The 55,315-nt window shown below is 72.1% G+C and carries 55 protein-coding genes (1 of these 55 cut by a window edge); 29 read left to right on the plus strand and 26 right to left on the minus strand.

The genetic code is table 11. From position 1 onward, the window contains the following. Positions 1-897: hypothetical protein (locus F8566_RS50680; RefSeq protein ID WP_192810265.1), on the plus strand; the 897-nt coding region annotated here is incomplete at its 5' end. 39 nt (positions 898-936) lie between these two features. Further along, positions 937-2,019, plus strand: coding sequence for a helix-turn-helix transcriptional regulator (locus tag F8566_RS47650; protein ID WP_151570777.1), 1,083 nt, complete (start codon positions 937-939; stop codon positions 2,017-2,019). 62 nt (positions 2,020-2,081) lie between these two features. Here the strand turns inward: F8566_RS47650 and F8566_RS47655 are convergent, their stop codons facing one another. From F8566_RS47655 to F8566_RS47665, 3 genes are all read right to left on the minus strand, one after another. After that, positions 2,082-2,537: an ATP-binding protein gene (locus F8566_RS47655; RefSeq protein ID WP_151570779.1), complete on the minus strand. Its 456-nt coding sequence runs from the start codon at positions 2,535-2,537 to the stop codon at positions 2,082-2,084. A gap of 475 nt (positions 2,538-3,012) precedes the next feature. Beyond that, complete coding sequence (locus F8566_RS47660) at positions 3,013-3,216, minus strand: DUF3040 domain-containing protein (RefSeq protein ID WP_151570781.1); 204 nt, start codon at positions 3,214-3,216, stop codon at positions 3,013-3,015. 55 nt (positions 3,217-3,271) lie between these two features. Then, complete coding sequence (locus F8566_RS47665) at positions 3,272-4,879, minus strand: glycoside hydrolase family 10 protein (RefSeq protein WP_151570783.1); 1,608 nt, start codon at positions 4,877-4,879, stop codon at positions 3,272-3,274. A gap of 178 nt (positions 4,880-5,057) precedes the next feature. Between F8566_RS47665 and F8566_RS52760 the strand changes: the two genes are divergently transcribed. The 6 genes from F8566_RS52760 (at position 5,058) to F8566_RS47690 (ending at position 9,521) form a co-directional block, all read left to right on the plus strand. After that, positions 5,058-5,306: a radical SAM family protein gene (locus F8566_RS52760; RefSeq protein WP_318836481.1), complete on the plus strand. Its 249-nt coding sequence runs from the start codon at positions 5,058-5,060 to the stop codon at positions 5,304-5,306. A 43-nt stretch (positions 5,307-5,349) separates the two neighbouring features. Then, the gene (locus tag F8566_RS47670) at positions 5,350-6,072 is read left to right on the plus strand and encodes a radical SAM family protein (RefSeq protein ID WP_318836482.1); all 723 of its coding nucleotides are present in this window, start codon (positions 5,350-5,352) and stop codon (positions 6,070-6,072) included. A gap of 132 nt (positions 6,073-6,204) precedes the next feature. After that, positions 6,205-6,975, plus strand: coding sequence for a glycosyltransferase family 2 protein (locus F8566_RS47675; protein ID WP_151570785.1), 771 nt, complete (start codon positions 6,205-6,207; stop codon positions 6,973-6,975). Positions 6,976-7,174: 199 nt separating this feature from the next. Next, positions 7,175-7,489 carry a YciI family protein gene (locus F8566_RS47680; protein ID WP_225994204.1) on the plus strand — a complete coding sequence of 105 codons (315 nt, stop codon included), beginning with the start codon at positions 7,175-7,177 and terminating at the stop codon, positions 7,487-7,489. Then, positions 7,486-8,769: an RNA polymerase sigma factor gene (locus F8566_RS47685; RefSeq protein ID WP_225994194.1), complete on the plus strand. Its 1,284-nt coding sequence runs from the start codon at positions 7,486-7,488 to the stop codon at positions 8,767-8,769. The genes F8566_RS47680 and F8566_RS47685 overlap by 4 nt, the downstream gene beginning before the upstream one ends. A 122-nt stretch (positions 8,770-8,891) precedes the next feature. Beyond that, positions 8,892-9,521: a maleylpyruvate isomerase family mycothiol-dependent enzyme gene (locus tag F8566_RS47690; protein WP_151570789.1), complete on the plus strand. Its 630-nt coding sequence runs from the start codon at positions 8,892-8,894 to the stop codon at positions 9,519-9,521. Between the two features lie 5 nt (positions 9,522-9,526). Here F8566_RS47690 and F8566_RS47695 read toward each other — a convergent pair whose 3' ends face one another. After that, positions 9,527-10,501: a S1C family serine protease gene (locus tag F8566_RS47695; protein WP_151570791.1), complete on the minus strand. Its 975-nt coding sequence runs from the start codon at positions 10,499-10,501 to the stop codon at positions 9,527-9,529. Positions 10,502-10,569: 68 nt separating this feature from the next. Next, positions 10,570-11,355 carry an SDR family NAD(P)-dependent oxidoreductase gene (locus F8566_RS47700; RefSeq protein WP_151570793.1) on the minus strand — a complete coding sequence of 262 codons (786 nt, stop codon included), beginning with the start codon at positions 11,353-11,355 and terminating at the stop codon, positions 10,570-10,572. A gap of 94 nt (positions 11,356-11,449) precedes the next feature. On the opposite strand from F8566_RS47700, the gene F8566_RS47705 reads away from it, so the two are divergent. The 4 genes from F8566_RS47705 (at position 11,450) to F8566_RS47720 (ending at position 15,084) form a co-directional block, all read left to right on the plus strand. Then, entirely contained in the window at positions 11,450-12,139 is a 690-nt protein-coding gene (locus F8566_RS47705; RefSeq protein ID WP_151570795.1) for a spermine/spermidine synthase domain-containing protein, read from the plus strand. Positions 12,140-12,278: 139 nt separating this feature from the next. Further along, positions 12,279-12,872 carry a biotin transporter BioY gene (locus F8566_RS47710; protein WP_151570797.1) on the plus strand — a complete coding sequence of 198 codons (594 nt, stop codon included), beginning with the start codon at positions 12,279-12,281 and terminating at the stop codon, positions 12,870-12,872. 208 nt (positions 12,873-13,080) lie between these two features. After that, the gene (locus tag F8566_RS47715) at positions 13,081-14,316 is read left to right on the plus strand and encodes an isochorismate synthase (protein ID WP_225994195.1); all 1,236 of its coding nucleotides are present in this window, start codon (positions 13,081-13,083) and stop codon (positions 14,314-14,316) included. A 108-nt stretch (positions 14,317-14,424) separates the two neighbouring features. Beyond that, positions 14,425-15,084: a hypothetical protein gene (locus F8566_RS47720; RefSeq protein WP_151570801.1), complete on the plus strand. Its 660-nt coding sequence runs from the start codon at positions 14,425-14,427 to the stop codon at positions 15,082-15,084. A 27-nt stretch (positions 15,085-15,111) separates the two neighbouring features. Here F8566_RS47720 and F8566_RS47725 read toward each other — a convergent pair whose 3' ends face one another. Beyond that, entirely contained in the window at positions 15,112-15,924 is an 813-nt protein-coding gene (locus F8566_RS47725) for an Fpg/Nei family DNA glycosylase (RefSeq protein WP_151570803.1), read from the minus strand. A gap of 19 nt (positions 15,925-15,943) precedes the next feature. Then, positions 15,944-16,972, minus strand: a complete 1,029-nt coding sequence (locus F8566_RS47730; RefSeq protein WP_151570805.1) for a fatty acid desaturase family protein — start codon at positions 16,970-16,972, stop codon at positions 15,944-15,946. A gap of 287 nt (positions 16,973-17,259) precedes the next feature. Between F8566_RS47730 and F8566_RS47735 the strand changes: the two genes are divergently transcribed. Next, positions 17,260-18,126: a tyrosine-protein phosphatase gene (locus F8566_RS47735; RefSeq protein ID WP_151570806.1), complete on the plus strand. Its 867-nt coding sequence runs from the start codon at positions 17,260-17,262 to the stop codon at positions 18,124-18,126. Between the two features lie 67 nt (positions 18,127-18,193). Here the strand turns inward: F8566_RS47735 and F8566_RS47740 are convergent, their stop codons facing one another. Next, complete coding sequence (locus F8566_RS47740; RefSeq protein WP_151570809.1) at positions 18,194-19,651, minus strand: PucR family transcriptional regulator; 1,458 nt, start codon at positions 19,649-19,651, stop codon at positions 18,194-18,196. A gap of 105 nt (positions 19,652-19,756) precedes the next feature. Here F8566_RS47740 and F8566_RS47745 point away from each other — a divergent pair, with 105 nt between their 5' ends. Genes F8566_RS47745 through F8566_RS47765 form a run of 5 tightly spaced genes read left to right on the plus strand, consistent with a single transcriptional unit; the run spans position 19,757 to position 26,335 of the window. Further along, positions 19,757-20,854 carry a DUF917 domain-containing protein gene (locus F8566_RS47745; protein WP_151570811.1) on the plus strand — a complete coding sequence of 366 codons (1,098 nt, stop codon included), beginning with the start codon at positions 19,757-19,759 and terminating at the stop codon, positions 20,852-20,854. Next, positions 20,851-22,179, plus strand: coding sequence for a hydantoinase/oxoprolinase N-terminal domain-containing protein (locus F8566_RS47750; protein ID WP_151570813.1), 1,329 nt, complete (start codon positions 20,851-20,853; stop codon positions 22,177-22,179). Before F8566_RS47745 ends, F8566_RS47750 begins: the two co-directional genes overlap by 4 nt. Before the next feature lie 28 nt (positions 22,180-22,207). Next, entirely contained in the window at positions 22,208-23,638 is a 1,431-nt protein-coding gene (locus F8566_RS47755) for a purine-cytosine permease family protein (protein ID WP_151570815.1), read from the plus strand. A gap of 53 nt (positions 23,639-23,691) precedes the next feature. Beyond that, positions 23,692-25,272, plus strand: coding sequence for a hydantoinase/oxoprolinase N-terminal domain-containing protein (locus F8566_RS47760; protein ID WP_151570817.1), 1,581 nt, complete (start codon positions 23,692-23,694; stop codon positions 25,270-25,272). Further along, the gene (locus F8566_RS47765; protein WP_151570819.1) at positions 25,265-26,335 is read left to right on the plus strand and encodes a DUF917 domain-containing protein; all 1,071 of its coding nucleotides are present in this window, start codon (positions 25,265-25,267) and stop codon (positions 26,333-26,335) included. Before F8566_RS47760 ends, F8566_RS47765 begins: the two co-directional genes overlap by 8 nt. Here F8566_RS47765 and F8566_RS52535 read toward each other — a convergent pair. The 5 genes from F8566_RS52535 to F8566_RS47785 form a co-directional block, all read right to left on the minus strand. Continuing rightward, a complete protein-coding gene (locus tag F8566_RS52535; protein WP_264159549.1) occupies positions 26,325-26,459 on the minus strand; it encodes a hypothetical protein in 135 nt (44 codons plus the stop codon). The two genes, F8566_RS47765 and F8566_RS52535, sit on opposite strands and share 11 nt — an antisense overlap. Before the next feature lie 58 nt (positions 26,460-26,517). Continuing rightward, a complete protein-coding gene (locus tag F8566_RS47770; protein ID WP_151570821.1) occupies positions 26,518-27,069 on the minus strand; it encodes a YdeI/OmpD-associated family protein in 552 nt (183 codons plus the stop codon). Positions 27,070-27,230: 161 nt separating this feature from the next. Continuing rightward, the gene (menD, locus tag F8566_RS47775; protein ID WP_151570823.1) at positions 27,231-28,901 is read right to left on the minus strand and encodes a 2-succinyl-5-enolpyruvyl-6-hydroxy-3-cyclohexene-1-carboxylic-acid synthase; all 1,671 of its coding nucleotides are present in this window, start codon (positions 28,899-28,901) and stop codon (positions 27,231-27,233) included. Further along, positions 28,898-29,860: an o-succinylbenzoate synthase gene (locus tag F8566_RS47780; protein ID WP_151570825.1), complete on the minus strand. Its 963-nt coding sequence runs from the start codon at positions 29,858-29,860 to the stop codon at positions 28,898-28,900. The genes menD and F8566_RS47780 overlap by 4 nt, the downstream gene beginning before the upstream one ends. A 32-nt stretch (positions 29,861-29,892) precedes the next feature. Then, entirely contained in the window at positions 29,893-30,792 is a 900-nt protein-coding gene (locus F8566_RS47785; RefSeq protein WP_151570827.1) for a 1,4-dihydroxy-2-naphthoyl-CoA synthase, read from the minus strand. A 90-nt stretch (positions 30,793-30,882) separates the two neighbouring features. Here F8566_RS47785 and F8566_RS47790 point away from each other — a divergent pair, with 90 nt between their 5' ends. The 4 genes from F8566_RS47790 (at position 30,883) to F8566_RS47805 (ending at position 35,991) form a co-directional block, all read left to right on the plus strand. Beyond that, positions 30,883-32,064, plus strand: coding sequence for an AMP-binding protein (locus F8566_RS47790; RefSeq protein ID WP_151570829.1), 1,182 nt, complete (start codon positions 30,883-30,885; stop codon positions 32,062-32,064). 37 nt (positions 32,065-32,101) lie between these two features. After that, positions 32,102-33,106 carry a cation diffusion facilitator family transporter gene (locus F8566_RS47795; protein ID WP_151570831.1) on the plus strand — a complete coding sequence of 335 codons (1,005 nt, stop codon included), beginning with the start codon at positions 32,102-32,104 and terminating at the stop codon, positions 33,104-33,106. Between the two features lie 222 nt (positions 33,107-33,328). Beyond that, positions 33,329-34,729, plus strand: a complete 1,401-nt coding sequence (locus F8566_RS47800) for an RNA polymerase sigma factor (RefSeq protein ID WP_151570833.1) — start codon at positions 33,329-33,331, stop codon at positions 34,727-34,729. A 215-nt stretch (positions 34,730-34,944) separates the two neighbouring features. Beyond that, positions 34,945-35,991: a hypothetical protein gene (locus tag F8566_RS47805; protein WP_151570835.1), complete on the plus strand. Its 1,047-nt coding sequence runs from the start codon at positions 34,945-34,947 to the stop codon at positions 35,989-35,991. A 68-nt stretch (positions 35,992-36,059) separates the two neighbouring features. Here the strand turns inward: F8566_RS47805 and F8566_RS47810 are convergent, their stop codons facing one another. Then, on the minus strand, positions 36,060-36,941 hold the full coding sequence (locus F8566_RS47810) for an ABC transporter permease (protein ID WP_151570837.1): 882 nt from the start codon (positions 36,939-36,941) through the stop codon (positions 36,060-36,062). Between the two features lie 2 nt (positions 36,942-36,943). Further along, on the minus strand, positions 36,944-37,924 hold the full coding sequence (locus F8566_RS47815; protein WP_151570838.1) for an ATP-binding cassette domain-containing protein: 981 nt from the start codon (positions 37,922-37,924) through the stop codon (positions 36,944-36,946). Between the two features lie 85 nt (positions 37,925-38,009). On the opposite strand from F8566_RS47815, the gene F8566_RS47820 reads away from it, so the two are divergent. Further along, positions 38,010-38,573, plus strand: a complete 564-nt coding sequence (locus F8566_RS47820; protein ID WP_151570840.1) for a dihydrofolate reductase family protein — start codon at positions 38,010-38,012, stop codon at positions 38,571-38,573. Between the two features lie 8 nt (positions 38,574-38,581). On the opposite strand, the gene F8566_RS47825 is transcribed toward F8566_RS47820, so the two are convergent. From F8566_RS47825 to F8566_RS47850, 6 genes are all read right to left on the minus strand, one after another. After that, a complete protein-coding gene (locus F8566_RS47825; RefSeq protein WP_225994196.1) occupies positions 38,582-39,304 on the minus strand; it encodes a sirohydrochlorin chelatase in 723 nt (240 codons plus the stop codon). A gap of 4 nt (positions 39,305-39,308) precedes the next feature. Beyond that, positions 39,309-40,499 carry a uroporphyrinogen-III synthase gene (locus tag F8566_RS47830; RefSeq protein WP_151570844.1) on the minus strand — a complete coding sequence of 397 codons (1,191 nt, stop codon included), beginning with the start codon at positions 40,497-40,499 and terminating at the stop codon, positions 39,309-39,311. Then, positions 40,483-40,917 carry a nitrite reductase small subunit NirD gene (gene nirD, locus F8566_RS47835; protein ID WP_151570846.1) on the minus strand — a complete coding sequence of 145 codons (435 nt, stop codon included), beginning with the start codon at positions 40,915-40,917 and terminating at the stop codon, positions 40,483-40,485. Before nirD ends, F8566_RS47830 begins: the two co-directional genes overlap by 17 nt. Next, entirely contained in the window at positions 40,914-43,445 is a 2,532-nt protein-coding gene (gene nirB, locus F8566_RS47840) for a nitrite reductase large subunit NirB (protein WP_151570848.1), read from the minus strand. Before nirB ends, nirD begins: the two co-directional genes overlap by 4 nt. Positions 43,446-43,663: 218 nt before the next feature. Continuing rightward, positions 43,664-45,112 carry an FAD-dependent oxidoreductase gene (locus tag F8566_RS47845; protein ID WP_151570850.1) on the minus strand — a complete coding sequence of 483 codons (1,449 nt, stop codon included), beginning with the start codon at positions 45,110-45,112 and terminating at the stop codon, positions 43,664-43,666. Then, positions 45,109-47,193, minus strand: coding sequence for a molybdopterin oxidoreductase family protein (locus F8566_RS47850; RefSeq protein WP_225994197.1), 2,085 nt, complete (start codon positions 47,191-47,193; stop codon positions 45,109-45,111). Before F8566_RS47850 ends, F8566_RS47845 begins: the two co-directional genes overlap by 4 nt. A 285-nt stretch (positions 47,194-47,478) precedes the next feature. Here F8566_RS47850 and F8566_RS47855 point away from each other — a divergent pair, with 285 nt between their 5' ends. The 3 genes from F8566_RS47855 (at position 47,479) to F8566_RS47865 (ending at position 49,823) form a co-directional block, all read left to right on the plus strand. Beyond that, entirely contained in the window at positions 47,479-47,979 is a 501-nt protein-coding gene (locus F8566_RS47855; RefSeq protein WP_151570854.1) for an NUDIX domain-containing protein, read from the plus strand. Between the two features lie 65 nt (positions 47,980-48,044). Continuing rightward, on the plus strand, positions 48,045-48,287 hold the full coding sequence (locus F8566_RS47860) for a hypothetical protein (protein ID WP_151570856.1): 243 nt from the start codon (positions 48,045-48,047) through the stop codon (positions 48,285-48,287). Between the two features lie 153 nt (positions 48,288-48,440). Beyond that, entirely contained in the window at positions 48,441-49,823 is a 1,383-nt protein-coding gene (locus tag F8566_RS47865; RefSeq protein ID WP_151570858.1) for a nitrate/nitrite transporter, read from the plus strand. A gap of 58 nt (positions 49,824-49,881) precedes the next feature. Here F8566_RS47865 and F8566_RS47870 read toward each other — a convergent pair whose 3' ends face one another. After that, positions 49,882-50,583 (minus strand): maleylpyruvate isomerase N-terminal domain-containing protein, encoded by a 702-nt coding sequence (locus F8566_RS47870; protein ID WP_151570860.1) that lies wholly within the window; start codon positions 50,581-50,583, stop codon positions 49,882-49,884. A 203-nt stretch (positions 50,584-50,786) separates the two neighbouring features. Beyond that, a complete protein-coding gene (locus F8566_RS47875; RefSeq protein WP_151570862.1) occupies positions 50,787-51,200 on the minus strand; it encodes a plectin in 414 nt (137 codons plus the stop codon). 120 nt (positions 51,201-51,320) lie between these two features. On the opposite strand from F8566_RS47875, the gene F8566_RS47880 reads away from it, so the two are divergent. Together F8566_RS47880 and F8566_RS47885 are read left to right on the plus strand one after the other, a co-directional pair. Beyond that, positions 51,321-51,887: a TetR/AcrR family transcriptional regulator gene (locus tag F8566_RS47880; RefSeq protein ID WP_151570864.1), complete on the plus strand. Its 567-nt coding sequence runs from the start codon at positions 51,321-51,323 to the stop codon at positions 51,885-51,887. Positions 51,888-52,268: 381 nt separating this feature from the next. Further along, positions 52,269-52,472 carry a DUF5999 family protein gene (locus F8566_RS47885; RefSeq protein WP_151570952.1) on the plus strand — a complete coding sequence of 68 codons (204 nt, stop codon included), beginning with the start codon at positions 52,269-52,271 and terminating at the stop codon, positions 52,470-52,472. A 200-nt stretch (positions 52,473-52,672) separates the two neighbouring features. On the opposite strand, the gene F8566_RS47890 is transcribed toward F8566_RS47885, so the two are convergent. Further along, on the minus strand, positions 52,673-53,272 hold the full coding sequence (locus F8566_RS47890) for an alpha/beta hydrolase family protein (RefSeq protein ID WP_151570866.1): 600 nt from the start codon (positions 53,270-53,272) through the stop codon (positions 52,673-52,675). 54 nt (positions 53,273-53,326) lie between these two features. Between F8566_RS47890 and F8566_RS47895 the strand changes: the two genes are divergently transcribed. Beyond that, positions 53,327-53,743, plus strand: a complete 417-nt coding sequence (locus F8566_RS47895) for a PPOX class F420-dependent oxidoreductase (RefSeq protein WP_318836483.1) — start codon at positions 53,327-53,329, stop codon at positions 53,741-53,743. A 15-nt stretch (positions 53,744-53,758) separates the two neighbouring features. Here F8566_RS47895 and F8566_RS47900 read toward each other — a convergent pair whose 3' ends face one another. After that, the gene (locus tag F8566_RS47900; protein WP_151570870.1) at positions 53,759-54,898 is read right to left on the minus strand and encodes a tetratricopeptide repeat protein; all 1,140 of its coding nucleotides are present in this window, start codon (positions 54,896-54,898) and stop codon (positions 53,759-53,761) included. Between the two features lie 163 nt (positions 54,899-55,061). After that, a protein-coding gene (gcvP, locus tag F8566_RS47905) for an aminomethyl-transferring glycine dehydrogenase (RefSeq protein WP_151570872.1) crosses the window boundary here: on the minus strand, positions 55,062-55,315 show its end. The gene runs 2,626 nt beyond the window's last position; the window shows 254 of its 2,880 coding nt (coding positions 2,627-2,880); its start codon lies off the right edge, out of view — the gene reads right to left on this strand; the stop codon is at positions 55,062-55,064.

Raw genomic sequence — 55,315 nt, forward strand, 5'->3', positions numbered from 1 at the left:
GAGGAACCGGCGGCGCCGCCGCCGGTTCTGCCGCCGCCGCCCGCGCCGGTCTCCGAGCCGCCGCCGCCCGTGCCGCCCGCCGCCGCGCCCGAACCGGGCACGCAGATCGCCGAGGCGTACGGCATCCGGTTCCTGTGCGGCGCCGACGACATCGAACGCGTCGTCACCGAGGTGCGGCGCCGCGGCAAGTGGGCCAAGGGGCTGCGCGGCCAGGAGGTCTCCAGCGCCTCGGTGCCCGCGCTGCTGCTCATCGGCGCCGTGTCGTGCGGGCAGCGCCGCCTGGCGCGCATGGTCGCGCGCGCCCTCGCCGAGGTTGAGGTGTCCAGCGGCGAGGTCCACAGCATGCATTCGGAGGAGCTGCGCGAGGACGGACCCGACGGGCTGCGCGGCGCGCTCGACGAGCACGCCGGGCACGTCCTGCTGCTGGAGGCTCTGGACGCCCTCATCCTCGACGACGCGCAAGGCCCCGCCTACGCCGCCGCGATCTACCGTGCGCGGCTGGAGGGCGTCAGCGACACCGCGCTGCTCGGCACCTGCGAACCCGACCGCGTCGGTGAGCTGTCGGCCGCGGCACCCGAGCTGGTCGCCGACCTGCGCGCGGTGCGCCTCCCCGACCTGGGCGCGCCCCGGCCGCGCACGCGCCTTCTCGCGCTCCTGGCTGAGGAACGGCGGCTGCGGCTCGGCCAGGACGCGTGGGAGATCGTGCACCGCGACATGGCCACGCTGCGCGGCCGCGGCCGGCTCACCGGCGCGCGGCTCATCGAGGCCTACCTGGACCGCGCCGCGACGCGCGGTCTCGGCCGCGCGCCGGCGACGCAGGCGATCGGCAGCACGCCGGCGCTGACGCTCAGCGGCGCCGATTTCGACGGCGTCGCCGCGGAACTCTCACCCTCGTGACTCGCTGAAAATGTCGGTGCCGCGGGTCACGATGGTGGGGTGAACCGTGCGGACCGGTTGCTGGCCCTGACCGCCGAGCTGCGGGCCGCGGCGCCCGAGCCGCTGCCCGCCGACGCCCTCGCCGCCCGCCTGCGCGTGAGCACGCGCACGGTGCGGCGTGACCTGGAGCTGCTGACGCACGGCGGCCTGCCGGTGCGGCTCGAGCGCGGCCGCGGCTACGTGCTGCCGCCCGACCAGCCGCCACCGCCGCTGACCGAGGCCGAGTCGCTGGTGGGGCCGGTCCGCGGCACCCTCACCGAGGCCGTGCGCGCCCGCCGCGTCGTCCGCCTGGTCTACACCGACCAGTCCGGCGTGCGCACCTGCCGCGACGTCGAGGCGCACGGCCTGGTCACCGCGCCGCAGGCCGAATACCTCGTCGGCTGGTGCCGCATGCGCGACGGGCCCCGCATGTTCCGCGTCGACCGGATCGGCGCCGCCTATCTCAGCGGCCGCGAGGCGGGCCTGCGCGACCTGGACGACCTGCTGGCCGCGCTGCGCGTCCCGTTCCCCCGCACACCGCCCGAGGAGGGCCCGCGCGGTCCCGCCGGCGCCGAGCGCGCGAGGGCGTGGACGCTCGACCGCCTCCGGCACGTCCGCGGCCGCCTCGCCGACACCATCGCCGAGGTCCGCACCCACCGCGAGGGCGCCGCCGCGCTGCGCGCGGTGCTCGGCCACCTCACCGAGTGGACGCGCTGGCAGGCCGCCGCCGTCCACGCCGCCGCCGAGGGCCTGCCCGCCCCGGCGTTCGAACGCGACCTGCCCTACGAGACGCGCGAGCAGATGATCCAGGATTCGATGGCGCTGCGTTCCCTGGGCGAGCTGGCCCGTGACCTGGAGGGCATCTGCGACGACGTGGCGCGATGGGCCGCCGACTGCGACGACGCGTTCTGGGACGACCCGCTGCCCGACCCCACCGATCCGTCCCGCCGACGTCCCCTCGCCGACCTGCTCGCCGGCTGGCGCGGCCCGCTCGCCCACATCGAGTGGCATCTGGACCGCCTCACCGACGGCTCCCCCGCCGCCGAGCTCGACGCCGACGATGAGGGCGTGTGGGTGGTGGACCGCTGCCCCCTCCAGGCCTGACCTACACCCATGGCCGCGGTGACCTTCGAGTAGAGAGCTCGGCGTGGAGGGCTCGGGGTGGGTCAGGCGGGGGCGCGGCCGTTGCCGTTGGGGGTGTGGAGCAGGCGTGTGAACCAGACGGTTTTGCCTCGGCTTTCGGGGCGGCTGCCGAACTCTGTGGCCAGCGCGCTCACCAGGAGCAGGCCGCGGCCTTGTTCGGACCAGTCGAGCAGTGGCGGTGAGGAGGGGTCGCCGGGGGCGGTGGGGTTGCCGTCGGTGATTTCGCCCACAATACGGAGGCCGTCGAGGTGGAGGCGGAGTCTGACGGGGCCGGTGCCGTGCACGATGGCGTTGGTGATGAGCTCGTCGACCATGAGCACGATGTCGTCGAGGTCGGGTGCGGTCACATGCCATGCGCGGAGGGCGTCGCCGGTGAGCGCGCGTGCCCGGGACGCGGTGCGGGCCTCGGCGGGCAGTTCCCAGGCCGCGTCCCGCTCGTGCGTCATCGGTTCTTGGATCCCGAGCCACTTCGTACTCAATTCCCCGACTCCTCCCGTTGCGGCTTACCGCAGGTCAGCGCCTACCAGGCAGGTGTTGCCGGCATGCCTCGCGCGATGGGGCCCGGCCGTTGGATCCGGCCGGACCGGGAGCTCCCCGTACCGGTGGCGGTCACGTCAGGCGCCGCCGGTGTCGGTCTGCGCATTCCTGCGTCCGTACATTCAGGACGCGGCGCTGCGGGGCCCGGTGCACGGTCATACATAATCCTCACTTTCCGGTCAGGTGATCGTGTGTCGGGTGCCGGGATGGAGCAGGCACTGCGTGGATGCCGTTATGGTGGTGGTGTCGGTGTGGCATGTGTCCCCCGGGCTCTACACAAAGCCTTCGTGGAATACCGCCGGACCGCTTGGTCCGGGCCGGAGCCACGTTGTGCCTTTCGCCGTGAGGCGACCACCACACCGGCCTGACGTCGGAGGCCCCGGCGAGAGGTTCTCTCGCCGGGGCCTCCGGTGTCTCTTACGAGATCGCGGTGAGGATCGCTGAGGCGATCGCCGTCACCACGCCGATCACGGCGACCACGATCGCCGCGATCAGGCGGCTCCTGCGCCGCCGACGGTCCCGGCCGAGTCTCGACAGACGATGGGCCAGCCGCGGGTCGTCCTCACGGAGCTGGATCTCGATCTCGGCGAGGATCCGCTGCTCTTCCATCGACAGCGCCATGCCATACCTCCGGGGGGCGTTCAGGTGCTGTGTTCTTCCCCCGCCATCAAGATCATTATCCGCCTCGGACGGTAATCGTTGCGCCACGACCGGGCGCGCTCTCGTGGTGGAGCCGGTCGAGCGCGGTCACGTAGTAGGTGTAGGCCTTGCCGGGCTTGGCGGTGGGGTCGGTGATGCCGCCGCCGCGGACGCTGGCCAGCAGCGTCGCGGTGTTGACCGCGGCGCAGCCGGGCCGCTTGCCGTCGGCGCGGTAGACCGCGTACGCCGTGGCGCCCTTGGACTCCTGCCACCGCACGCGCACGCCCTCGCCGTCACTGTCCGCCGTCACCGACCGGGCCGGCGCGGGGGCCTTGCCGCCGCGTCCCGGCACCGCGGGCGGGATCGCGGGGCGGGCGTAGTGGTCCTTGCGCAGCCGCTCGGCGAAGCCGCGCTGGTTGGCGGCCATGTCGGTGGCGCTGAAGTACACGTCGCCGCGGACGCCGGGGTAGCGCTGGTTGAGGGTGAGGTGCCGGGACAGCTCGGCGGGGTCGTTCCAGGTGGCGTCCTCGCCGACGCGGTAGCCGGCCTGCCCGATCGTCAGCTGCACCTTGGTGCCGGCGACCTGCTTGGACCACCAGGCGACCAGCCGGGCGTAGTCGGCGCGGGAGTCGCCGATCGGCCAGTACAGCTGCGGCGTGACGTAGTCGATCCATCCGTTGCGGATCCACTTGCGGGTGTCGGCGTACTGGTCAGAGTAGCTCTGCAGCGCCTTGGTCGCCGATCCTTCGGGATCGGAGGTGGAGTTGCGCCACACCCCGAACGGGCTGATCCCGAACCGCACCCACGGCTTGGCCTCGCGGATCTTCTGCGACAGGCCGCGGACCATCACGTCCACGTTCTGCCGCCGCCAGTCGGCCTTGCTCATGCCCTTGCCGTAGGTCTTGAACGTGGCCTGGTCGGGGTAGTCCCGGCCGCCCTCGGGATAGGGGTAGAAGTAGTCGTCGAAGTGCACGGCGTCGATGTCGTACTTGCGCACGACGTCCATCACGGCCTTGGTCGCCAGGTCGCGGACCTGCGGCAGGCCCGGATCGTACCACAGGCCCGTCCCGTACTTGCGCACCCAGTCGGGGTGTTGCCGCGCCGGGCTGCCCGGCGCCAGCTTCTTCGGGTCGCTCTCGCGGCTCACCCGGTAGGGGTTGAACCATGCGTGGAACTCCAGGTTGCGCGCGTGGGCCTCCTTGAGCATGAAGGCGAGCACGTCGTAGCCGGGGTCCTTGCCGGGGGTGCCGGTGAGCCACTTGGACCACGGCTCGTACGGGGAGGGGTAGAACGCGTCGGAGTTGGGCCGGATCTGCACGAACACCGCGTTGAGGTTCATCGCCTTGGCGGTGTCGAGGAGCTTGCGGAACTGCGCCTGCTGCGTGGCGGCGGGCTTCTTGGGGTCCTTGGGCCAGTCGATGCCCGCCACGGTGGCGATCCACATGCCGCGCACCTGCCGCGCCCGCGAGTCGCCCGCCGGTGCCGCGACCGAGCATTCGCCCTTGGCGGCGTCGGGTGCCTGCGCGCGCTCGACCTCGCCCTTGTCCTCGCCCGTTCCGCCGCTCGCCGGAATGCACGCCGACAGCAGAACCGCCGCGGCGGCGGCCGCGGCGGCCTTCGCTCCGATCCCCGAATGCCTCGCCATAGCGGCCCATTGTTACGCACCCGTTGCCATGCTCTGGCCCAAACCATGCACTTGTGTCGTTCCGGACCGCCTGACCGGCCCGGACGCCGCACCCCCGCGCTTGCGATCATCGAACAGATGTTCAAGACTGGCCACACCTGTCACAATCGTGCAGGCGTTCGAAGATCGGGAGGTCGGGATGCGCTGGGATCACCTCCGGCTGGTGGAGGAGGCCGGCGGGCCCGCCCCGCCGCTGATCGAGCGGCGGGCGGTCGCGCGCACCTTCGACACGCCCGGCTTCCGCGGCATGACGTTCTACGAGGTGCAGGCCCGTTCCATCATCAACCAGGTGCCCCCGGCGTCCCGGATGATGTTCCGCTGGACGATCAACCCGTACCGGGGCTGCTCCCACGCCTGCAAATTACTGCTTCGCCCGCAAGACCCATGAGTATCTGGACCTGGACGCGGGGGCGGACTTCGACTCCAAGGTCGTGGTGAAGGTCAACGCGGCCGAGCTGGTGCGGCGTGAACTCGCGGCGCCCAGGTGGCGGGGCGAGCACATCGCGATGGGGACCAACGTCGACTGCTACCAGCGGGCCGAGGGGCGCTACCGGCTGATGCCGGGGATCCTGGCGGCGCTGCGGGACGCGGCCAACCCGTTCTCGATCCTGACCAAAGGCTCGATGATCATGCGTGATCTGCCGGTGCTGCTGGAGGCGGCCGAGCGCACGGACGTGAGCACGATGGTGTCGGTCGGGTCGCTGGACCGGGAGCTGTGGCGGCTGGTGGAGCCCGGCACGCCCGCGCCGCAAAGGCGGCTGGAGGTGTGCGCGGCGCTGAACGAGGCGGGGATCGGCTGTGGGGTACTGATGGGGCCGGTGCTGCCGTATCTGAGTGACTCGCCGCGGGAGCTGGAGGCGGTGGTGCGCGCGGCGGCCGAGGCGGGCGCCACGTCGATCGGCGCGATCACGCTGCATCTGCGGCCGGGGGCGCGCGAGTGGTACCTGTCCTGGCTGCGCGATCATCACCCGGAGCTGGTGGTGCCGTACGCGCGGCTGTACGGCAACGGCGCGTACGCCCCCAAGGCGTTCCAAGATCGCATATCGGTGCGGGTGAAGGAGCTGGCGGCCCGGTACGGGGTCGGCAGGCGCGCGCCGCGGGGGCCGCGAAGGCCTTCCCCGCCGGCGGGTCCGGAGCAGCTCAGCCTCATGTGAACGGCGATGTGGCGGGCGATGTGTTAGCGGCTCTGGCGGCCGTATAAGGCGACCATCAAGATTTTTTCAAACCTCTCGTGGCCGGGGTCACATCTAACAGAGTGTCGCCAACAAGAAGCCACGGAGTGAACGATGAACGCCACCGCAGACCTGAGCCGCATCGCCAGCCACGCGCCGTCGGTCACGGCCGTCATCCCGACGCTGAACGAGGCCGACAACCTTCGATGGCTGCTCCCCCGCCTGACGGGGGTCGACGAGATCGTGATCGTGGACGGTGAGTCCAGCGACGGTTCGGCCGAGGTCGCCGCGTCGCTGCGGCCCGACGCCGTGATCATCAGCCAGCCGCCGCGCGGCAAGGGCCTGGCGCTGCAGGCCGGCTTCGCCGCCGCCACCGGTGACGTGATCGTGATGCTGGACGCCGACGGCAGCATGGACCCGGCTGAGATCCCCGCGTTCGTCGCGCTGGTCGGCCGCGGCTTCGACTTCGTCAAGGGCTCGCGTTACGCCTGCGGCGGCGGCTCGGAGGACCTGACCTTCCTGCGCCGCACCGGCAACAAGTGGCTGACCCGCCTGGCCAACACCCTGTACCGCACCAGCTGGACCGACCTGTGCTACGGCTACGTCGCGATGCACCGCAGCGCGGTGGAGCGCCTCCAGCTCAAGTCGACCGGGTTCGAGATCGAGACCGAGATGTGCGTCAACGCCGTCACCACCGGCCTGCGCATCGCCGAGGTCGCCAGCTTCGAGAGCAACCGGCTGTTCGGTGAGTCGCACCTCAATACCTGGCGCGACGGCTACCGGGTGCTGAAGAAGATGATCAGCAGCCGCGTGCACCCGGTCCGCGACACCGCCGCGCTGCCCGAGCCTGTGGCGCTGCCCGCCGCGGCCGGCGTGGCCGCCTGACAGCTCCGCGACACATCGGCGACACAAAGCCCCGGTCCTCTGGCGGACCGGGGCTTTCGCCGTTTTCACAGGCGCAGGGCGGGACCCTATGGCTGGTCGAGCGCTCGGATTTTCCCTACTCATCAAGCGGGTGTCCGTTCCGGGGTGGTGTCGTTCGTCGGGAGGGCGTGAGACCTGATACGGAGGACCCGTGAAGTACATGTTGCTGATCGCAGGGGACGAGTCCGCGGCCGAGCACGCCGAGGACGGCTGCGGTGGCTGGAGCGAGGAGATGACGGCACGCGGCGTGATCCGCGGCGGCGGCGGGCTGCGGCCGCCCGCGGAGGCGACGACGGTGCGGGTCCGCGACGACCAGGTGCTGCTGACCGACGGCCCGTTCGCCGAGAGCAAGGAGCAGATCGGCGGTTTCTGCCTGATCGAGTGCGCCGACCTGGACGAGGCCATCGAGATCGCCGCCAAGCATCCGGCGGCCGGGTACGGCACGATCGAGATCCGCCCGCTCTGGCCGCAGTGACCGGCGCGCACGAGGTGCACGAGATGCACGGCGCGCACGAGGCGGTCGACCGGGCGTTCCGGGACGAGTGGGGCCAGGTCGTGGCCACGCTCATCGGCGTCACCGGCGACTGGGACCTGGCCGAGGAGTGCGCGCAGGACGCCTTCGCGCAGGCCCTGCAGACCTGGCCGCGCGACGGGGTGCCCGAACGGCCCGGCGCGTGGCTGACGACGGCGGCGCGCAACCGCGCGACCGACCGGCTGCGCCGTGCCGCGGTCGGCGCCGCCAAGCTACGGGAGGTGGCCGCGATGGAACGCGTCCAGGCCGGCGAGCCGGGAAATGACGGGCCGGACCACGACGGCACGGTGCCCGATGACCGGCTGCGGCTGATGTTCACCTGCTGCCACCCGGCGCTGGCCCTGGAGGCGCAGGTGGCGCTGACGTTGCGGACCTTGGCGGGCCTGACCACCGCTGAGATCGCGCGGGCGTTCCTGGTGGGTGAGCACACGATGTCCAAACGCCTGACGCGCGCCAAGCAGAAGATCAGGCACGCCGCCATCCCCTACCGGGTGCCGCCCGCGCATCTGCTGCCCGAGCGGACACCGGCCGTCCTGGCGGTGCTGTATCTGCTGTTCAACGAGGGGTATTCGGCGTCGGCGGGCGCCGATCCGGTGCGGGCGGAGCTGAGCGGGGAGGCGATCCGGCTGGCGCGGGTGCTCACGCGCCTGATGCCCGACGAACCCGAGGCGGTGGGGTTGCTGGCGCTGATGTTGCTGCATGACGCACGACGCTCCGCGCGGTTCGACGCCGCCGGTGATCTGGTGCTGCTGGAGGACCAGGACCGGACCAGGTGGGACGCCGGGGAGATCGGCGAGGGCACGGCGCTGCTGGACGCGGCGCTGAGGCGCGGCAGTCCCGGCCCGTACCAGGTCCAGGCCGCCATCGCCGCCTGCCACGCGGCCGCCACGCGCGCCGGCGACACCGACTGGGCGCAGATCGCCGCGCTGTACGGGGAACTGGTGCGGCTGGCGCCCTCCCCTGTCGTCGAGCTGAACCGGGCCGTCGCGGTCGGCATGGCCGACGGCCCCGCCGCGGCGCTGCCGCTGGTGGAGGCCCTCGACGCGTCGGGGCGGCTGGCGGGCTATCACCTGCTGCCGGCGGTCCGCGCCGACCTGCTGCGCCGCCTGGGCCGCGCCGCCGACGCCGCGGCCGCCTACCGCGACGCCCTCGCCCTGGCGCCCACCGGTGCCGAGCACCGCTATCTACGCCGCCGCCTCGCCGAGGTGACCGAGGAGTCCTGACCGCCGCGATGCTGGGGGTGCGGCTGCTGGGAGGTGTCCGTCTGGCGGCGGGTCGTTCGTCGGTGAGGTGTCAGGCCGCGCCGGGGGCGGCGCGGCACAGGCACTCAGCCAGGAGGCTTGGCATGAACGAGACGGAACTTCGGAGCGAGATCGCTGCGGAACGCAGAGAGCTGGCGGAGCTGCTGGGCGACCTTCCTGCCGGGGAGTGGGACGCGCCTTCGCTGTGCGAGGGGTGGCGGATCCGGGAGGTCGCCGCCCACATCACGATGGCCTACCGGTACTCGGCACCGCGGGTGATCTTCGAGCTGGTCCGGTCCGGCGGGAGTTTCGACCGCATGCTCGACCGGTGTGCGCGCCGCGACGCCGCGTCCATCCCGGCGGACGACCTGCACGCCTCGCTCCGCGACAACACCACGCACCCGTGGAAGCCGCCGGGCGGCGGATACGCGGGCGCGCTCACCCACGACGTGGTGCACGGCCTGGACATGACGATCGCGCTCGGGCTGGAGCGGCGGGTGCCCGAGCGTCGCCTGCGGGTGGTCCTGGAAGGGCTCGCCTCCCCCAAGGGCCTGAAGTACTTCGGCGCCGACCTGGATGGGATCGAGCTGCGCGCCGACGACATGGACTGGTCGTTCGGCTCCGGCGCGCCTGTCACCGGCGCGGCGCAGGACCTGGCGATGGTGCTGTGCGGCCGCCGCCTGCCCGCAGGGCGCCTGAGCGGCGAGCAGAGCGCACGCTTCGCCGCAGTGTAAGCGGTTCAGGCGTGCTCGGCGTCGAGCTCGGTCGGCTCGGCGATCACATCGACCATCGCGCCGTTGCGCAGGACGGTGATCTGCAGTGGCCGCCCGATCGCCTCGGCGAACATCAGCCGCTGCAGGCTCTGGGCCTGGCTGACCGGCACGCCGCCCGCGGTGAGGACCAGGTCACCGCGGCGCAGTCCGGCGCGGGCGGCGGGACTCGCGGGCACCACGTCGGCGACCCGTAGCGCGTCGCGCTGGCCGAGGCGTTCACGCAGGGCCGCCGGGACCGGCACCGGGTTGGCGACCAGGCCGAGGAACGCCCGCCGCACCCGGCCGTCACGCATCAGCGCGCCGATGATCCGGCGGCTGGTGGAGTTGATCGGCACTGCCAGGCCGAGGCCGATCCCGGCGACGGCGGTGTTGATCCCCACGACGTGGCCGCGGGAGTCGGCGAGCGCGCCGCCGGAGTTGCCGGGGTTGAGGGCGGCGTCGGTCTGGATGACGTCCTCGATCACCCGCACGGCGTTGCCGCTGCGGGTGGGCAGGGACCGGCCGAGCGCGCTGACCACCCCGGCGGTGACCGACCCGGCGAGGCCGAGCGGATTGCCGACGGCGACGACCAGCTGCCCCACCACCAGCCCGTCGCTGTCACCGAGGGTGACCGGCCCCGGCGTGTCACCATCGGCGCGTACGACCGCCAGGTCCGACAGGGGGTCGGTGCCGACGACGTTGAACGAGGTGGTGGTGCCGTCGGCGAACGCGGCCTGGCCGCCGCGGGCACCGCCGACGACGTGCGCGTTGGTGAGCAGGAAACCGTCGGCGGTGAACGTCACCGCCGAGCCGGAGCCCTCACGGCCCCGCTGGCGCACGCGCAGGCTCGCCACGCGCGGGGTGAGCTCGCGGGCGACCGCCGACACCGCCTGGGAGTAGGCGTCGAGCGGCTGCGCCTCGGATTCGGCGTCGCGCGGCTCGGGGATCGGTTCAGGGATCATCTCGCCTCCCGATGATTACACCGTTACACGGTAACCGCGGGAGGGTGAATCCGTAATCCCCCTCGGATTCAGCGCAAAGTGGACAGGCCCCCGTCGACGCCGATGACCTGGCCCGTGACGTAGCTCGCCCGCTGGGAGAGCAGGAACACCGCGACCTCGGCGACCTCCCACGCGGTCCCCTGCCGCCCCAGCGGGATCAGCTTGGCAGCCAGGTCACGGCCGGCGTTGCCCGCCGACGCCATCCGGCCCATCACGGTGTCGATCAGGCCGGGCGCGACCACGTTCGCCCGGACGCCGCGCGGTGCACCCTCGGCCGCGACGTGCCGCACCAGCCCCGTCAGCCCCGCCTTGGACGCGTCGTAGGAGGGCGAGCCGCTGCCCGGCTTCGTCCCGGCCAGCGACCCGATGAACACCAGCGAGCCGCCCTCCCCGAGCACCGGCACCGCCGCCTTGGCGATCTGGAACGGGCCACGCAGGTTCACCGCGAGCACGCGGTCCCAATCGGCCGCATCGGTCCCGGCCAGGCCGTGACCGACGCCGATCCCGGCGTTGAAGACCACGCCGTCCAGCCCCCCGAGGACCTCGGCGGCACCGGCGACCATGCGCTCACACGCGTCCGGGTCCGCGGCGTCGCCGGTCAGCACGTGCGCGCGGCCGCCACCGCCGGAGATCATCTCGGCGGTCCCGGCCGCGGCGGCCTCATCGACGTCGGCGCAGGCCACCGCCGCACCCTCGCGCGCCGCCGTCACGGCGATCGCACGGCCATTGCCGGCCGGCGCGCCGGGCTCATCGCTGGGACGGGTGCCGGCACCGACCACGAGGATCCGCCGGCCGGGCAGGAGGGTCTCGGCCATGCCGCAGACGCTAGCGGCGCCGCCGCCGCGCTCCCAGGCCCAAGGCAGGACGGCCGTTCCAGCGCGACGCACCGGCCGCGGCTAGGCTGCCGGGGTGACTGTCAGCGGGGAGCCGGCCACCATCGAACGCGCCCACGGGCGCAGCGGCGAGCTGGTGCTGCGCCGCACCGGCGCGCACACCGACGCCCACTACGAGATCATCAGCAACGGCGTCTTCCTCATGGACACCCGCAACGGCGAGTCCGAACGGCTGCTCGTCCGCGCCGCCGTGGCCGGCCTCACGCCGCCGGTGTCGCTGCTGATCGGTGGGCTGGGCGTCGGGTTCTCCCTCGCCGAGGCCGTCGCGCTGCCCGGCGTGGACGCCGTCACCGTCGTGGAGATCGAACCCGCCGTGATCGGCTGGCACGCCACCCACCTGCGGCCCTTCTCCGCCGCCGCGCTCGACGACCCCCGCGTCCACGTCGCCAACACCGACCTGCTCGATCACCTGCGCGGCCCGGGTCGCCGGTACGACGCGATCTGCCTGGACATCGACAACGGCCCCGATTGGACGGTCACCCCCGCCAACGCCAGCCTGTACGGCGACGACGGCCTCGCCCTGCTCACCGCACGGCTCACCGGGCCCGGCGTGCTGGCCGTGTGGAGCGCCGGCGCCGCCCCCGCCTTCGAGGAACGCCTGCGAGCGCGGTTCGCCGACGTGGAGGCGCTGCCCGTGCCCGTCCCGCGCGGCGAGCCCGACATCGTCTACCTCGCCCGGCGCCCCCTGACCTCCACGCGCCCATGATCTCTACGCGGCACTGATCTCCACGCGTCCATGACCGGTGCGGACAAGAAACACCCCGCCGAAACTGTCACCCGCGTGATCCACCTACACGTTCCGATTCGCTAGGTTTCGCCCAGACACAGTATTTGTGGAGGGTTTTGTGACTACTGCGCAAGCGGCCGGGCGTCCCGTCGTCCTGGGCGACCTGCTCCCCGGCTCCCTGGCCCGCGACGCCGCGCTCGTCGCCGGCTCCGCGGCCTTCGTCGGCCTGGCGGCCCAGATCGCCGTCCCGCTCCCCGGCACCCCCGTACCCGTCACCGGCCAGACCTTCGCGGTGCTCCTGGCCGGCGCCGCGCTCGGCTGGGGCCGCGCCGCGCTCGGCATGGCGCTCTACCTGCTCGCCGGGATCGCCGGTGTGCCCTGGTTCACCGACGGAGAATCCGGCGCCGGCCTGCACACCCTCGGATACATCATCGGGTTCGTCCTGGCCGCCGCCGTCGTGGGGCGCCTGGCCGAACGCGGCGGCGACCGCACCCCCGCCCGCACCATCGGCACGATGCTCCTCGGCACCGCGATCATGTACGCGACCGGCGTCCCCTACCTGATGGCCTCCCTCGGGGTCGACCTCGGCAAGGCGGTCGACCTGGGCCTCACCCCGTTCCTCCTCGGCGACGCCCTCAAGGTCCTGCTGGCCGCCGGGCTGCTGCCCGCCGCCTGGAAACTGGCCGGAACGGGCCGCGGCCACTCCGCCTGACGATCACCCAGGGCGGCCCACCTGGACGTTCCCCCGCCCGTGCCGCATCGGCCCGCACAGCCGACGCGGCACGGGCTCCGCACAGGTTCGGCACGGCCCAGCCGGGGAACGAGTAGAGGCGCTCACGCGCCAGATGTGGCGCAAACCTCACCACGACCGGCCACCCCGGCAGTTTGAACGGGTTCAATTCTCCCGTAGAGTGGCTCGCGTGAAGCTCGCCGTGACCGCACCGGACCGCCTGATCGTCCGCACCGAGCGGGTCGCCGACCCAGGCGACCTCATCTCGCGACTTCCACATCCGACCGCGCTGGCCTGGGTCCGCCACGGCGAAGGCATCGTCGGCTGGGGCGAAGCCGCCCGCCTCACCCTCCCCGGCGGCGAAGACCGCTTCGCCGCCGCCGACCAGTGGCTGCGCGACCTCTTCGGCTCCGCCGACATCCACGACCCCGTCCAAGTCCCCGGCTCCGGGCCCGTCGCCTTCGGCAGCTTCGGCTTCGACCCCAAGTCACCCGACTCGGTCCTCATCGTCCCGCGCTGGATCGTCGGCCGCCGCGACGGCGCCGCCTGGCTCACCACCATAGGCGAGGACGCCGACCCGCTCGCCCTGGTCCACCCGCCCCAGCCCCCCGCCCGCCTCGCCTGGAGCGACGGCACCCTCAGCGCCCCCGCCTGGGAACAAGCCGTCGCCGCCGCCGTCGACCGCATCCGCGACGGCCGCCTCGGCAAGGTCGTCCTCGCCCGCGACCTGCACGCCGAAGCCGCCGAACCCATCGACGCCCGCACCCTCCTGCGCCGCCTCGCCGACCGCTTCCCCGCCTGCTACACCTTCTCCTGCGCCGGCCTCGTCGGCGCCACCCCCGAACTCCTCATCCGCCGCGCCGGCGAACACCTCGACTCCCTGGTCCTGGCCGGCACCACCGCCCGCGGCACCACCCCCGCCGACGACGCCGAACGCGCCACCCGGCTCCGCGCCTCCGCCAAGGACCGCGAGGAACACGCCTACGCCGCCGAAATGGTCCGCGACGCCCTCACGCCACTGTGCGCCGAGCTCACCGTCCCCGACCAGCCCGAGCTGCTCACCCTCGCCAACGTCATGCACCTGGCCTCACCCGTCCACGGCCGCCTCCGCCGCGAACGCTCCGTCCTGGACGTCGTCGCCGCCCTCCACCCCACCCCCGCCGTCGCCGGCACCCCCACCGACACCGCCCTCGACCTCATCCGCGAACTCGAACTGATGGACCGCGGCCGCTACGCCGGCCCCGTCGGCTGGGTCGACGCCCGCGGAGACGGCGAATGGGGCATCGCGCTCCGCTGCGCCGAGCTCGACGGCACCCGCGCCCGCCTCTTCGCCGGCTGCGGCATCGTCGCCGACTCCGACCCCGCCGCCGAACTCGCCGAAGCCCAGACCAAGTTCCGCGTCATGCAGTACGCCCTCGAAGGCTGACCCGCCCCCGGACCTTCTGACCAGAGTGGGTCATGAGGTTGTTGATCTCCATGGCGGCTTGTGAGGCTGGGACCGACACCACCTGCGCCACCCTCGGGGGATCACTCGATGCACCACCGCCGTACCGCCGCCGCCCTGCTCGCCTGGCTCATCGCTCTCAGCACGCTCACGGCAGGACCCGCACAGGCCACGACCGGCCCGCGCCCCCACCAGGCGGAGATCTTCGCCACGAACAACACCGCGATCATCACCGACCCCGACGACCCCCGGCTGAAGACACGACTCACACGGTTCGACCGGCAGGTCCGCCGCATCATCGACGATAACGGCGCCCGGACCCGACGCTCCACCCTGCTCGACGGCGTCTTCTGGTCCAGCGACCTCCAGCAGACCACCTACGAACGATCACGCCGCTTCGACGTCGACCGCACCGACACCCTGGAGCTGCACCACATCGCCGACCTCATCCGCAAGGAGTTCCACCAGGAATCGGTCCTCACCTTCGAGTACCTCCCCCAGGGATCACCGCGCACGGACGCCGTCCGCATCGAAGTCCCCGGACTCGACGTCCGCCGCCTCCACGACGGCCTCGTCGCCGACCCCGCCGCCCGCGACGAGCTCTTCGGCGGCTCGGTCACCCTGCGCGGCCACCTCATCCTCGTCGCCGAACTCGCCGACCTCGCCATCGCCCGCCGGTTCGTCACCGCCATCGGCGGTGACTGGTCCCAGGCGACCGTCCGCTACGGCGACAGCGAATTCGTCGGCTGACCCCCGGCTGACCCGCCTAACGCCCGCTCAACGCCCCGCCTGACAGGTCGGGCACCAGAACAGATTGCGGCCCACCAGCCGCTCGGTGCGCACCTCGGTCCCGCACAGCAGGCACGGCAACCCCGCACGCCGGTACACGTACACCTCACCACCATGATCGTCCACCCGAGGCGGGCGGCCCATCGCCTCCGGCGTATGCTCCGGCCGCACCGTGTCGATCCGGCCCGTCGCCACGCCCTCCCGCATCAACGACACCAGATCAGCCCAGATCGCCCACCACTGCTCAGCCGTGAGAGCACGACCCGGCAGACTCGGATCGATCCCCTGCCGGAACAGCACCTCCGCCCGGTACACATTCCCCGGCCCCGCCACCACCGCCTGATCAAGCAGCAGCGCCGCGATGCTCGTCCGGCTCCGCGAGATCCGCCGCCACGCCCGCTCCGGATCGGCGTCCGCACGCAGCGGATCCGCACCGAGCCGGTCGAGCAGCACCTTCACCTCACCCGGCTCCAGCAGCTCACACGCCGCCGGGCCACGCAGATCGGCGAACTCGGCCGCCCCCGCCAGCCGCAGCCGCACCAGCCCCTTCGGCTCCGGAGCAGGCACCGGCCCGAACGTGTACGTCCCGTACAACCCCAAATGGATGTGCAGCAGCCGCTCATCCTCAAACCGCAGCAGCAGATGCTTCCCGTACGCATCCGCCCCGTCCAGAACCCGCCCGTCCAACTGCCGGGCCCCGTCAGCGAACCGGCCCTGCGGGCTCTCGGCACGCAACGCACGGCCGCCGAACATCCGCAGATGCTCGGCGGCCAAACGATGAATCGTGTGTCCTTCAGGCATTGTGGAACAAGAATAAGCCTCAGGAACGCAGCGGCTCGCCCACCTCGTGCATGTGACCCAGCGCCTCCCGGTACGACTCGATCAGCCCCGTCTCCACGTACGGCAGCCCCACCTGGGCGCAGTGCTCACGCACCAGCGGCTGCACCTTCCGCAGGTTCGGCCGCGGGATGCTCGGGAACAGGTGGTGCTCGATCTGGTAGTTCAACCCGCCCAGCATGTAATCCGTCACCAGGCCACCCCGCACGTTCCGCGACGTCAGCACCTGCCTCCGCAGGTGATCCCACCGAGTGCCGTCAGCGGGCATCTCCATCCCCTTGTGGTTGGGCGCGAACGAGGCGCCCAGATGCACACCGAACAGCGCCTGGTGCAGCACGATGAACGCCACCGCCTGGACCGGCGACAGGAACGTGAACGCCAGCCCAAGGTAGAGGCCCAGGTGCGCCGCCAGCAGACTTCCCTCGATCAGCCTCTCCCGCCGCGGCGCGCCCTTCAGGTACAGAACGCTGCTGACCTTGAGGTTGAACCCCTCCAGCGTCAGCAGCGGGAAGAACAGCCAAGCCTGATGACGGGCCAGGAATCCCAGCACGCCTCGCCGCCCGTCCGCCTGCTCCCGCGTCCATGCCAGCGGCCCCTCCCCGACATCAGGGTCCTTACCGACATGGTTGGGGTTGGCGTGATGCCGGTTGTGCTTGTCGTTCCACCACCCGTACCCCATGCCGAGCATCAGATCGCCCAGGAGCAGACCAAGTAGACGGTTCATCCGATGCGAGGCCGCGATCTGCCGGTGCCCCGCGTCGTGACCGAGGAACCCCGTCCGAGCCGACGCCAGCGCCAGCGGCACAGCGAGCAGCACAGCCCACCATGTGGCGCCCGCCCACGCCACCGCCGCCCAGATCGCCACCGTGGCCGCCACGTTCACCCCGATCGCCCACACGTAGTAGCCTCGCCGTCGCTCCAGCAGCCCGCTGTCACGGACCTGCCGTGACAGCGGCGCGAAATCGCTGCCGGTGCTCCGGCGGGGCGCCGGGGCTTCGAGGGTGGCGGTCATGGGCTCTCCATTCGTGGGGAGGGATGAGATCGTTCGGCTTGCAGGCTACGGAGCTGATGATCAAGCGGTCGCCACGCTGCAGAGCCATCTCCTGTCTGGCTCGCAGGTCTCGGTACCGGCCGGAAAACCGCACGTGACGGGCTTGATCCACCCCTCAGTCTGGTCATCCAGCAGAACGATCACATGGGCGCCAGCACCACGCTGGAGAGGGAGCTGGCACCCGGATCCGGGGTGGTGCCAGCTCCCCCATCAAGACATGACAGACCGGCCATATAGGGTCATAGGTCATGAATGCGCGCTCTCGCTGGATCGATCTGGACGGTGCGGTCAATGTCAGGGATCTGGGCGGACTTCCCACCGCGGACGGCAGGACGACACGGCGAGGGCGGGTGCTACGGTCGGACAACCTGCAGGACCTGACGGTATCCGACGTCAGGATCCTCATCGACCATTACGGCCTCAAGGACGTCATCGATCTGCGCAGCGACGCCGAGGTACGCCTCGAAGGCCCCGGGCCGCTCACCCGCACCCCCTCGGTCACCGTGCACAACCTGTCGCTGTTCGCCGAGGGCGGCCGCCACACCGACGTCGCCGCCGACACCGACGTCGCCGCCGACACCGAGCCCAGCTCCGACACCGAGCCCAGCCGCAACGCAGTGGACATCGACAGCGTGGACATCGACAGGGTGCTCCCCTGGCAGACCCGCCCGGACAACTCACCGGCACAGGACAGGTCGATCAGCCACTACCTCGGCTACCTGGACGACCGGCCCGACTCGATCGTGGCGGCGCTGCGCGTGATGACCAGGCCGGCCGGTTCCGCGCTGGTCCATTGCGCCGCGGGCAAGGACCGCACAGGCGTGGTCTGCGCGTTCGCCCTGGAAGTCGCCGGGGTGACACGTGAGGCCATCGTGGCCGACTACGCCCAGACCGGCGAACGCATCGACGCGATCCTGGCCCGGCTCCGCGCCAGCACCACCTACGCCGACGACCTCGACTCGCGGCCGGCCGACAGCCATGTCCCGCACGCCTTCATCATGGAGAAGTTCCTGACCCGGGTGGACGAGAAATTCGGCGGCTCACTGGAGTGGCTCACCGCCCACGGATGGGCGGCCGAGGACACCGAGGCGCTTCGGGCTCGTTTGCTGGATTGACGTGGTTAGAGTGGGGGGTTTGATCAAACCCCCCGCCTTTACATAGTAAGTTCCTGGTCAGAACGCTTCAGATCCGCAGTGCACGGCAGGCCAGCTGGAGAGCCAACCTCTGCTCCGGGTCCGCCAGATCCACACCGAGCAGCCTGCCCGCTTTCCGAATGCGCTGGGTGACGGCGTTGCGGTGCAGATGCAGGTCCTCCGCCGCCCGCGCCGGCGACCCCTGGTGGTCGAGGTAGGCCTGCAGGGTGCGCAGCAGCGGCTCGGCCCGCTCGGGCCCCAGCGCTTCGATCGGCGCCAGCAGCTCCCGGGCCGAGGCCCGCGCCGTGTCCGACGCGTACCACTCCCCCAGCATGCGGTCCAGGCCCGCCAGATCGTGCGCGGTGACCGGACGGTCCCATCCGCCGCCGCGGGCCAGCGCGGTCCGGGCCTCCCGAGCCGAGGCGCGCAGGCCGAGCGGTCCCCGGTGGGCTCCGCCGACGCCGCAGCGCAGCCCGGCGGCGGGAAACCGGTCGCGCAGCTCTCCCAGCAACCGCTCGGCGTCCCCGACCGCCGAACGCAGCCCGATCCGGCCGGGGTCGCCGGTCTGGGTCCGGATCAACAGCAGGGCGTCGTCGGCGCGCGCCGGATTCCACTGGGCGCCACCCGCCGACCGCAGGCTCTGCAAGGCCGCCCTGCCCGCCACGTCCAGCAGGTCGTACCGTTCGGGTCCCTGCAGCTCCGCCGGCTCCACGCGCAACGCGATGTGCCAGCCGTCCACCGGGAGCCCGACCCCGCGGGCCCGCCCCAGCAACCGCAGCGCCTGGCCCTCGGGAGACACCAGCAGTTCCGACAGCAGCAACATCCGTGACCGTACGGGGGTGTCCTCCGCCGCTCCCCCTGCGGCACGGGCGATCGCCTCCGCGGCCACCCGCATGGACACCGCCACGGCCTCACCGAGGTGTCCGCCGGCGTCGGCCGCCGCGAGCGTCACCTCCCCCTCGGGTCCCTGGGCCACCTCGCCGCGTTCTCCCGGCCTCGGCGGGCGCAGTTCGACCGGGACTCCCAGCGCCTCCTTCAACGCCGCCACCGTGCGTTCGGCATCGCCGCCGGAACGCACGATCCCGTCCAAAGCCGCGGTCAGCCGTGCGAACGCCTCCGCCGCGCCTCCCTCGATCACCCGGGTGAGCACGACCATGAGACCGCCGAGATCCGCGCCGTCGCTGTGCAGCAACGCGACACGCCCCCGTTCGGCGATCCCCTGAGCCGTCCGGGCGACGGGCGGGGCCGCACCGCCGGTCAGCACCAGCCCCGCACCGCCCGCGGCCACGACATCCCGCATCGCCACATCGAGGCGGTACGCGGTGGCCCGGGACGAGGCCGGACCGGTCAGCACGGCCAGCGAGCCAGGCGGCACCGCGGTCAGCGAACGCAGATCCTCGACCAGCGTCACGCCCAGCACCCGCCGCCCGGCCGCCGGACCCGCCAGCAGATCGAGAGATCCAGGACGTCCCGGCGCGGCGAGCAGGTCGGCGATGACGGTGTCCACGTCGGCAGACTATCCCGCCCAAGGTGTGCTAAAGGCACATTGACCAGGCTGAATAGCAGCGCTCAGCACACCAGATCATGGTGGCTCCCGTCCTACGCTGACGCCATGACCCTCCTGGACGGCGGCACGCTTCCCACCTTCGCCCGCGGCTGCGCGGTGCTGGGTTCCGGCGGCGGCGGAGGCGTCGACGTCGTCCTCGCGGCCGCGCTCCAGGCCGTCGCCGACCACGGACCCGTCCCCGTCCTGCAGCCCGAGGACCTCGACGCCACCGCACTGGTCATGCCGTGCGGGGTCATCGGCTCCCCCGCGGTCGGGGCCGAGCGCATCGGCGGCGGAACCGAGGCCCAGGTCCTGCGCGACACCGTCGAACGGCTGCACGGCGCGCCCGTGGCGGCGCTCATGTCCAGTGAGATCGGCGGGTCCAACGGCTGCCACGCCGTGGCCTGGGCAGCCCGCCTCGGCCTGCCGCTCGTGGACGCCGACGCCATGGGCCGGGCGTTCCCCCGGATGAACCAGAACGCCATGGAACTCGCCGGGATCGCGCCCACGCCCTGCGTCCTCACCGACGAGCGCGGCCGCACGGTCGTCCTTGACCATGTCGACGGCCGGTGGCTGGAACGGCTGGCCAGGGGAGTGCTCGAGGCCTTCGGAGGGCAGGCCGCCACCTCCGAGTACGTGCTGCGCGCCGGCCAGGTCCGCACCGCCGCCGTACCCGGCTCGGTGTCGCGGGCGCTGGCCATCGGAACGGCGCTGGCCGACGGCGTTCCCGACGAGTTCTCGAACACGCTCCCGGACGAGCCGGGCGGGGGCCTCGACCGCCTGATCACCGGGAAGATCTCGACCGTCGACCGCACCGGGGCGGGTGCCACCGCCGCCATCGTCGAGGGCCTCGGCCCCGACGCCGGGCGGCTGCTGCGGCTGGAGGCGCAGAGCGAGTACCTCGCCGCCTTCGAGGACGGCCGCCCGCTCATCCTGGTCCCCGACATCATCGCCGTCCTCGACACCCGTACTGCCGCCGCCATCGATGTGGAACGGCTGCGCTACGGGCTCCGCGTCAGCGTGCTCGCCCTCCCCTGCGCGCCGGTCTGGAACACGCCCGAGGGCCGCCGCCTCGGCGGACCGGCCGCCTTCGGCCTGGACGCAGCCGTCACGTCAAGCTCAGCGGTCATGCCGGGCGGGGTCATACCGGAGACGGCCAGATGATCACTGGAATCGAGGTCGGCCCCACCCACACCGACGCCGCCGTCCTCACCGACGCCGCGGTGCCCTGGGCGACGGCCAAGGTGCCGTCCGTTCCAGGCGATCCCGTGGCGTCGGTCCGCCACGCTCTGGCCGCGCTCCCCGAGCACCCCCGCACCCAGGTCGCCGTCGGCCTCCGCGGCCTCGCACAGGCCCTCGACGAACGCCGGGGCCTCGCCAAGGTCGGCGTGCTCCGGATCGGCGGCCCCGCCGCCCAGGCCGTGCGGCCCCTCTTCGGCTGGCCCGCCGGCCTCCGCGACGCCGTCTGCGCAGGCACCGCCATCGTCGAGGGCGGCGGCGGCTTCGACGCCGCCGAATGGACCCCGCTGGACACCGGCGCCGTCGCCGCGTTCGCCGCCGGCCTCGCCAGCCGCGCCGACGCGATCGCCATCACCGGGGTCTTCTCGCCCGTGGACGGAGCGCAGGAACGCCAGGCCGCCGACATCATCCACCGCGAACTCGGCGACGCGGTGCACGTCTCGCTGTCCGGCGAGCTGGGCCCGCTCGGCCTGCTGGAACGCGAGAACACCACCGTCCTGGACGCAGCACTGCACCGCCCGACCGCCGATCTCGCCGACGGTCTGCGCGCAGCCATCGGCGGCACCGCGACGGTCCTGGTCACCCGCGGCGACGGCACCCTGATGGGCCTGGACCACCTGCGGCGGCACCCCGGCCTCGGCCTCGGCGGCGGCCTGGCCGGCACGCTGCGCGGCGCCGCCACCCTCACCGGGCTCGCCGACGCGGTCGTCGCCGACGCCGGCGAACACCGCGTCCGCGTCGCCGCCCTCACCGCGGGATTCCCGCAGCAGGCGCTGGACGCCCAGATCAGCGGCGTCCCCGTCGGCTTCTGGATGCCCGACGTCATCCGGGTCGCCCGCGGCGGCCCGCGCGCCCACCACGACCTCGCTGAGGCCGTCGACCGCATGCAGCCCGCCGCCGGACGCCTCCCCTTGATCGTCGTCGGCGGCGCCGCCGCCGACGTGCCCGCCGCGCTGCCCGGCGTCAGCGAGATCCGCCACCCCGAACACGGCGCCGTCGCGGGAGCCATCGGCGCGGCCTCCAGCCCCGTCGGCGGCCAGGCCGAACGCATCGTCCGCCTTGACCCGCGCACCGGCCTGCAAGCCGCCCTCGACGAGGTGCGGGAGGAAGCCCGCGCCAGCGCCGTACGCGCCGGAGCCGACCCCCGCCGCGTCCAGGTGTCGGAGGTGACGCAGACGCCTCTCCCCTACCTGCCCAGCGTCACCCTGCGGTTGCACGCCCGCGCCTCCGGTCCCGCCCATCCCCTGTAACCCCCGGCCCCAGCCCGAAAGGCCAACCATGTCGAAGACCGGCTCACCCACCGACCAGCCGCCGCCTCCGATACCAGCCACGGCCTCCTCCCGCACCGACGAGGACTACCCGCTCGAACGGGTCCCGCGGTCGGCGCGCTACTCCTGGTTCAACGTCGCGGTCCAGCGGTTCGGCCAGCTGTCGGACCTCACCCAGTTCCTCCTAGGCGCCACCCTGGGCGCGGGCCTGTCGTTCTGGGGCGCCGTCTGGGCGTTCACCCTCGGCTCGGTGATCCTGGAGGTCGTCTGCATCTTCATCGGCATCGCCGGGATGCGCGAGGGACTGTCCACCTCGGTGCTGGCCCGCTGGACCGGGTTCGGCCGGTACGGGTCGACGCTGATCGGCCTGGTCATCGCGGTCTCGCTGTTCGGCTGGTTCGGCGTGCAGACCGCCGTGTTCGCCCAGGGCCTGCACTCGCTGGCGGGCGGCCCGCCGCTGTGGGTCTGGTCGATCATCGCCGGGCTGGGGGTGACGGTGCTGGTGCTCAAGGGATTCCGCGCCATGGGCTGGACCGCGTTCGTCACCGTCCCGGCCTTCCTCGGCCTGGCCGGCTGGGCGATGCACGTGGAGATCTCCAAGCACAGCCTCGGCGACCTGGTCTCCTCGCCGCCGTTCGGCGAACCGATGTCGATCGCGACCGGCGCCACGATCGTCGCCGGGTCCTACATCGTCGGCGCGGTCACCACCCCCGACATGACCCGCTTCAACCGCAACACCGGCGACGTGGTCAAGCAGACCCTCGTCGGCATCTCCCTCGGCGAGTACGTGCTGGGGCTGGCGGGCGTCCTGCTGGCGTACGCGGTCAAGACCTCCGACGTCATCGCCATCATCACCGCGTCCTCCGGCGTCGCCGGCGTCATCATCCTCATCTCCGCCACCACGAAGATCAACAACTGGAACCTCTACTCGGCCGCGCTGGGCCTGATCAACGCCGTCGAGTCGCTGATCGGTGTGCGGCTCAACCGGGTCGCGGTCACGGTCGGCATCGGCGTGCTCGGCAGCCTCGCGGCCGCCGCCGGGATCCTCGACCGGTTCACCGACTTCCTCACCCTGCTCGGCGTCCTCACCCCGCCGATCGCCGGGATCATGGTCGCCGAGTACTTCATCGCCCGCCGCTGGCGCCCCGCCCTGGACGCCTCCCGCGAGCTCGGCAGGCTGCCCGAGACCGAACCCGGCTGGGTCCCCGCCAGCCTCGTGCTCTGGGCCGCCGCCGCGACCATCGGCTGGTTCAGCGAGCACCACCAGTGGTGGGGCATCCCCGCGCTCAACTCGCTGCTGATCGCCGGCGTCGGCTACGTCCTCGCCGCCCGCCTCGGCCTCGTCCGCGGCACCCGGGAACTCCCCGTCGAGCAGCCCGACCACCCCGCTGCGGCCCTGGAGGCCGCGCACGGCGCCACCCCAGCCACCACCCGCCCGTAGAGACCCCACCTCCGGCACATCCACACGGCACATCCACACGGCAAAGGAGCGGAATGCGCATCGGCATCGACGTCGGCGGCACCAACACCGACGCGGTCCTGCTGGACGGGGACACCGTGCTCGCCACGGTCAAGTCCCCCACCACCCCGGACGTCACCGGCGGCGTGATCACGGCGGTCAACGCGGTCCTGGACGGGTCGGGCGCCGCACCCGGCGCCATCACCGCGGTCATGATCGGCACCACCCACTTCGTGAACGCCCTGGTGGAGGGGGAACGGCTCGCACCGACCGCGGCCGTACGGCTCGGCCTGCCCGCCACCGCGGCGCTGCCGCCGATGACCGACTGGCCCGCCCGGCTCCGGGCCGCCCTCGGCCACGAAACCGGCGCCGCCCCCACGTTCCTCTGCCACGGCGGCCACGAGTACGACGGCCGCGAGATCTCCCCACTCGACGAGGACGAACTACGCAAAGCCGCCGCCGGGATCGCCGCGCGCGGCATCCGCTCGGTCGCCGTCTCCTCGGTGTTCTCACCGGTCAGCGCCGACGCCGAGCTCCGCGCCGCGGAGATCTTCGCGGCCGAGCTCGGCGACGCGGTGCACCTCTCGCTGTCCCACGAGATCGGACGGGTCGGCCTCCTCCCCCGCGAGAACGCCACCATCGTCAACGCCGCGCTGCGCGACCTCGCCGTCACCATCGTCGAGGCGTTCGGCGGCGCCCTCACCACAGCCGGGATCACCGCGCCCCTGTTCCTTTCCCAGAACGACGGCACCCTGATGGACGTCGAGCACGCCCGCCGCTACCCCGTCGCCACGTTCGCCTCCGGCCCCACCAACTCCATGCGCGGCGCCGCCTACCTGTCCGGTCTCACCGACTGCGCCGTCATCGATGTCGGCGGCACCACCGCCGACATCGGCATCCTCACCGGCGGCTTCCCCCGCCAGGCCGCCGGTGAGGCCGAGCTCGCCGGCGTCCGCACCAACTTCCGCATCCCCGACGTGCTGTCCCTCGGCATCGGCGGCGGCTCGCTCGCCGACCTGGATCCGCCCTCAATCGGCCCGCGCAGCGTCGGCTACCGGCTCACCGAGGAGGCGCTCGTCTTCGGCGGTGACACGCTCACCGCCACCGACCTCGCCGTCGCGGCCGGCCGCGCCGACATCGGCGACGCCGCCCGCGTCGCGCACCTCGACCCCGATGCCGTCCAGGCCGGACTCCGGCACATCGCCGCACGCCTCGCCGAGACCGTGGACCGCATGCGCACCTCCGCCGAACCGATCCCCGCCGTCGCGGTCGGCGGCGGCAGCATCCTGGTCGGCTCCGAGCTGCCCGGCTTCCCCGACGTACGGCGCCCCGGCCACTTCGCCGTCGCCAACGCCATCGGCGCCGCCATCGCCCAGGTCGGCGGCGAGGTCGACCGCGTCTTCCAGGTCCCCGCCGGCCACCGCGACGCCGTCCTGGACGCCGCCAAGGACGAGGCCGTACGCGCCGCCGAGGACGCCGGCGCCCGCCCCGGCACCGTCACCATCACCGACATCGAAGAGGTCCCCCTCGCCTACCTGCCCGGCGGCGCCACCCGCATCCGGATCAACGCGGTCGGCGACCTGGACCTGCAGCGACTGGAGAGCGCCCATGCGTGAGATCCACCCCGAGCACCTGGACGACATGGCGCGCGGCGCGGGGATCCTCGGCACCGGCGGCGGGGGCGACCCCTACGTCGGCAAGCTGCTGGCCCAGCACGCCATCCGCGAGCACGGCCCGGTGACCGTCGTGGACATCCACGAGGTGCCCCCCGACGCCACCGTCGTCGCCATCTCCGGCATGGGCGCCCCCACCGTGTCACTGGAGAAGATCCCCGCCGGCACCGAGGAGGTCACCGCCCTCCGCGCCCTGGAGAGGTTCCTCGGCCGCCAGGCCACCCACCTCGTGCCCATCGAGGTCGGCGGGCTCAACTCCATGACCCCGTTCATCGCCGCCGCCCGGACCCGGCTGCCCGTGGTCGACGGCGACGCCATGGGCCGCGCCTTCCCCGAGGCCCAGATGGTCCTCCCGGGCCTCATCGGCGTCACCGTCGCCCCGATGGCCGTCGCCGACGACAAGGGCAACACCCTGGTCCTGGAGACGGTCTCCAACCTGTGGTCCGAACGCCTCGCCCGGACGGCGTGCGTCGAGATGGGCTGCTCGGTCTCCTGCGCCGACACGGTCATGCGCGGCGACCAGCTCGCCGACGGCCTCGTCCCCGCCACCCTCACCCTCGCCGAAGACCTCGGACGCACCGTCCGCGAAGCCCGCGCCGCGCACGGCGACCCGGTCGCCGCAGCCGCCCGCCTCCTCGGCGGGGTCCGGCTCCTCACCGGTAAGGTCGCCGACGTCCAGCGCCGCACCTCCGGCGGCTTCGCCCGCGGTCAGGCCCGCCTCGACGGCCTCGGCGGCGACGACGGCCGGTCACTGGAGCTCAGCTTCCAGAACGAGCACCTGCTCGCCCGGCGGGACGGCGAGATCGTGGCGACCACGCCCGACCTGATCTGCGTGCTCGACACCGACAGCGGCGAGCCGGTCACCACTGAGGGCCTGCGTTACGGCCTGCGCGTCACCGTCCTCGGCGTGCCCTGCGACCCCCGCTGGCTGACGCCCGGCGGTCTGGAACTGGCCGGGCCGCGCTACTTCGGCTACGACACCGACCACGTCTCCCTCAACCGCTGAGCAGCGCCCGTTCCAGGTCCTCCCACAGGTCATCGACATCCTCCAGCCGCCGACAGCTGATCTTCCAGGAGTGGGACGGCGGCCCGTTGCTGCCCCCGGCCGCCGCCGTCGCCACCGCAGGCATCTGACGCCCTTGGTGGCAGCGGCGCTCCGCAGCGGCGCCTCCCGCAAAGCGCACCCGCTCAGGCGGGCGGGCCGGTGAGCAGGGCGGAGACCGCCTTCTCCACGCGGGCGGCCCGGCCCGCGTCGGTCCTGGCCTTCAGCACTGGCAGGATCAGCTGGTAGCGGGCGGTCTTGGCCAGAGCCTTGAAACGGGCGGCGGCCTGCGGGCTTGCCTCCAGCGCCGCCGCCAGGTCGGGCGGCACCGTGGCGTTGCGCTGGGCGACATAGGCCGCCTCCCACCGGCCGTCAGCCTGGGCGGCGGCGACCTCCGCCAGTCCTGCGGGCCGCATGCGCCCGGCGGCGGTCAGCGCCTCCACCTTCTCGACGTTCACCCGCGACCACGGGCTGCCCTTGCGGCGGGGTGAATAGCGCTGCAGGTAGAAGTCCTCGTCATAGGCCTTGCGCTGACCGTCGATCCAGCCGTAGCACAACGCGACGTCCAGTGCCTGGGCGATGGTGATGGACGACCCGCCCCCGCCCTTCTTGGCGATCTTCAGCCACACGCCCGCGCCGTCCGCGTGGTGCTCGGCCAGCCAGGACTCCCACTGAGCCTCGTCCTGAAAGTGCATCATGCGCCTCTCTCCCTTCCTCTCTGCCAAAGCTAGGGGTCGTTGAGGAACGTGTGATTCCTCAAACAAGGTGAGCACGCATCTAGCCCGCCGCCTTTACATTGTAATTTGAGAGTTGTAATAAAACAGAGCGGCGACGCCCGAGGGCACGGCGAGATGGTGGCTCAGCGGGTGAGCAGGGCGCGGACGGCCTCGTGGGCGGCCTTGCGCATCTCCGCGTGGAGCACGGCGTTGGCGTCGCGGTCGGTGCGGGCCTCGACGATGCGCAGCCCCTCCCCCGCGATCGCCTTGGGCAGGTCCGCCGCGGCCTCCAGGCGCCGGTACGGGATGCGGTGCGCGGCGGCGATGTGCTCCAGGTCGACCCGGTGCGGCGTGCCGAAGACCCGCTCGAACGGATCGCGCAGCGCCGCCTGCGGCAGCAGCGAGAAGATCCCGCCGCCCTCGTTGTTGACCACGATGATCGCCAGGTCCGGGCGACGGTCGTCAGGACCGAGGATCAGCCCGTTCTGGTCGTGCAGGAACGCCAGGTCGCCGAGCAGCGCGTAGGCGCGGCCGCTGTGCACCAGCGCGGCGCCGATCGCCGTGGAGACCAGCCCGTCGATGCCGCTGGCGCCCCGGTTGGCCATGACGCGGATGCCCCGGCGCGGCCGCATCACCTGATCGAGATCGCGGATCGGCATGCTCGCCGCGGTGAACAACAACGAGCCGCCCGGCAGCCCGGCGACGAGGTCGCGGGCCAGCCGCGGCTCGCTGACCTCGGGGATCGCGTCGAGCACCGCGTCCACCGCGGCGGCGGCGGCCAGGTCGGCGCTGCGCCACGACTTCAGCCACGAGTCGTCACCCGACACCACCGGGATCTCCACGTCCTGGGCGACCTGGGTGGCCGAACGCACGGGATCGGGCCAGCGCGTCAGGTCTGGCGAGAGCACGACGTGCTCCTCGGCGCGGCGCAGCAACGACAGCAGGGGCCGGGAGAGGCCCGGCTTGCCGAGCGTGACGACGACCTCGGGCCGGTGCCGTTCCACGAACTCCGGCACGCCGAGCAGGAAGTGGTGGGAGGACAGCGCGTGGTCGCCGTAGCGGGCGTTGCCGTTCGGCTCGGCCAGCACGGGCCAGCCCGCCATCGAGGCCGCGGCGACATAGCGCTTGACGTTGGTGGCGCCGTCGCCGACGACGAGGACCCCGCGCCGGGTCGGCGGCACGTGCAGCACCGACCCCGGCGTGGCCGCCCGCACCTTGGTCCAGGCCCCCGTCGCGTCACCGTCCAGGGGCTCGCACCAGGTGGCGTCTCCGTCGGGGATCAGCGGCTCGCGGAACGCCGCGTTCAGGTGCACCGGACCCGGGTCGGGCGCGAGCGCCAGACCCCACGCCCGGCTGACCAGCGAACGCCAGTAGGCGACCATGCCGGGCCGGTTCTCCGGCACACCGATCTCGCAGCTCCACCGTGCGGCGGTGCCGTAGATCTTGACCTGGTCGATGGTCTGGTTGGCGCCGGTGTCGCGCAGCTCGGGCGGCCGGTCGGCGGTCAGCACGATCAGCGGAACGTGCGACTCGTGCGCCTCGATGACGGCCGGGTGGAAGTTGGCCGCGGCCGTGCCCGAGGTGCACACGAGCGCGACCGGCCGGCCTGACCGTTTGGCCATGCCGAGCGCCAGGAACGAGGCGGACCGTTCGTCGATGCGCACATGCAGCCGGACCCGCCCGGCCCCGGACGCCTCGTGCAACGCCAGCGCCAGCGGAGCCGACCGCGACCCGGGCGCCAGTACCGCCTCGGTCATGCCGCAGCGCAGCAGCTCGTCGACCAGCACGGTCGCCAGCGCGGTGGCCGGATTCATCGCGCGACTCCGATCACCGGTGGTGCGTCCATCAGGGCCTGGGCGTCGGCCACCCGGCGGCGCCAGCCGGCCTGCAGCTCGTCGTCGGCGGGCTCGAACCGGCGCAGGGCGTCCTCGACCACGTCCGGGCGGCGTACCGGGATCGCGCCGTCCTCGGCGACCAGCGGGTCGCCGACGACATCGCCCTCCAGCAGCGACAGGGTGGCCAGCCCGCACGCGTACGGCAGCTCCGGCAGCGCCGCGGCCAGCGCCAGCCCCGCGGCGAGCCCGATCGAGGTCTCCACCGCGCTCGACACCACCACCGGCAGGCCGCACGCTTCGGCGATCTTCAGGGCGGCACGGACACCGCCGAGCGGCTGCACCTTGAGCACGGCGATGTCGGCGGCCTCGGCCGCCCGGACCTTCAGCGGGTCCTCGGCACGCCGGATCGACTCGTCCGCGGCGACCGGCACGTCCACCAGCCGCCGCACCCTGGCCAGCTCGTCCAGCGTCGCGCAGGGCTGCTCGACGTACTCCAGGCCGAACCGGTCCAGCGCCCGGATCATCCGCACGGCCCGGTCGACGTCCCATGCCCCGTTGACATCCACGCGGATCTTGCCGTCGGGACCGATCGCGTCGCGGACGGCCTCCACCCGGGCCACGTCGTCGGCCTCGTCCTGCCCGCGTTCGGCGACCTTCACCTTGGCGGTGCGGCAGCCCGAGGCCCGCGTCATCCCGGCGGCCGTCTCGGGGCCGACCGCGGGGATCGTCACGTTGACCGGGACGGTCTCGCGCAGCGGCGCGGGCCAGCCGTCGTAGGCGGCCTCACGCGCCGCGGCGAGCCAGCGCGCGGACTCGACGGGGCCGTATTCGGCGAAGGGGGAGAACTCCCCCCAGCCGGCGGGGCCGTGGATCAGCACGCCCTCCCGTTGCGTGATGCCGCGGAACCGCGTCCGCATCGGGATGGAGAAGACCCTCACCCGTTGACCCCCTGCCGTTCACCGTGAGGTTTTTAGTAGTACCACGGGAAACGCGACCAATCGGGGTCACGCTTCTCAAGGAAGGAGTCACGGCCCTCGGCGGCCTCATCGGTCCCGTACGCGAGCCGGGTCGCCTCCCCTGCGAACACCTGCTGCCCGACCAGGCCGTCGTCCACGAGGTTGAAGGCGAACTTGAGCATGCGCTGGGCCGTCGGGCTCTTGCCATTGATCTTGGCACCCCACTCCAGCGCGGTCCTTTCCAGCTCCGCGTGCGGGACGACGGCGTTCACCATGCCCATCTGGTGTGCCGCCTCGGCGTCATAAGTGTCACCCAGGAAGAAGATCTCCCGGGCGAACTTCTGCCCCACCTGCCGGGCCAGATAGGCCGATCCGAACCCGCCGTCGAAGCTGGCCACGTCGGCGTCGGTCTGCTTGAAGCGGGCGTGCTCCCGGCTGGCCAGCGTCAGGTCGCAGACGACGTGGAGGCTGTGGCCCCCGCCCGCGGCCCAGCCCGGCACGACGCAGATGACGACCTTGCCCATGGTCCGGATCAGCCGCTGCACCTCTAGGATGTGGAGCCGCCCCGCCCGGGCCGGGTCGATGCTGTCGGCGGTCTCCCCCTCGGCGTACCTGTAGCCGTCCTTGCCCCGGATCCGCTGGTCGCCGCCGGAGCAGAAGGCCCAGCCGCCGTCCCTGGGCGACGGCCCGTTGCCGGTGAGCAGGACGCAGCCGACATCGCTGGACATCCGCGCGTGGTCCATGGCCCGGTAGAGCTCGTCGACCGTGTGCGGCCGGAAGGCGTTGCGCACCTCGGGCCGGTTGAACGCGATGCGGACGGTGCCCTGGTCGACCGCCCGGTGATAGGTGATGTCGGTGAAGTCGAAGCCCTCGACTTCCTTCCATGCGCCGCTGTCGAACAGCTCCGAGACCATTGGACCCTCTTCCATGTCGCTCGCTCGGCCCCCATTCAACGCCACTGCGATTCGAACGTGTTCAGTGGGGTCGTTTAGGCTGGCCGCATCATGGATCGCCGCCTGCATGCCGTCGTTCTGCCGCCGGGACCGCGCCTGTACGCGGCGCTCGCCGCGGCGCTGGACGGCACCGGCCCGGCGATCTGCCCGATCTCCCCGGACCTCCCCGAGGCGGCGCTCCGGGACCTGCTGGACGCCTTGGCCCCGCACGCGGTCGAGAACGAGGACGGCATCCACCTCCGCCGGGCGGGCGGCGCCCGCCTGGCGGTCACCGGCATCCCCGTGGCGCGGGAGACCGCCGTGCTGATCGCGACGTCCGGCTCCACCGGCACCCCCAAGATCGTCGAGCTACGGGCGGCGGCGCTGCTCGCCTCGGCGGCCGCGACGTTCGACCGGATCGGCGCCGGGCCCGGTGATCGCTGGCTGTGCTGCCTGCCCACTAGCCATATCGCCGGTGTCCAGGTGCTGGTCCGGTCGCTCGCCGCAGGGACCGAGCCGGTGATCCAGCCGCGCTTCGACGTGACGGCGGTGGCCGGCGCCGATGTGGCGCATCTCTCGGTCGTCCCCACCCAGCTCCGCCGGCTCCTGGACGCGGGCGTCGACCTGTCGAAGTTCCGGTCCATCCTGCTGGGCGGCGCCGCCGCTCCCCCGGACCTGCTCGACGCCGCGCGGGAACGCGGCGCGCGGGTGTTCACCACCTACGGCATGAGCGAGACCTCCGGCGGGTGCGTGTACGACGGCGTGCCGCTGGAGGGAGTCCGGACCGGCATCGGGGCGGACGGGCGCATCCGGCTCGCCGGTCCCGTCCTGTTCAGCGGATACCGGCTGCGGCCGCAGCTCACCTCGGCCGTGCGTGACGGGGACTGGTTCGTCACCCAGGACCTCGGCGTGATCGAGGACGGGCTGCTCCGGGTTCGCGGCCGGGCCGACGACGTGATCGTCACGGGCGGGGAGAAGGTCGTCGCGGGCGAGGTCGCCGCGGCCCTGTCCCGCCACCCCCAGGTGGCGGACGTGGCGGTCGTGGGCCGTCCCGATCCCGAGTGGGGACATCGGGTGACCGCCGTGGTCGTGCCCGCCGGCGAGGCACCCGACCTGGACGCGCTTCGCGGCTGGATCCGCGAGGTCATGCCCGCATACGCCGCGCCGCGCGAGCTGGAGCTGGTCGGGGAGATCCCGCTCCTGCCCTCCGGCAAGCCGGATCTGGAGGCACTCCGGCGCCCCGATTCCCGCTGACTCCGGCCCGCCGTGGCAGGCTTGGGCCGGAGGTGCCATGCCCGAGGAGCAGCAGGAGCCCGAGGAGCAGCAGGAGAGCACGCTGACGGTGCTGCTGGCGTTCGGCGCCAACCTGGGCATCGCCATCGCCAAGATCGTCGCAGCGGTGATCACCGGTTCGGCGTCCATGGCGGCGGAGGCGGCGCACTCGATCGCCGACACCTTCAACGAGGTGCTGCTGATCGTGGGGCTGCGCCGCAGCGGCCGCCCCGCCGACCGGCGGCATCCGCTCGGCTACGGCAAGGAGCGCTACATCTGGACGCTCCTCGTCGCCGTTGCGATCTTCGGGATGGGCGCGCTGTTCGCCTTCTACCAGGGCGTCGAGACGCTCCTGGGGCATCCGGGCGAGGAGTCCGACCCGCTGGCCGGCTACATCGTGCTGGCGGTCTCGTTCGCCCTGGAGGCCGTCTCCTGGCAGCAGGCCCTGCGGCAGGTCCGCGCGGACGCCCGGGACGAGGGCCTGCCCATGATCGTCTACATCCGGCGGACCGACGAGCCCACATCGATCAGCGTCCTGCTGGAGGACTCGGCCGCGCTGCTCGGCCTGCTGTTCGCGTTCGCGGGCCTGGGCCTGCACCAGCTCACCGGCTCCGCGATCTGGGACGGCGTCGGCTCGATCATGATCGGGGTGCTGCTGACGGCGGTCGCGCTGATCCTGGGCCGCATCAACCTCAACCTGCTCATCGGCAACCAGGCCGACCCGCGCCTCGTCCACGACGTGCGGGGCCTGCTCGGCGCCGCCCCGGAGATCGAGTGGGTGGTCGACATCGTGACCATGACGGTCGGCGCCGACCGGGTCCTGGTCTGCGCCCGGCTGGACTTCCGCGACACGCTGACCGCGGGTGAGGTCGAACGGGCCTGCGTCCGGATGTCGCACGAGCTGCGGGCGGCCCACGGGGAGATCGACGAGGTGTTCATCGAGCCGGTCCCGCGCGATGATCCCGAACTGCGGGACCGCGTGATCGCCCGCTACGGCCGCATCTCACCCCCTGGACGATCCTGAGGCCATCCCGCCCCGGAATCCCGGTAAACCGGTAAAATCTTCAAGGTTGTGAATCCGGCGGCCCACAAGGGGCTCAGGGCCCCTCACGTGTCCTGCCGGGAGTTTCGGACGCGGTGGCTGGGAACAAGAAGCCCTTCGTGCAGCGTTCCGATAAGTGCGCGCATCACTAGCGAATCACGCCTCCGCGTCGCACCCACACAGTGAAGGGAGAGGGGTGCCCCCATGCCGCGAACCGCTGTAGAGACCCCGCTCACGGAGTTGACGAGCCCGGCGCTCGACGACCTCCTCGAGCGTGGCCGTGCTCAAGGGCGCCTCTCGCTCGACGAGGTACGCAAGGCCTTCGAGGCCGCCGGTATCAGCCCCTCGCAGGGCCGTTCCATCCTCCGCGAGCTCTCGGACGCGGGCATCGGCCTGGCCAGCGAGTCCGAGTCCGCCACGACGCCGCCGGCCAAGGCCGCCAAGGCCAAGACCCGTAAGTCCGGCAAGGCGGCCGCCCCCGCCGCGGACGAGACGGACGTGACAAAGGTCACCAAGTCCCCGGCCGCGAAGCGGGTCACCGCCAAGAAGGCCGCCGGCAAGTCCGCCACCCAGTCCGCCGTTCAGGCCGTCGACGACCGTGAGCCCGCCGCCGCGGAGCTCGACGACGCCGAGGACGGGACCTTCGAGGTGACCGAGGTCGAGGGCGCGCCGCTCGCCGACCTGGATGACCAGTCGACCACCATGGGCGACTCGGTGCACACCTACCTCAAGGCGATCGGGCGGCGCCAGCTGCTCACCGCCGAGCAGGAGGTCGACCTGGCCAAGCGCATCGAGGCCGGGCTCTACGCCGAGCACCTGCTCGAGACGCAGAAGTTCAGCCCGCAGCGCCGCATGGACCTGGAGTGGGTCGCCGCCGACGGCCGCCGTGCCAAGGCCCACATGCTGGAGGCCAACCTGCGCCTGGTGGTGTCGGTCGCCAAGAAGTACTCCGACCGCGGGCTGTCCCTGCTGGACGTGGTCCAGGAGGGCAACCTGGGCCTGATCCGCGCGGTCGAGAAGTTCGACTACTCCAAGGGCTACAAGTTCTCCACCTACGCCATGTGGTGGATCCGCCAGGCGATCCAGCGCGGCTTCGCCGACTCCGCCCGCACGATCCGCCTTCCCGTCCACGTCCTGGAGATGCTGAGCAAGCTGAGCCGGGTCGAGCGGGACATGCACCAGCGGCTGGGCCGCGAGCCCACCCCCGAGGAGCTGGCGGTGGAGCTCGACAAGAGCCCCGAGCAGGTGCGTGAGCTGCTGCGCACCAGCCGGCAGCCGATCAGCCTCGACTCCACCATCGGTGAGGACGGCGAGACCCGCATCGGCGACCTCATCGAGGACACCGACAGCCCCGAGGCCTCCGACCTGGTCGACCGTCAGCTCATGGCCGAGCAGCTGCGCCGCACCCTCGACATCCTCAGCCCGCGCGAGGCCAAGATCATGGCGATGCGGTTCGGGCTGTACGACGGGACGCCGCGGACGCTCGACGAGATCGGCAAGGCGCTCGGGCTGACCCGCGAGCGCATCCGCCAGCTGGAGAAGGAGTCGCTCTCCAAGCTGCGGCACCCCAGCAACGCCCAGCCGCTGCTCGACTTCGCGGTCTGACCGTCTGATCCCTCCCAGCGCGCACACGAACCCCGCCCGGCCCCACGGCCCGGCGGGGTTCGCTGTTCTCCGTACCCGGCCTCGATCCGCACCGTCCGGACGTGGCTCGGTAGCGGGCAGGGCCCGCAAACTCGGTAGTCCTCACCGATGCCGGTGAACGTGGCGGAACCAAGACTGTCGGTGGTCGTGAAAACACCGAGTGAAAGAGGTCAACCATGACCAGCACAACCGACAGCCGCGGGATCCCCGCCGGGGCTCTCGATCACATGCGCGAGACCATGGCGGCCCGCGACGCGGCGCAGGCCGAGCGTCTCGTCACCGCGGGACAGGCCGTTGTGGACCGGTTCGAGGCGGAGCGCCTCCGGATCGTCCCCGCCGAGCTTCAGGAGAAGCTGCGGGCCCACGCGGCCGAGCACCGCCTGGGCGAGGACGCGGATCAGGACGCCCGGCAGCGCCGGGCCGCCCGGCAGCGCGCGTACGCGGCCGAGATCGGCGTCGATCTTGTCGCGCTCGACCGGATGCGGGCCGATTTCGCCGAGCAGGCCGGTGCCGCCACCGCGCTGCCCGGCATGGGCGGGGCGGAGGTCACCGTGGTGCCCGGAGAGGGCCGCGCGATCGAGGAGGGCGACGCCTCCCTGGTCGTCTACGACGGCAACTGGGACCCGGGGCCGGCGTGGGGCTCGTCCCGGCCGGGCGACTTCGCGATCTGGAACCAGGAGAGCTTCTGGGCGCCGACCATCAACCGGGCGGGCAGCCACATCCGGTTCCGGCAGCGGGAGACGGGCAACAACAGCTGGGCCTGGATGTCCTGGCGGAACGGCTACATGCGCCTCTTCACGCTGCCGGCCGCCCGGCCGCTCATCGTCGATGTCGACCTGACGTGCCAGCACAGCCGGTTCTTCATCGACACCGACGACGAGCCGGGCGACTCGGCCTGCCGCGTGGAGCTCTCCCAGTCCGTGCAGGTCGAGGTGTACTCCAGCTGGGCCGACTCGGTACCGCAGGAGACCGTCAGCGGCCTGCTGGCGAGTACCGGGACCACGTCCACGGAGAACTGGCAGGACTTCGAGGCCGTCCCAGCATGGTCGAAGCGCAAGGTCCGCGTCAACTCGCAGCGGACCTACGCGGGCGGGCAGCAGGTGGCTGTCTTCGTGTCGGTGATGAACTTCGCCAACGGGGCACGGCTGAACGACACGCGGCTCACCGCCGGTGTCAACGCCGCCTGGCACATCGACAACATCGTGGTCAGGCCGGTCTTCTGACCGCCCGGCTGCCAGAGGCCTCCGCTCCCCCGCGAGCGGAGGCCTTCGGCGTCGTGTGCGATGCGCCGTCAGTCGCCGCGGCGGAACTCCCAGATGGCCACGGCCGTCAGGATGGGGCCGAGGGCGACGATGATGAGGAGTTCGAGCCAGACGGGGACGACCCAGCCGTTCCAGGTCACGCCGGGGTTGAAGGTCCTCTCCAGCTCCGCCGACACGTCCAGGTGGGCGAAGACGACCTGGCGCAGCGGGTCGACCGCGTACGTCAGCGGGTTGATCCGAGTGAGCACGCTCAGCCAGGTGGGCAGGCCGCTCAGCGGGTAGAGGGCACCCGACAGGAACATCATCGGCATCATCGCCATCTGCATGAGGGCGAAGAACGACTGCATGGTCTTGATCCGCGCGGCCATGATCACGCCGAACCCGGTCAGCGCGAAGGCGCCCAGGAACATGATCCCGATCATCTCCAGAAGCAGCAGCGGGTCGTACGGCACGCCCGCCAGCCCGGCCAGCATCACGATCAGCAGGCCCTGCAGGGTGGCCACCGTGGCGCCGCCGACGCACTTGCCGACGACGATCGCGGACCGGCTGACCGGCGCGACCAGCATCTCGCGCAGAAAGCCGAACTCGCGGTCCCACACGATCGACCCGGCCGAGAACATCGCGGTGAACATCACCGACATCGCGCAGACGCCCGGGAAGATGAACGTCTTGAGGTCGATCTCGCCGGACGGGCCGCCGCTGGCCATGAGGTTGGACAGCCCCGTTCCCATCACCAGGAGCCAGAGCACCGGCTGGACCAGGGTGGAGACGATGCGCATCTTGTCGTGCCAGAACCGGATCAGCTCCCGGTGCAGGACGATCTTCACCACGCGCAGGTCGTGCCGGACACTGCGTTCGGGCACCTGGACGCGGACGACGCTGCCCGCCTCCGCCGGAGCCGGAGTCCCCATGGTCATCTCCTCCCCCGGGCGGCCATCCGCATCCAGTCGTTGGCCGACCCCTCGGCGTCGCGGATCGTGCTGCCGGTGAACGACATGAAAACATCGTCCAGCGACGGCCGCGACACGCTCACCGACCTGATCGGCACCCCCAGCTCGGCGAACAGCCGCGGCACGAAGGCCTCCCCCGAGGGCACCGCGAACGTCACCGCACCCTCGGCGACCTTCGCCTCCAGGCCGAAGCGGTCCCGCAACGCCTCGATCGCCGCCCCGTCGTCGTCGGTGTGGATCTGCACCCGGTCCTTGCCCACCCCCGCCTTGAGCGCCTCGGGCGTGTCCAATGCCACGATCGTGCCCTGGTCCATGATGGCGATGCGGTCGCAGAACTCCGCCTCGTCCATGTAGTGGGTCGTCATGAAGATCGTGATCTCCTCGGCGTCCTTGAGCCGGCGGATGTAGTCCCAGATCGAGGAGCGCGTCTGGGGATCGAGGCCGACCGTGGGCTCGTCCAGGAACAGCACCCGGGGTGAGTGCAGCAGGCCACGGGCGATCTCCAGCCGCCGTTTCATGCCGCCGGAGTAGATCTCCACACGGTCGCCGCGCCGGTCCCACAACCCGACCATCTCCAGCACCTGGCGCATCCGCTCCGGCACCAGCGCTCGCGGCACCCCGTACAGCTCGGCGTGGAAGCGCAGGTTCTGCTCGCCGGTGAGGTAGTTGTCCAGCGTCGGGTCCTGGAAGACGAGCCCGATGTTGCGCCGCACGTCGTCGCGTTCAGAGACGACATCGTGCCCGGCCACCCGCGCGGAGCCGGAGGTGGGCCGCAGCAGGGTGCAGAGCATGTTGATGGTGGTCGACTTGCCGGCGCCGTTGGGCCCGAGGAACCCGAAGATCTCTCCCGCCGCCACCTGGAGCTCGACGCCCCGCACGGCTTCCAGCTCGCCGAATCGTTTGACCAGCCCGTCCACCGCGACAGCGGGTTCCCCGTTCCTCATGATTCTCCCCGCAGGTACTTGGTAATGCCAACATAGGAGAATCCCGGAGTATCAGACACTCATACCTAGGCTGGGGCGGCACCTCATGGGCAAGATCGTTTCTAACTTCTTCATCTCGCTGGACGGCGTGGTCGAGTCGCCCGACCAGTGGCACTTCCCCTACTTCAACGACGAGATGGGTGCCGCGGTCGGCGCGGGCATGGAGACCACCACGGCGTTCCTGATGGGCCGCAAGCTCTATGACGAATGGGCGGCCTACTGGCCGGAGCAGAGCGATGACGAGCCGTTCGCCACGTTCATCAACAACCAGCCGAAGTACGTGGTGTCCAACTCGCTCGACAAGGCCACCTGGAACAACACCACGATCATCTCGGGCGACGTCGCCGCCAAGCTCCGCGAGCTCAAGGAGCAGAGCGAGGGCGACATCGCCATGTCCGGCAGCGCCACCCTCGTCCGCTGGCTGCTCGCCAACGGGCTCCTCGACGAGCTGAACCTGCTGGTCCATCCGATCGCCGTGGGCCACGGCCAGCGGCTCTTCGAGGACACGCCCACGTATCCGCTGCGCCTGGTCGGCAACAAGGTGTTCCAGACCGGCGTCCTGCACTCGATCTACGCACCCGCGGAGACCCCGCCCGCCGAGACCGCGTAGGGCGCCGCCTAGGCCACGGGCACCGCGTCACCGAGCCGCAGGCGGGCCTCGTCGAACCGGTCCAGCACCAGCTGCGCCACCGCGTCGTGGGCCCCGATCGGCAAGCTCGCGACATCCGCGCCCGCCGCTTCGATCCGGTGGTGGAACAGCCCGGGCGCGAGCAGGTACGAGGCCGCCAGGACGCGGTCCGCTCCCTCGCGGCGCCGCTCCTCCACCATCTCGGCCAGCACCGGGCCGTCGGCGGCGACGAAGCCGTACGGCACGGGCCGGCGGAGCCGCCGCGCGAGGATCCGCGCGGCGGCCCGCACGTCGGCGACGCCCGCCGGGTCGGACGATCCGGCCGCGCCCAGCACCACCGCGTCGGTACGCCGCGGCGGCTCCCCGCCGGCCAGGGCGGCCGTCATCCGGTCGATCATCGCGTCCGCGAGCATGCCGTCCGGCCCGAGCGGGCGGGAGGTCACGAGGCCGGGGTGCAGCCGCTCAGCCCGCCCCGGGATGTCGATCAGCGCGTGGTACCCGCGGGCCAGCAGCAGCGGCACCGCGACCACCGGCCCGTCGATGCCGCGCAGCGCGTCCTCCAGCGACGGCGCGGCGATCTCCGCGTACGCCTCCGCCACCCGCAGCCACGGGCGCAGGGCCCGCACCCGGTCGAGCAGCGCGCGTACCGTCGCGGCGCCTGCCGGATCCCTGGTCCCGTGCGCCACGGCCAGCAAGGTCGGATATTCGTCCATCGGCTCACCCACTCATCTCCGCACGAACAGGGTCGATCAGACGCGGGTCGCAGGCGAGGCGGTAGCCGCGCTTCACGACGGTCTCGACGATCCCGGACCGGCCCAGCCCGCGCCGGAGCCGCGCCACCGCCATCTCCACCGCGTGCTCGTCGGCCTGGGGCCGCCCTTCCCGTCCCCACGGCGCCCCGCCGACCATGAGGCGGCTGGGCAGCACCCCGCACAGCTCGGCCCGCGACACCACGTGCCCGGGGCGCCGCGCCAGCGCGCGCAGGATCGCCATCGGGGCGGGCGCGATCGGCTTCAGCTGGCCGTCGAGCACCACCGCGTGCCCGCGCAGCTCCAGCGAGAAACCGCGCACCTCGATCCGCCGTGCCCGCCGTTGCGGCAGGTCGGAGACCAGCGCGCGCACCAGCGCCCCGATCCGGGCCCGTTCGGGCTGGACGGTCGGAACGCCCTTCTCCGTCAGCCGCTGTGCCGTGACCGGCCCGACGCAGGCCGCCACGACGTGCGTGCGCAACGCCTCCAGCAGTGCCTCCTCCAGCCCGTCCTCGGCGGCGACCGCGAGCGTCGCCGCGACCGCCGGTGAGCTGGTGAAGGTGATGGCGTCCACCGTCCCCGCCACCGCCTGCCCGACCAGCCGCCGCAGCGGCGTGGAGTCCTCGGTGCGCGACCACCGGTACACCGGGATCTCGATCACCTCGGCCCCGGCCGCCCGCAACGCGCCGGTGAACTCGGGAAGCTGCTCCCCGTACAGCTGCACGGCGATCCGGGTGCCGGTCAGGTCCTTCTCCAGCAGGTGCTTGAGCACCTCGGCGCAGCTCTCCGACTCCGGCGACCACACCTCCTGCAGGCCGGCCGAACGGATCGCACCGCGCGCCTTGGGGCCGCGCGCCAGCATGTCCACCTGGGACAGCCGCTCGATGAGGGCGTCACGCAGCCCCCAGCCGTCGGCCGTCTCCAGCCAGGCCCGGAAACCGATGCCGGTCGTGACGACCACGTGGTCGAGGGGCCGTTCGATGCAGACGCCGGTGGCGTGCAGCAGGTCGGCGTCGTCCGACAGCGGGATGAGGCGGATCGCCGGCGCGTGCACGACCCGGGCCCCGCGCCGCTCCAGCAGCGCCGCCAGCTCCTCGTGACGGCGGTCGGCGGTCACGCCGACCGCGAAGCCGGCGAGCGGTTCATTCCCGGTGCTCATCAGATCCTCGGTACTCATCGGGCAGCGCCACCTCCACACGGTCGCCCACCGGATTCCGGCGGATCGGGAAGGTGGGCAGCGCCACCTCCGGGTCGGCCAGGCAGACGCCGGTCCGCAGATCGAAGACGTCCTTGAACATGGGCGAGGCGACGGTCGGCGCGCCGGCGCGGCTGCCGAGGATGCCGCGGGAGATCACGTACGCGTTGCTGAACGGATCGAAGTTCGACACCGCGAACAGCTCACCCTCGAAGGTCCGGAAGACCGCCACCTGCAGCCCGCCGACCATGGCGCAGACGCCGCGTTCGGGGATCAGGTCGGGGTAGGAGCAGACGTCCACCCAGCGGCCCGCGGCGGTGGGCACGGCGGTGGTGAGCGCGGCGGCGTCTCGGGTGATCGTCATGTCGGGTGTCGTGGTCATCGGGCGGCCACCTCCAGGCGTGGACCGGTCACCAGGACCGGCTTGATCTGATCGCGTTCCTGCTCGAAGACGATGCTCGGGTCGGGGGTGTCGGGGGCGTTGACGAACGAGACGAAGCGGCTCAGCTTGTCGGGGTCCTCGATCGCGTCGCGCCACTCGTCGGCGTAGGAGCCGACGTGCCGGTCCATCGCCGCGTCCAGCTCGGCGCAGATGCCCAGCCGGTCCTCGATGATCACCTCGCGGAGGTAGTCGAGGCCCCCCTCCAGGCTCTCCAGCCAGCTCGCCGTGCGCTGCAGCCGGTCGGCGGTGCGGATGTAGAACATCAGGAACCGGTCGATGTAGCGGACGAGGGTCTCGTCGTCGAGGTCGGTGGCGAACAGGTCGGCGTGCCGGGGGCGCATACCGCCGTTCCCCGCCACGTAGAGGTTCCAGCCCTTCTCGGTGGCGATGATTCCGAAGTCCTTGCTCTGCGCTTCGGCGCATTCGCGTGCGCAACCCGAGACGGCGGACTTGAGCTTGTGCGGGGCGCGCAGGCCGCGGTAGCGCAGCTCCAGCAGGATCGCCATCGCCACCGAGTCCTGGACCCCGTACCGGCACCAGGTCGAGCCCACGCACGACTTCACCGTGCGCAGGGCCTTGCCGTAGGCGTGGCCCGACTCGAACCCGGCGTCCACCAGCCGCTTCCAGATCCTCGGCAGCTGCTCGACGCGGGCGCCGAACAGGTCGATCCGCTGACCGCCTGTGATCTTGGTGTAGAGGCCGAAGTCGCGGGCGACCTCGCCGATGACGATCAGCTTGTCCGGCGTGATCTCCCCACCCGGGATGCGGGGCACCACCGAGTAGGTGCCGTTCTTCTGCATGTTGGCGAGGAAGTGGTCGTTGGTGTCCTGCAGCGCGGCCTGCTCGCCCTCGAGGATGTGGCCGTTGCCGAGGCTCGCCAGGATCGAGGCCACCACCGGCTTGCAGATGTCGCAGCCGCGCCCGCCCTTGCCGTGCTGGCTGATGAGCTGGGTGAACGTGGTGATCCCGCGGACCCGCACGATGTCGAAGAGCTCGGCGCGGCTGTAGTCGAAGTGCTCGCACAGCGCCCGGCTGACCTCGATGCCGGCCGCCGTGAGCTCGGCGTCCAGGATCTTCTTCACCAGCGGCACGCAGCTGCCGCAGCTCGTCCCGGCCCGGGTGCAGCCCTTCACCCCGCCGACGTCGGTGAGGCCCTCGTCCCGGATGGCGCAGCGGATGTGGTCGGCGTTGACGTTGTTGCAGCTGCAGATGACGGTGGCGCCGGGCAGTTCGCCGCCTGCCGCCTCGGTGCCGCCGAAAAGGGCCTGCTCGGGGGTGCCGGGAAGCTCCGCGCCGATGAACGCACGGAGCGTCGGGTAGGACTCCGCGTCGCCGACCAGGACGCCGCCGAGCAACGTCCGCGCGTCATCGCTGACGATCAGCTTCTTGTAGACCCCCGCCACCGGGTCGGTGTAGGTGACGTCCAGCGCACCCTGCTCGGGCCCGGCGAACGGGTCGCCGAAGCTGGCGACGTCCACGCCCATCAGCTTCAGCTTCGTCGACAGGTCCGCTCCGGTGAAGCACGCGGGGCTCTGGTCGCCCGCGGCGGCTGCCAGGAGCTGGTCCGCGACCACCTCCGCCATGCTGAAACAAGGGGCGACCAGCCCGTACACCTGGCCACCGACCAGGGCGCACTCCCCCACCGCGTAGACGGCCGGGTCGGCGGTCCGGCAGGTCTCGTCGACCACGATCCCGCCGCGTTCGCCCACCGGCAGCCCGCACTCGCGGGCCAGCTCGTCGCGCGGCCGGATGCCGGCCGAGAACACCACGACCCCGGCGTCGATGGCCGAGCCGTCGGCGAGCGCCACCCGCGCGACGGCGCCGGTCTCGCCGGCCTCCAGGCCCGCCATGGGCGTGCCCGCGTGCACCTTCATGTCCAGGCCCTCGATGTGCCGGCGCAACATCGCGCCGCCGCCCTCGTCGAGCTGCCGCGGCATCAGCCAGGGCGCGACCTCGACCACGTGGGTGTCGACGCCGAGACCCTGGAGCGCGCGGGCGGCTTCGAGGCCGAGCAGCCCGCCGCCCACGACGACGCCACCGGCCCCGGGTCTTGACGTTGTAAGGTTCGCGCAGTGTTCGCGGAGCGCCTCGAGATCGTCGATCGTTCGGTAGACGAAGACGCCCGGCAGATCCCTGCCCTCCACCGGCGGCACGAACGGGGCCGAGCCCGTGGCCAGCACCAGCGCGTCGTAGCCGATCTCCCGGCCGTGCTCGGTCCGGATCGTCCGCGCGTCCCGGTCGATGCCGACGACCGGGTCGCCGGTGATCATCTCCACGTCCGCGTCGTGCGCCGGGTAGGCCAGCTCCGCGTCCTCGGTCAGGTAGGAGGTCAGCGCCACCCGGTCGTAGGCGGGCCGGATCTCCTCACCGACGACCGTGATCCGCCAGACGCCCGCGGTGTCCCGCTCGCGCAGGGCCTCCACCAGCCGGTGCCCGGTCGGACCGTGCCCGACGACGACCAACCTCATCCGTCCGCCTCCTCCATCACCCATGCGCCGATCCTCAGCAGGGGCCGTTTCGCGACTGCGTCCCCTTTGTCACCGGCGTGTTAAAAGACGCTCACGTTGAAATCGAATCGTGGTCATCCCGCAATCACCGATCCGGAAATCAGGGGAGTTCTTTCGCACAGCACAAAACCCCGCCGTTCTCGCGGCGGGGTTCGGTGGCGGGAAACAGGTCCCGGGGTTCACCCGACGGGCGCCGACTCCTGCTCATCGAGCCAGGCCACTATGCCCTCCAGGGCATCGCGGCAGCCGCCGCAGCCGGTGCTCGCCCGCGTCTCAGCGGCGACTTCCGCCGCCGAACGTGCCCCTTTCTCCCAGCACGCGCGTATTTGCCCCTTCGAAACGTTGTTGCAGTGGCAGACCGTCGCGGCGTCCGGCATGCGCACCGGTGAATCGGCGGTCTGGACGCCGCCCATCCCGGGGAAGAACAGGCTGAGCCGGTCGGCGGGCAGCGGCGCCGCCCGGTCGTAGAGCTGGGTGAGCGTGCCGGCGGTGCTCGTCTCGCCGAGCAGGATCGCCCCGATGACCCGGTCGTCCTTGATGACGACCTTCTTGTAGGTGCCGCGGCTGGCGTCGGCGAACTGCATGACCTCGACGTCGGGGTCGTCGTCGCCGTGGTGGGTCTCCCCCATCGCCGCCAGTTCCACGCTGGCGGCCTTGAGGCGGGTGATCTGCCGCGCGCCGGTGAACCGCGCATCGGTGTCCGCCCCGGTGAGCACGTCCGCCAGCACCGTCGCCTGCTCCCACGCCGGGGCGACCAGGCCGTAGACCACGTCGCCGTACTGCGAGCATTCCCCGATCGCCCGGACGGCCGGATCGGTGACCGAGGTCAGCGTCTCGTCCACCACGACGCCGCGGTCGATCTCCAGCCCGGCGGCGCGGGCCAGCCCGACCTCCGGCTTCACCCCGCACGCCATGACCACCAGGTCACCGGCCACCACGTCGCCGGAGGCCAGCTCGACCCCGGTGACCCGCGCGCCGTCGGCGCCGGCGCGCAGCCCGGTCACGTTGGCCTCCAGGAGCGCGCGGATCCCCAGGCGGCGGAGGGTCCGCGCCAGCACCTTCCCGGCCCCGGGGTCGAGCTGGCGTTCCATGAGGTGGCCGGCCAGATGCACGACCGTCACCTCCAGCCCGCGTCCGGCGAGCCCGCGCGCGGCCTCGATGCCCAGCAGCCCGCCGCCGACGACCACCGCGGTCCGGGCGGTCGAGGCGACGTCGAGGATCGCGCTGCAGTCGTCCAGGGTCCGGAAGGCGACCGCGCCGGGCGGGAGCCCGCCCTCGGTGCCGGGGATCGGCGGCACGAACGAGGTGCTGCCGGTCGCGATCACGAGGGTCTCGTACGGGGTGACGCTGCCGTCGGACGCGTGCACGGTCTTGGCCTCGCGGTCGATGCGGACGACCTCGACGCCGAGCCGCGCGTCGACGTTGTTGCGCTCGTACCAGGCGGGGTCCACCAGGCCGATCTGGTCCGGCCCCGCGATCCCGGCGAGGACGTTCGACAACAACACCCGGTTGTAGGGCTGCTGCCGCTCCGCGCCGAACACCGTCAGGGGCGTCTCGCGGTCCCGGTCGCGCAGTTCGGTGACGAACCGCGATCCGGCCATCCCGTTGCCGATGACGACGATGCTCACAGCTTCGCTCCGTTCGGTGTCGCTGGTTCGAGGCGTACGGCGCAGACCTTGAACTCCGGCATGCGCGACATGGGGTCGAGTGCGGGGTTGGTGAGCAGGTTCGCCCGCCCTTTCCCCGCCCAGTGGAAGGGGATGAAGACCGTGTCGGACCTGATCGCGTCGGTGAGCCGCGCCCGGACGGTCGCCGTGCCGCGCCGGCTCGCCACCCGCACGTCGGCGCCCTCCTGGATGCCCAGTCGTTCCGCCAGGTCGGGATGCATCTCCACGAACGCCTCCGGCGCCGCCTCGACCAGCGCGCGCACCCTGCGGGTCTGCGCCCCGCTCTGGTACTGGGCGAGGACGCGGCCGGTGGTCAGGTAGACCGGGTAGTCCTGGTCGACGTCCTCGGCGGCGCCGGTGTGCTCGACGGCCGTGAAGCGGGCCCGCCCGTCCGGTGTGGCGAACCGGTCGAGGAACGGCCGCGGCGTCCCGGGATGATCTTCGCTGGGGCACGGCCAGAAGACCCCGCCCTCCGCCTCGATGCGCTCGTAGGTGATGCCGGAGTAGTCGGCCAGCCCGCCCGCGCTCGCCGCGCGCAGCTCGTCGAACACCTCGGCGGGCTCGCAGCTCCACTTGCCCGGCGCGTCCAGCCGGTCGGCGAGCGCGGCGATGATCTCCAGATCGGACCGGACCCCGTCCGGCGGCCGCACGGCCTGGCGGCGGCGGAGCACCCGCCCTTCCAGATTGGTCATCGTGCCGGACTCCTCGGCCCACTGCGCGGTGGGCAGCACGATGTCGGCCCGCTGGGCGGTCTCCGAGAGCACGAAGTCGGCCGCGACCAGCAGGTCCAGGGAGTCGAGACGCTCCTCCACGGCGGTGGCGCGGGGTGCGGACACCACCGGGTTGGAGCCGAAGAGCAACATCGCCTTCGGCCCGCCGTCGGTGCCCAGCGCCGACAGCAGTTCGTAGGCCGAACGCCCGGGACCCGGCAGGGTCTCCGGGTCCACGCCCCAGACACCCGCGACGTGCTCGCGCGCCGCCGGATCGTCGATCTTGCGGTACCCGGGCAGCTGGTCGGCCTTCTGGCCGTGCTCACGGCCGCCCTGGCCGTTGCCCTGCCCGGTGAGGCACCCGTAGCCGGAGCCCTCCCGGCCAGGCAGGCCGAGCGCCAGTGCCAGGTTGATGAACGCGGTCACCATGTCGGTGCCGCGGGCGTGCTGCTCGGCGCCGCGAGCGGTGAGGATCAGGGACCTCCCGCCCCGGGCCAGCAGGCGCACCGTCTCACGCATGTACGGCACCGGCACTCCGGTGATGCGTTCCACCCGGTCGGGCCAGTAGCCGTTCACCACCGTCCGCACGGCCTCGAACCCGTTGGTCCTGGCCGCGATGTACTCCTCGTCCACCAGTCCCTCGGTGAGCGCCAGGTGCAGGAGCCCGTTGGCCAGGGCCAGGTCGGTGCCGGGTGTCGGCTGAAGGTGCAGGCCGGCCTGGCGTGCCGTGGCGGTACGCCGCGGATCGACCACGATCAGCGCGCCGCCGCGGTCCTGCATCTCGGTCAGGTGGCGCATGAAGGGCGGCATGGTCTCGGCGACGTTGCCGCCCACGACGAGGATCGTGTCGGCCTGGCCGAGGTCGGTGATCGGTCCCGGCAGGCCGCGGTCCATGCCGAACGCCCGGTTGGTCGCCGCGGCGGCCGACGACATGCAGAACCGGCCGTTGTAGTCGATCTGCGAGGTGCCCAGCGCGATCCGGGCGAACTTGCCGAGCTGGTAGGCCTTCTCGTTGGTCAGGCCGCCCCCGCCGAAGACCGCGATCGCGTCCTTGCCGTACGCCGCCTGCAACCGCCCGGTCTCGGCGGCGATCCGGTCGAGGGCCTCGTCCCAGCTGCACGGCTCCAGCGGCGCGCCGCGCCGCGCACGCATCAGCGGGGTGGTCAGCCGGTCCGGGACCGTCAGCATCTCCGCCGACGTCCAGCCCTTCTGGCAGAGGCCCCCTCGGTTGGCGGGCACGTCCTCGCGGGGTGTGACCCGGACGGGGCTGCCACCCAGGGTCATGCCACACTGCAGGGCGCAGTAGGGACAGTGCGTCGGGGTCTCGGTCATGTCCCGAGAGTGTTCGGGAGGCATTTCACGGTTGCGTCCCGCTTGTGACCCTGATGTTAAATGCCGCTCACGCGCTTCCGTTCTCCAAGGTCAGACTGGTAGGACGGAGCCGTGGTCCAGGGCGATCACGTGTCGAGCGTTGTCGGCCGCCACCAGGGCCCATTCGTCGCCGCCCGGGCGCATCCCGAACGGATTCGCGGTACCCCTCCGATCTCGCGTACGGAAGTGGTCCCGGTGTCCGGTCGCGCCCCGCGCGGCCCCGGCCGGGACGCCTAACCTCGGACTATGCCCGACCTTGCTTACTATGCCTCACTGCCGCGCACCCGCGGCGCCGCCGCGGCCCTCCTGCTCGACGACCTCGGGCGGGTCCTGCTGGTGAAGCCCACCTACAAGGAGGGCTGGTTCCTGCCCGGCGGGGTCATCGAGGAGGGCGAATCACCCCTGACCGCCTGCGTGCGGGAGTGCCGGGAGGAGCTCGGCTTCGTGCCCCGCCTGGACGGGCTGGTCTGCGTCGACTGGGGATCCCCCCGCGGCGGCGTGGACGCGGTGAACGTGTTCGTCTTCGCCGGTGTGGTCACGGCCGAGCAGGCCGCGGCGATCCGGCTGCCGGCCGACGAGCTGTCCGACCACGTCCTGGTGGCCGTCGAGAAGATCCCCGAGCTCGCCCCGCCGCACATCGCCCGCCGCATGGAGCCCAGCCTGCGCGGCCTCGCCGAGCGCCGGGCGGTCTACCTGGAGGACGGCCGGGAGCCCTCCTTCGTCGCCCTGGGTGACCGCGAAGGATAGAACCCGCGTCAGGCTGGGTAGATCGCGTACGGAAACGACCGGTGGAGAAACGGGGGGGACCGGCGATGGCAGCCTGTGAGGTCTGCGGCAACGACTACGCGATGAGCTTCGAGGTGCACGCGCAGGGGGCGGTGCACACCTTCGACTCGTTCGAGTGCGCGATCACCCGGATGGCGCCGATCTGCGAGCACTGTGAGTGCCGGATCCTCGGCCATGGCGTGGAGGTCGACCGGCGCTGGTACTGCTCGGCGCACTGCGCCCGCAGCGCCGACCCGCGCCGGGCCGAAGCGCTCGTCGATCACGTGTGACCTGCGCTGACCAGGACGACCGGCCCTGCGCGGCCTCACATCACGCGCCGGGCGCCGTGCAGCAGAGTTATCACTGCTGCATTAAACGAAACACATCGACGAAACTCGCGACTTCTAGCGTCGGCTACGCAAAGCGACCGACGAGGAGTCCCGATGACCGTCACGACCGAAGTCACACAGCAAGGCCGCGGGCGGCCGCTGACCCGGCTCAAGGGTCACTGGATCGACGACTGGCGTCCCGAGGAGCCGGAGTTCTGGGCCAACGGCGGCGCCAAGGTCGCCCGCCGCAACCTGATCTTCTCGATCTTCTCCGAGCACATCGGGTTCTCAGTGTGGACGCTGTGGTCCGTGCTGGTGTTGTTCCTGGGTCCGGCCTACGGCATCGACCCGGCCGGGAAGTTCACGCTCACCGCCGTTCCGGCGCTGTTCGGCGCGGTGCTGCGGATCCCCTACACGTTCGCCGTCGCCAAGTTCGGCGGGCGCAACTGGACGATCTTCAGCGCGGCGCTGCTGCTGGTGCCCTCGGTGCTGGCCGCGTTCCTCATCGAGCCGGGCGTCTCGTACTCCACGCTGCTGATCCTCGCGGCGATCGCCGGCGTCGGCGGCGGCAACTTCGCCTCGTCGATGGCCAACATCAACGCCTTCTACCCGCAGCGCCTCAAGGGCTGGGCGCTCGGCATCAACGCCGGCGGCGGCAACCTCGGCGTCGCCGCGGTGCAGCTGGTCGGCCTGCTCGTGCTGGCCACCGCGGGCAAGGACCACCCGGGCCTGGTGGCCGGGATCTACATCCCGCTCATCGTGCTGGCCACGCTCGGCTCGGCGCTCTTCATGGACAACCTGTCACACGCCCGCAACGACAAGCGCGGGATGCGCGACGTGAGCAGGGACCCGCACACCTGGATCATGTCCGTGCTCTACATCGGCACGTTCGGCTCGTTCATCGGCTTCGGCTTCGCGTTCGGCCAGGTGCTGCAGGTGCAGTTCAAGGACGACTTCCCGACGCCGATCGACGCCGCCTACCTGACCTTCCTCGGGCCGCTGCTCGGTTCGCTGATCCGCCCCTTCGGCGGCGCGCTCGCCGACAAGCTGGGCGGCGCGAGAGTGACCTTCTGGAACTTCGTCGCGATGGCGGCCGCCGCGTCCGTGGTCCTGGTCGCCTCGCAGCAGAAGTCGCTGGCGCTGTTCCTCACCGGCTTCATCCTGCTGTTCGTGTTCAGCGGGCTCGGGAACGGCTCGACCTACAAGATGATCCCGGCGATCTTCCGGGCGAAGGCGGAGCTGGGTGTCGCCAACGGCGGCGACCCGGGCGCGGCCGAGGTCGAGTCCCGCAGGCTCGCGGCCGCCCTGATCGGGATCGCGGGAGCGGTCGGCGCGTTCGGCGGCGTGCTGGTCAACGTGGCCTTCCGGCAGTCGTTCCTCACCTACAAGACCGGGGACGGCGCCTACATCGCCTTCATCGCCTTCTACGCGCTGTGCTTCGCGCTGACTTACCTGGTCTACATCCGCACGCACAGCCGGAAGCTGGTCGGAGTCTGATCCCGGGCACGGGTCTGATCCCAGGCACGGTCTGAACTCGAACGACAGCGTGATCCGGTCAAGCGCGCCGGCCGCGCACCCGGCGACGTCCGGGCGCGGCCGGCGCGCCGCGCGTCGCGGGGCCGGACACCGGGGTCTCCTCCAACGGCCAGCCCGGTGACCGGCCCGATGAGCGCAGCACCGCCTCCCAGGCGTCCCCCGGGGCCAGCGGCAGGTGCGGGACGCCCCAGTGCCACGCCGACACGAGCAGCTCGGGGTCGCGCGGCCGGTAGTCGGTCCCGATCGCCCTGGCGAGATCCCAGGCGTGCAGGTGCCATTCCACGCAGGCGGCGCCCGCGTGGTCGCCCACGGTGTACTTGGTGCCGCGATAGATCAGATGGGTGCGGTCCCACATGTCCGGCATGAGGTCGGCGTAGGCGCCGGCCGACACCGTGAACGCCATGATGCGCGACGGCCCGGGCTCGGGGGGCAGGACCGCGAGCTCGGTCGCGTTCTGCCGGGCCTGCTGGCGGATCAGGACCGCGGAGGCCGCGTCCTGGGCGAACAGCTTGGCCAGCCGGCTGTCCGGCGAGTCCTGGAGGTACTCCAGGAAGTTCTCCGCGACGCAGCGGAGGTGACCGGCCAGGTCGGCGGCCAGCCACTCCGTGCACGGGGTCGGCACGCTCCAGTCGCCGACCCCGGCCGCCAGCGACCGGATCGCCTGCACTCCGTCCTGGTAGGACTCGAGTACGCGATGCCGATCAGGCGGCGTGCGCTCCACGTGACTTCCCCCCGGCGTTACGAGCACCGTGACGTTCGTGCGGCCCTGACGCCGGGCGCTCCTGCCACGCCGGCACGGTCCACCCCCGGCGGCCGACGCGGAAAGCCCCCCGGCGATCCCCGAGAAGGTAGATTCTCAGAACTCGGCGGCCGGTGCCACTCGGTGCGGATGCTGTGTCGCGAGGCCGCGACCCCGGCCGGCCGTCAGACGATGGTCGCGGGCCGGACGCGGAAGGCCATCCGGTGCTGCTCGCGCGCGGTCCGCAGGCGGTCCACCTCGCCGGTCAACGGCGTGACGGCCGGGCGCGCCTTGGCCTTGCGGCGGGCGATCTCGGCGGCACGCCTGGTCTTGGCGTCCGCCGACTCCGGGACATAGGTCTTGGTCCCGGCGGCCACCCTCTCGGCGGCCTCGGCGGCCAGCAGCACCTCGGTCAGGGCCTTGTCGAAGGCGATGGCGAGCTCGTGCAGCTCGGCGTCGCGCCCCTCGGTCTCGGCGGCGCGCAGCGCCTTCTCCGCCTCGGCGGCCTCGGCCAGCCGGTCCTTGTAGGTGTCCGCGAGCCGCTGGTCGGCCTCGTACATCTCCATGACTTCCTTGTTCACACGGCGGCCCAGCGGCATGGGGTGGCTCCTTCGAATCCCGGCTTTCCAGATCCAGCTTCGGGTAAGCGTACGCCCAGGCCCCGGCGTGTCGTGGCGCAGGACGCCCAACTCGCGCCCTTTACGCAGTAAGGTCGGGCCATGGTCCGACAGCCAGCGATCAACGCCCAGAACCGCGCGCCCCTCAGCATCGAGCGCATCATCGAGGCCGCACTCCAGATCGTGGACGGCCAGGGGCTCGGCCGCCTCACGATGCGGCGCCTCGGCGACGCCCTGGAGGTGGAGGCGATGGCGATCTACCACCACCTCCCCCGCGGCAAGGAACAGCTCCTGGACGGACTCGTCGCCCACGTCGCCATCGCCCCGGCCGAGACGCGGGGTGCGGCGGGCTGGCGCGAGGCCCTGCGCGACTGGGCCCGCGGCTACCGGGCCCGGCTGCTCGATCACGCCGGGGTGCTGCCCCTGCTGGTCACTCGCCGCAACCCGGCGGCCCTCGCCACCACGACCGCCTCGCTCCAGGAGGTGCTGCGGCTGGGCGCGATCCCCGAAGCGGCGGCCGCCGTCGCCGCGCACACCCTGCTCGGGTACGTCATCGGCCACGCGGCACTGGAGGCGCGCGGCACACCGGACGGCGCCGGCGAGACGGTGGACTGGGACGCCCGGTTCAACGGCGGCCTCGACCTGGTCCTGGCCGCCATCAACCCCTAACGCGCTCACCCTCCACGAGGATCAGGGAGCGAGCAGCCGGTGGCCCGTGCATCTGGCCACAACAGGTCCGGTCCGGCGGGAACTCCACCTCGCGCCCCAGCCGCTCGCGGGCCGACGCCGGGACGACGCGAGGCCGGGCCGCGAATCAGGGTGAACCGTTTGTCCAGCGGACGGCGTGTCGTTCTTCACCCGTAATCGATCAAGGGGAACATAATGAGTGGCACCTCAGGGTGAGGCGGGTCACAGCCATCCGGTACCCCAGTACCAAAGCACAACCGTCCCAACGGGCTATGGCCGCGACAATGCGAACCGCATCACACTGGAGGACGTCATAAGGACGACATGCAAACCGCACCGAAGCTGAAGACCGGAGGCACGCCGATGTGCCCGCACCAGCCACCATGTCCCTCGCCTGACGGACCGAACCGCGACGCCGCCCGCACGATCGTGCACCACCCCGAGCAGGGGTGGAGCCTGCTGTGCAACGGCGTCGTGCTCTTCGAGGACACCGGTGAGCTGCTGCCCGACGGGGAAGTCATCGCACCGCACCGGCCGACGGACCTGATCGCTCCGTCCGCCGCCTGACCTGTCCCACACGGGGGACTAGTCCAAACGGGTGATCATCCTCGGGGGCAAGCTCACCTGCCCGAGCCTCTGGGCCGACCCGCGGCCCAGAGGAGCACGAACCTCCAACCGCACGACCCCTCCATCTCCAAGACCCTCCATCGCCAAGACCCACAGCACCACAGCGGCGCCCGCTCCGAGCGGGCGTCTTTTGCTGCCGGTCAGCGCGTGCCGCTCCAGCGGCGCAGCCACGGCTCCACGGCGGCGCCCACCGCGGCCGGATCCTTCGTGAGGTCGTGCCGCTCGCCGGCCAGCACGACGACCTCCGCGGCGTCCGCCGGATCGGGGACGCCGAACGGGTCGCGGTCGCCGTTCACGACGACGACCTCGACCCCCGCCGAGCGCAGCTCGTCCGCTCGCGACCGCTCCGGGTTGCGCGGCGGGTGCAGCGGGAAGGCCAGCGCGACGACCCCGGCGGCGTCCGCGGCCCGGGCGGTCCGGCACGCCACCCGTGCCCCGTTGCTGCGCCCGCCCTGGACGAGCGGCACGGCGCCGTGGCGGTCCCGCAGCAGCTTGATGACCTCCAGCCAGGCCTCGTCCTGCTTCACCGCGGGCCCGGGCGCGCGGCGGCCCGCCAGCCTGAACGGCTGCATCACGCGCGCGACGGCGCCGCCGAGGGCGAGCGCGACGTCCCGGACGGCCAGCAGATCGGGCGCCTCCACTCCCCCGTTCGACCCGTGCGTCAGCACCAGCAGGAACGAAGGGTCGTCCACCTCGTCCAGGGTGACCTGCGCCGGGCCGTGGGCCGTGTCGATCCGCACGTGACCAACCGTAGCCACTGGGGATCGGTGCGGCAGACTGGCGCCATGGTAAAGATGACGGAAAGTGAATGGCGGGAATTCGTATCAGAGGGGACACGGACCGGGAAGATCGGGCTGACCCGCAAGGACGGCAGCCCTCACGTGACCCCCATCTGGTTCGTCCTGGACGGCCCAGACCTGGTGTTCAACACAGGCAAGGAAAGCCTCAAGGGGCGCATCCTCCGGCGTGAGCCCCGGGTGGTGATCTGCGTGGACGACCAGGAGCCGCCGTTCTCGTTCGTCCTCATCAAGGGAGAGGCCACGCTGTCGGAGGACCTGGACGAGATGCTCACCTGGGCGACGGCCATCGGCGGCCGCTACATGGGTGAGGACCGGGGCAAGGAGTTCGGCGAGCGCAACGCGGTGCCCGGCGAGTACCTCGTGCGGGTGCGGATCGACCAGGTCGTCGCCGAACGTGACGTCGCGAGCTGAACCCTCCCGGATCCCTCAGGCGTCGGGCCAGCCGGGCGGCAGCGACCGGGCGGGCGTGCCCGTCGCCATCCGCAGCCGCTCGGCGAAACTCTCATGCAGGAGCGGGCCCCAGAGATAGTCACTCGGCACCCTGATGGCCCGGCCCAGCAGGTCGTGCGTCTCGGCGGGCGCGGGATCGGCGGCCGGGCCGTCGGCGTACCGGACGGCGAGCAGCGCGTACATGTGGTCGAGGGCGCCGAAGGCCTCGCCCGCCACCGCGGGCAGCGAGCCGTCCGACACCGCCGACTCGACGACCGGCTCCCACCACAGGTCCGCGGGGTCGGCGTCCTCGTCGTCACCGCCGAAGTCGCGGCGGAGGCGTGCCCGCACCTGGCCCGACACGCCGGGGTCGGAGAGGCCGCGGCGCCAGACCTCGCGCGCCTCGTCGCCGCGTCCGCGCAGCGGCAGCGTGCGTGCCAGCAGCTCGGTGGCCAGCGGCCCGACCTCCGGGTCGGCGACGGCGTCATCGTCGCCGAGGGCCGCGCCGAACGCGCCGATGGCCTGGTCGAGGCAGGAGATGCCGAGCGCCACCGCCAGCCGGGCGTAGGCGTACGGTGCGGACTCCCGGTCGATGACCTTCAGGCCCGCGGTCAGGACGCGCTGGGCGCGCACCGGCTCGCCGCGTTCGAGCAGCCGCTGGGCGAGGTCGTGGGCGGCCACCGGTCCGTACTCGGGGTCCCCGGTCCCGATCGCCTCCTCCCAGTGCCCCCGCGCGGTCTCGAAGTCGCCCGCGTCGTCGGCCAGCCGTCCCAGCGCCAGGAAGGCCGGCGGGAGGTAGGCGGGATTGCCGAAGTCGACCACGACCTGCCAGGCGCGCCCGGCCTCCGCGTGCTCGCCGGCTCGTTCGTGGGTGAGCGCCAGGTGGTAGGCGGCCCGGGGCCCGTACTCGGGGTCCGCGGCCTGGATCGCGACCCGGTCGGCCTCCCGCGCCCCCGCCACGTCCCCGGAGTCGTCGAGGACGACGGCCAGCCCGAGCGCGGCCTGCGCCCGCACCGGTGTGTCGCCCAGCGCGAGCACCTCCTGGAACAGCAGGGCGGCCCGGTCGGCCTCGCCGTTCTCGGCGAGCCGCCGGGCCTCCTCGCACAGCCGAGCCGGATCGTCAGGCGTCTTGCTCATGCGGCAGCCTTCTGGGGGTCCGAATGGTCCCCAGAGCCTATCGAGATCGGCCCCTCCCGTCCCGGGACGACACCCGGATCCGGACAAGAACGATCACAGATTCCGAGACGGCGTCACGGTCAGTCCTCGGACGCCACCGGCTCAGTCCTCGAACGCTCCCGGCTCAGTCCTCGAACGCCTCCGGCGGGGGGCAGGAGCACACCAGGTTCCGGTCGCCGTAGGCCTGGTCGATGCGGCGCACCGGCGACCAGTACTTGTCCTCCCGCAGCGCCGGCACCGGGTAGGCGGCCTCCTCGCGGGTGTAGGAGTGCTTCCAGTCCTCGGTGATGAGGCTCGCCGCGGTGTGCGGGGCGTTCTTCAGCGGGTTGTCGTCGCGGTCGAACGTGCCGTCCGCGACCCGCTCGATCTCCCGCCGGA

Source organism: Actinomadura rudentiformis, from assembly GCF_008923185.1.
In the GTDB taxonomy this organism is placed as follows: Bacteria; Actinomycetota; Actinomycetes; order Streptosporangiales; family Streptosporangiaceae; genus Spirillospora; species Spirillospora rudentiformis.

What these genes read in the sequence shown, in the direction of transcription:
- F8566_RS47660 (WP_151570781.1), bottom strand. Translation starts at nt 3,216, where the DNA reads ATGGCGCTGTCGATGGAAGAGCAGCGGATCCTCGCCGAGATCGAGATC.
- F8566_RS47665 (WP_151570783.1), bottom strand. Translation starts at nt 4,879, where the DNA reads ATGGCGAGGCATTCGGGGATCGGAGCGAAGGCCGCCGCGGCCGCCGCC.
- F8566_RS52760 (WP_318836481.1), top strand. Translation starts at nt 5,058, where the DNA reads ATGCGCTGGGATCACCTCCGGCTGGTGGAGGAGGCCGGCGGGCCCGCC.
- F8566_RS47675 (WP_151570785.1), top strand. Translation starts at nt 6,205, where the DNA reads ATGAACGCCACCGCAGACCTGAGCCGCATCGCCAGCCACGCGCCGTCG.
- F8566_RS47680 (WP_225994204.1), top strand. Translation starts at nt 7,175, where the DNA reads ATGTTGCTGATCGCAGGGGACGAGTCCGCGGCCGAGCACGCCGAGGAC.
- F8566_RS47690 (WP_151570789.1), top strand. Translation starts at nt 8,892, where the DNA reads ATGAACGAGACGGAACTTCGGAGCGAGATCGCTGCGGAACGCAGAGAG.
- F8566_RS47695 (WP_151570791.1), bottom strand. Translation starts at nt 10,501, where the DNA reads ATGATCCCTGAACCGATCCCCGAGCCGCGCGACGCCGAATCCGAGGCG.
- F8566_RS47700 (WP_151570793.1), bottom strand. Translation starts at nt 11,355, where the DNA reads ATGGCCGAGACCCTCCTGCCCGGCCGGCGGATCCTCGTGGTCGGTGCC.
- F8566_RS47720 (WP_151570801.1), top strand. Translation starts at nt 14,425, where the DNA reads ATGCACCACCGCCGTACCGCCGCCGCCCTGCTCGCCTGGCTCATCGCT.
- F8566_RS47725 (WP_151570803.1), bottom strand. Translation starts at nt 15,924, where the DNA reads ATGCCTGAAGGACACACGATTCATCGTTTGGCCGCCGAGCATCTGCGG.
- F8566_RS47730 (WP_151570805.1), bottom strand. Translation starts at nt 16,972, where the DNA reads ATGACCGCCACCCTCGAAGCCCCGGCGCCCCGCCGGAGCACCGGCAGC.
- F8566_RS47735 (WP_151570806.1), top strand. Translation starts at nt 17,260, where the DNA reads ATGAATGCGCGCTCTCGCTGGATCGATCTGGACGGTGCGGTCAATGTC.
- F8566_RS47745 (WP_151570811.1), top strand. Translation starts at nt 19,757, where the DNA reads ATGACCCTCCTGGACGGCGGCACGCTTCCCACCTTCGCCCGCGGCTGC.
- F8566_RS47750 (WP_151570813.1), top strand. Translation starts at nt 20,851, where the DNA reads ATGATCACTGGAATCGAGGTCGGCCCCACCCACACCGACGCCGCCGTC.
- F8566_RS47755 (WP_151570815.1), top strand. Translation starts at nt 22,208, where the DNA reads ATGTCGAAGACCGGCTCACCCACCGACCAGCCGCCGCCTCCGATACCA.
- F8566_RS47760 (WP_151570817.1), top strand. Translation starts at nt 23,692, where the DNA reads ATGCGCATCGGCATCGACGTCGGCGGCACCAACACCGACGCGGTCCTG.
- F8566_RS47765 (WP_151570819.1), top strand. Translation starts at nt 25,265, where the DNA reads ATGCGTGAGATCCACCCCGAGCACCTGGACGACATGGCGCGCGGCGCG.
- F8566_RS52535 (WP_264159549.1), bottom strand. Translation starts at nt 26,459, where the DNA reads ATGCCTGCGGTGGCGACGGCGGCGGCCGGGGGCAGCAACGGGCCGCCG.
- F8566_RS47770 (WP_151570821.1), bottom strand. Translation starts at nt 27,069, where the DNA reads ATGATGCACTTTCAGGACGAGGCTCAGTGGGAGTCCTGGCTGGCCGAG.
- menD (WP_151570823.1), bottom strand. Translation starts at nt 28,901, where the DNA reads ATGAATCCGGCCACCGCGCTGGCGACCGTGCTGGTCGACGAGCTGCTG.
- F8566_RS47785 (WP_151570827.1), bottom strand. Translation starts at nt 30,792, where the DNA reads ATGGTCTCGGAGCTGTTCGACAGCGGCGCATGGAAGGAAGTCGAGGGC.
- F8566_RS47790 (WP_151570829.1), top strand. Translation starts at nt 30,883, where the DNA reads ATGGATCGCCGCCTGCATGCCGTCGTTCTGCCGCCGGGACCGCGCCTG.
- F8566_RS47795 (WP_151570831.1), top strand. Translation starts at nt 32,102, where the DNA reads ATGCCCGAGGAGCAGCAGGAGCCCGAGGAGCAGCAGGAGAGCACGCTG.
- F8566_RS47800 (WP_151570833.1), top strand. Translation starts at nt 33,329, where the DNA reads ATGCCGCGAACCGCTGTAGAGACCCCGCTCACGGAGTTGACGAGCCCG.
- F8566_RS47805 (WP_151570835.1), top strand. Translation starts at nt 34,945, where the DNA reads ATGACCAGCACAACCGACAGCCGCGGGATCCCCGCCGGGGCTCTCGAT.
- F8566_RS47810 (WP_151570837.1), bottom strand. Translation starts at nt 36,941, where the DNA reads ATGGGGACTCCGGCTCCGGCGGAGGCGGGCAGCGTCGTCCGCGTCCAG.
- F8566_RS47815 (WP_151570838.1), bottom strand. Translation starts at nt 37,924, where the DNA reads ATGAGGAACGGGGAACCCGCTGTCGCGGTGGACGGGCTGGTCAAACGA.
- F8566_RS47820 (WP_151570840.1), top strand. Translation starts at nt 38,010, where the DNA reads ATGGGCAAGATCGTTTCTAACTTCTTCATCTCGCTGGACGGCGTGGTC.
- F8566_RS47825 (WP_225994196.1), bottom strand. Translation starts at nt 39,304, where the DNA reads ATGGACGAATATCCGACCTTGCTGGCCGTGGCGCACGGGACCAGGGAT.
- F8566_RS47830 (WP_151570844.1), bottom strand. Translation starts at nt 40,499, where the DNA reads ATGAGCACCGGGAATGAACCGCTCGCCGGCTTCGCGGTCGGCGTGACC.
- nirD (WP_151570846.1), bottom strand. Translation starts at nt 40,917, where the DNA reads ATGACCACGACACCCGACATGACGATCACCCGAGACGCCGCCGCGCTC.
- nirB (WP_151570848.1), bottom strand. Translation starts at nt 43,445, where the DNA reads ATGAGGTTGGTCGTCGTCGGGCACGGTCCGACCGGGCACCGGCTGGTG.
- F8566_RS47850 (WP_225994197.1), bottom strand. Translation starts at nt 47,193, where the DNA reads ATGACCGAGACCCCGACGCACTGTCCCTACTGCGCCCTGCAGTGTGGC.
- F8566_RS47855 (WP_151570854.1), top strand. Translation starts at nt 47,479, where the DNA reads ATGCCCGACCTTGCTTACTATGCCTCACTGCCGCGCACCCGCGGCGCC.
- F8566_RS47860 (WP_151570856.1), top strand. Translation starts at nt 48,045, where the DNA reads ATGGCAGCCTGTGAGGTCTGCGGCAACGACTACGCGATGAGCTTCGAG.
- F8566_RS47865 (WP_151570858.1), top strand. Translation starts at nt 48,441, where the DNA reads ATGACCGTCACGACCGAAGTCACACAGCAAGGCCGCGGGCGGCCGCTG.
- F8566_RS47875 (WP_151570862.1), bottom strand. Translation starts at nt 51,200, where the DNA reads ATGCCGCTGGGCCGCCGTGTGAACAAGGAAGTCATGGAGATGTACGAG.
- F8566_RS47880 (WP_151570864.1), top strand. Translation starts at nt 51,321, where the DNA reads ATGGTCCGACAGCCAGCGATCAACGCCCAGAACCGCGCGCCCCTCAGC.
- F8566_RS47885 (WP_151570952.1), top strand. Translation starts at nt 52,269, where the DNA reads ATGTGCCCGCACCAGCCACCATGTCCCTCGCCTGACGGACCGAACCGC.
- F8566_RS47895 (WP_318836483.1), top strand. Translation starts at nt 53,327, where the DNA reads ATGACGGAAAGTGAATGGCGGGAATTCGTATCAGAGGGGACACGGACC.
- F8566_RS47900 (WP_151570870.1), bottom strand. Translation starts at nt 54,898, where the DNA reads ATGAGCAAGACGCCTGACGATCCGGCTCGGCTGTGCGAGGAGGCCCGG.